36 protein-coding genes (1 of these 36 cut by a window edge) are annotated in these 45,799 nt (G+C 73.4%); 22 read left to right on the top strand and 14 right to left on the bottom strand.

The window, feature by feature from the left end:
* Together AB0C21_RS02785 and AB0C21_RS02780 are read right to left on the bottom strand one after the other, a co-directional pair.
* Positions 1-806, bottom strand: an 806-nt coding sequence (locus AB0C21_RS02785) for a maltotransferase domain-containing protein (protein ID WP_500202331.1), incomplete at its 3' end; no start/stop codon positions are given.
* Between the two features lie 191 nt (positions 807-997).
* Entirely contained in the window at positions 998-1,579 is a 582-nt protein-coding gene (locus AB0C21_RS02780; protein ID WP_500202330.1) for a hypothetical protein, read from the bottom strand.
* A gap of 318 nt (positions 1,580-1,897) precedes the next feature.
* Between AB0C21_RS02780 and glgP the strand changes: the two genes are divergently transcribed.
* Positions 1,898-4,495, top strand: coding sequence for an alpha-glucan family phosphorylase (glgP, locus tag AB0C21_RS02775; RefSeq protein WP_500202329.1), 2,598 nt, complete (start codon positions 1,898-1,900; stop codon positions 4,493-4,495).
* Here the strand turns inward: glgP and AB0C21_RS02770 are convergent.
* Together AB0C21_RS02770 and AB0C21_RS02765 are read right to left on the bottom strand one after the other, a co-directional pair.
* Complete coding sequence (locus AB0C21_RS02770; protein ID WP_500202328.1) at positions 4,492-5,067, bottom strand: hypothetical protein; 576 nt, start codon at positions 5,065-5,067, stop codon at positions 4,492-4,494. The two genes, glgP and AB0C21_RS02770, sit on opposite strands and share 4 nt — an antisense overlap.
* Entirely contained in the window at positions 5,064-5,324 is a 261-nt protein-coding gene (locus AB0C21_RS02765; protein WP_500202327.1) for a helix-turn-helix transcriptional regulator, read from the bottom strand. The genes AB0C21_RS02770 and AB0C21_RS02765 overlap by 4 nt, the downstream gene beginning before the upstream one ends.
* 115 nt (positions 5,325-5,439) lie before the next feature.
* Between AB0C21_RS02765 and AB0C21_RS02760 the strand changes: the two genes are divergently transcribed.
* Positions 5,440-6,609, top strand: a complete 1,170-nt coding sequence (locus AB0C21_RS02760) for a sensor histidine kinase (RefSeq protein WP_500202326.1) — start codon at positions 5,440-5,442, stop codon at positions 6,607-6,609.
* A 24-nt stretch (positions 6,610-6,633) separates the two neighbouring features.
* Here AB0C21_RS02760 and AB0C21_RS02755 read toward each other — a convergent pair whose 3' ends face one another.
* The 3 genes from AB0C21_RS02755 to AB0C21_RS02745 form a co-directional block, all read right to left on the bottom strand.
* Positions 6,634-7,368: an ATP-binding cassette domain-containing protein gene (locus AB0C21_RS02755; RefSeq protein ID WP_500202325.1), complete on the bottom strand. Its 735-nt coding sequence runs from the start codon at positions 7,366-7,368 to the stop codon at positions 6,634-6,636.
* A gap of 151 nt (positions 7,369-7,519) precedes the next feature.
* Entirely contained in the window at positions 7,520-8,311 is a 792-nt protein-coding gene (locus AB0C21_RS02750) for an SWIM zinc finger family protein (protein WP_500202324.1), read from the bottom strand.
* Complete coding sequence (locus AB0C21_RS02745; RefSeq protein ID WP_500202323.1) at positions 8,311-11,310, bottom strand: DEAD/DEAH box helicase; 3,000 nt, start codon at positions 11,308-11,310, stop codon at positions 8,311-8,313. The genes AB0C21_RS02750 and AB0C21_RS02745 overlap by 1 nt, the downstream gene beginning before the upstream one ends.
* Positions 11,311-11,583: 273 nt before the next feature.
* Between AB0C21_RS02745 and AB0C21_RS02740 the strand changes: the two genes are divergently transcribed.
* On the top strand, positions 11,584-12,366 hold the full coding sequence (locus AB0C21_RS02740; protein WP_500202322.1) for an enoyl-CoA hydratase/isomerase family protein: 783 nt from the start codon (positions 11,584-11,586) through the stop codon (positions 12,364-12,366).
* Here AB0C21_RS02740 and AB0C21_RS02735 read toward each other — a convergent pair.
* The gene (locus AB0C21_RS02735) at positions 12,353-12,742 is read right to left on the bottom strand and encodes a winged helix-turn-helix transcriptional regulator (protein WP_500202321.1); all 390 of its coding nucleotides are present in this window, start codon (positions 12,740-12,742) and stop codon (positions 12,353-12,355) included. The genes AB0C21_RS02740 and AB0C21_RS02735 overlap by 14 nt on opposite strands.
* A gap of 81 nt (positions 12,743-12,823) precedes the next feature.
* Here AB0C21_RS02735 and AB0C21_RS02730 point away from each other — a divergent pair, with 81 nt between their 5' ends.
* The 8 genes from AB0C21_RS02730 (at position 12,824) to AB0C21_RS02695 (ending at position 21,862) form a co-directional block, all read left to right on the top strand.
* Positions 12,824-13,507: an NADPH-dependent F420 reductase gene (locus AB0C21_RS02730; protein WP_500202320.1), complete on the top strand. Its 684-nt coding sequence runs from the start codon at positions 12,824-12,826 to the stop codon at positions 13,505-13,507.
* Between the two features lie 76 nt (positions 13,508-13,583).
* A complete protein-coding gene (locus AB0C21_RS02725) occupies positions 13,584-14,351 on the top strand; it encodes an SDR family NAD(P)-dependent oxidoreductase (protein WP_353821302.1) in 768 nt (255 codons plus the stop codon).
* Positions 14,352-14,524: 173 nt separating this feature from the next.
* A complete protein-coding gene (locus tag AB0C21_RS02720) occupies positions 14,525-15,472 on the top strand; it encodes an acyl-ACP desaturase (RefSeq protein ID WP_149257914.1) in 948 nt (315 codons plus the stop codon).
* A 243-nt stretch (positions 15,473-15,715) separates the two neighbouring features.
* Complete coding sequence (locus AB0C21_RS02715; RefSeq protein ID WP_149257913.1) at positions 15,716-16,528, top strand: serine/threonine-protein kinase; 813 nt, start codon at positions 15,716-15,718, stop codon at positions 16,526-16,528.
* A gap of 48 nt (positions 16,529-16,576) precedes the next feature.
* Positions 16,577-18,457, top strand: coding sequence for a serine/threonine-protein kinase (locus tag AB0C21_RS02710; protein ID WP_500202319.1), 1,881 nt, complete (start codon positions 16,577-16,579; stop codon positions 18,455-18,457).
* A 61-nt stretch (positions 18,458-18,518) separates the two neighbouring features.
* Positions 18,519-19,835: a hypothetical protein gene (locus AB0C21_RS02705; protein ID WP_500202318.1), complete on the top strand. Its 1,317-nt coding sequence runs from the start codon at positions 18,519-18,521 to the stop codon at positions 19,833-19,835.
* Between the two features lie 275 nt (positions 19,836-20,110).
* Positions 20,111-20,890: an electron transfer flavoprotein subunit beta/FixA family protein gene (locus tag AB0C21_RS02700; protein WP_149257910.1), complete on the top strand. Its 780-nt coding sequence runs from the start codon at positions 20,111-20,113 to the stop codon at positions 20,888-20,890.
* 21 nt (positions 20,891-20,911) lie between these two features.
* A complete protein-coding gene (locus AB0C21_RS02695; RefSeq protein ID WP_500202317.1) occupies positions 20,912-21,862 on the top strand; it encodes an electron transfer flavoprotein subunit alpha/FixB family protein in 951 nt (316 codons plus the stop codon).
* 48 nt (positions 21,863-21,910) lie between these two features.
* Here the strand turns inward: AB0C21_RS02695 and AB0C21_RS02690 are convergent, their stop codons facing one another.
* From AB0C21_RS02690 to AB0C21_RS02680, 3 genes are all read right to left on the bottom strand, one after another.
* Complete coding sequence (locus AB0C21_RS02690; RefSeq protein WP_500202316.1) at positions 21,911-23,752, bottom strand: serine/threonine-protein kinase; 1,842 nt, start codon at positions 23,750-23,752, stop codon at positions 21,911-21,913.
* Positions 23,753-23,801: 49 nt separating this feature from the next.
* Positions 23,802-25,028, bottom strand: coding sequence for an MFS transporter (locus AB0C21_RS02685; RefSeq protein WP_500202315.1), 1,227 nt, complete (start codon positions 25,026-25,028; stop codon positions 23,802-23,804).
* A gap of 171 nt (positions 25,029-25,199) precedes the next feature.
* On the bottom strand, positions 25,200-25,721 hold the full coding sequence (locus AB0C21_RS02680; protein ID WP_500202314.1) for a TetR/AcrR family transcriptional regulator: 522 nt from the start codon (positions 25,719-25,721) through the stop codon (positions 25,200-25,202).
* Positions 25,722-25,864: 143 nt separating this feature from the next.
* Here AB0C21_RS02680 and AB0C21_RS02675 point away from each other — a divergent pair, with 143 nt between their 5' ends.
* Together AB0C21_RS02675 and AB0C21_RS02670 are read left to right on the top strand one after the other, a co-directional pair.
* Positions 25,865-27,040, top strand: coding sequence for a cysteine desulfurase family protein (locus AB0C21_RS02675; RefSeq protein WP_500202343.1), 1,176 nt, complete (start codon positions 25,865-25,867; stop codon positions 27,038-27,040).
* 99 nt (positions 27,041-27,139) lie between these two features.
* On the top strand, positions 27,140-27,907 hold the full coding sequence (locus AB0C21_RS02670) for a DUF1206 domain-containing protein (RefSeq protein WP_500202313.1): 768 nt from the start codon (positions 27,140-27,142) through the stop codon (positions 27,905-27,907).
* Between the two features lie 198 nt (positions 27,908-28,105).
* Here the strand turns inward: AB0C21_RS02670 and AB0C21_RS02665 are convergent, their stop codons facing one another.
* A complete protein-coding gene (locus tag AB0C21_RS02665; RefSeq protein ID WP_500202312.1) occupies positions 28,106-29,191 on the bottom strand; it encodes a DUF695 domain-containing protein in 1,086 nt (361 codons plus the stop codon).
* 67 nt (positions 29,192-29,258) lie between these two features.
* Between AB0C21_RS02665 and mnmA the strand changes: the two genes are divergently transcribed.
* The 4 genes from mnmA to AB0C21_RS02645 all read left to right on the top strand — a co-directional run bounded on the left by mnmA (position 29,259) and on the right by AB0C21_RS02645 (position 36,078).
* Positions 29,259-30,335, top strand: coding sequence for a tRNA 2-thiouridine(34) synthase MnmA (mnmA, locus tag AB0C21_RS02660; protein ID WP_500202311.1), 1,077 nt, complete (start codon positions 29,259-29,261; stop codon positions 30,333-30,335).
* A 148-nt stretch (positions 30,336-30,483) separates the two neighbouring features.
* Positions 30,484-31,485, top strand: a complete 1,002-nt coding sequence (locus tag AB0C21_RS02655) for a methionine synthase (protein WP_500202310.1) — start codon at positions 30,484-30,486, stop codon at positions 31,483-31,485.
* Between the two features lie 51 nt (positions 31,486-31,536).
* The gene (ligA, locus tag AB0C21_RS02650) at positions 31,537-33,705 is read left to right on the top strand and encodes an NAD-dependent DNA ligase LigA (RefSeq protein ID WP_353821309.1); all 2,169 of its coding nucleotides are present in this window, start codon (positions 31,537-31,539) and stop codon (positions 33,703-33,705) included.
* 258 nt (positions 33,706-33,963) lie between these two features.
* On the top strand, positions 33,964-36,078 hold the full coding sequence (locus tag AB0C21_RS02645) for a putative bifunctional diguanylate cyclase/phosphodiesterase (protein ID WP_500202309.1): 2,115 nt from the start codon (positions 33,964-33,966) through the stop codon (positions 36,076-36,078).
* A gap of 151 nt (positions 36,079-36,229) precedes the next feature.
* On the opposite strand, the gene AB0C21_RS02640 is transcribed toward AB0C21_RS02645, so the two are convergent.
* Positions 36,230-36,478, bottom strand: coding sequence for a DUF6458 family protein (locus AB0C21_RS02640; protein WP_353821310.1), 249 nt, complete (start codon positions 36,476-36,478; stop codon positions 36,230-36,232).
* Between the two features lie 198 nt (positions 36,479-36,676).
* Here AB0C21_RS02640 and gatC point away from each other — a divergent pair, with 198 nt between their 5' ends.
* The 3 genes from gatC to gatB are packed head-to-tail and all read left to right on the top strand — an operon-like array spanning position 36,677 to position 39,978.
* Positions 36,677-36,976, top strand: coding sequence for an Asp-tRNA(Asn)/Glu-tRNA(Gln) amidotransferase subunit GatC (gatC, locus tag AB0C21_RS02635; RefSeq protein ID WP_089312976.1), 300 nt, complete (start codon positions 36,677-36,679; stop codon positions 36,974-36,976).
* 3 nt (positions 36,977-36,979) lie between these two features.
* Positions 36,980-38,479 (top strand): Asp-tRNA(Asn)/Glu-tRNA(Gln) amidotransferase subunit GatA, encoded by a 1,500-nt coding sequence (gene gatA / locus AB0C21_RS02630; protein WP_500202308.1) that lies wholly within the window; start codon positions 36,980-36,982, stop codon positions 38,477-38,479.
* A gap of 14 nt (positions 38,480-38,493) precedes the next feature.
* Positions 38,494-39,978, top strand: coding sequence for an Asp-tRNA(Asn)/Glu-tRNA(Gln) amidotransferase subunit GatB (gatB, locus tag AB0C21_RS02625; protein WP_500202342.1), 1,485 nt, complete (start codon positions 38,494-38,496; stop codon positions 39,976-39,978).
* Positions 39,979-40,002: 24 nt separating this feature from the next.
* Here gatB and AB0C21_RS02620 read toward each other — a convergent pair whose 3' ends face one another.
* Entirely contained in the window at positions 40,003-41,109 is a 1,107-nt protein-coding gene (locus tag AB0C21_RS02620; RefSeq protein ID WP_500202307.1) for a PQQ-dependent sugar dehydrogenase, read from the bottom strand.
* Between the two features lie 464 nt (positions 41,110-41,573).
* Between AB0C21_RS02620 and AB0C21_RS02615 the strand changes: the two genes are divergently transcribed.
* Both AB0C21_RS02615 and AB0C21_RS02610 read left to right on the top strand, forming a co-directional pair.
* Positions 41,574-44,405 (top strand): putative bifunctional diguanylate cyclase/phosphodiesterase, encoded by a 2,832-nt coding sequence (locus AB0C21_RS02615; RefSeq protein ID WP_500202306.1) that lies wholly within the window; start codon positions 41,574-41,576, stop codon positions 44,403-44,405.
* A 135-nt stretch (positions 44,406-44,540) separates the two neighbouring features.
* Positions 44,541-45,799, top strand: the 5' portion of a protein-coding gene (locus AB0C21_RS02610) for an acetolactate synthase large subunit (protein WP_268843212.1). The gene runs 613 nt beyond the window's last position; the window shows 1,259 of its 1,872 coding nt (coding positions 1-1,259); the start codon lies at positions 44,541-44,543; the stop codon falls past the right edge of the window.

Here is a 45,799-nt window from a genome sequence, read left to right as displayed (position 1 = left end):
GGTGACCCGATCGCCCAGGGGGAGCCGGGGTCGTACGGGCCGGCGTCCAGGGTGTTGTTGGGGCCTTTGCGGTGCGCGGTGCCGATCGGGTGGATGGGTGGCAGGTAGACCACGTCGAAGCCCATGTCGGCGATCGCTGGGAGGCGTTTGGTCGCGGTGCGGAAGGTGCCCGAGATCGGTCCGCGGCGGCCGAGGGGGTCGAAGGTGGCGCCCTCGGAGCGGGGGAAGAACTCGTACCAGGCCCCGAACAGCGCCCGCTGCCGGTGCACCACCAGCGGATACCAGTCACTGACCGTCAGCAGATCCCGCAACGGATACCGCTCCAGGACGTCCTCGACGTCGGGATCGGCCACGGCCTCCATCCGGTCGACGGCCGGCACGGTCTCGTCCGCGAGCCGCTTGGCCAGCCGGTCCACGGTCGGGCGGTCCTTGCCCGGGACCGCCTCCGCCGCGCGCGCGAACAGCAGCGACCCCTCGGCGAGCATCAGCTCGACGTCCTGCCCGCGCGGGACCTTGATCTCCGCGTCGTGCCGCCAGTGCGCGATCGGATCACCCCAGGCCTCCACCCGGAACGACCACGACCCCATCTCCGTCGGCGTCACCCGCGCCGACCACCGGTCCAGCCCGACCCCCACCTCGCTCATCCGCTGCGGCGCCAGCTCCTCACCCTCCGGCGTCCGCAGCACCACCGCCGCGCCCAACCGCTCGTGCCCCTCACGGAACACCGTCGCCGACACCTCGACCGTCTCACCCACCACGGCCTTCGCCGACCACCGGCCGCACCCCACCACCGGTTCGACGTTCACGATCGGAATGCGACCAAGCCTCGGAATGCCGGGCATGCTGGACGTTCCGGACTCGACGTGCATGTGCCATCTCCTACCCGTGCGAGACTTCCGAAACGTCTCCTGCCCGGGAAGGGGCCTTCAGCGTCCTGATTTTTTCGACAACTTTGTGCGACGCGTCAACCGCGCAGGGTTGCGGTCGCGTAGGGCACTCACCGGGTGGGCCGCGCAGTCGGAGAGATCGGCGGGTCCGCCGACGTGACCTTGCCGGCGGCGTCCACGCACCTGCTGAACCCGCCGATCACCAGTGTCCCGTCGCCGGTGGTGCCGCTGAGCAGGATCTCCAGGTACATGCCCCGCCGGACGGCGATGAGCTTGCCGGCGTCGTCGCCGAGCGCCCAGCCGTCCCCCCGGAGCCGCTCCTTCACCGCGGCGTCCCGCGCGGCCGCCCCGTCCGGCCCGCGGTATTCCAGGCGCACCGCGTACTCCCAGTTGAGTTCGGCGGGCGCGCGCTCCGGGTCGTCCGGGTCGTGGAAGCGGCACTGGTGGTCGTGGTCGCGGAGCACCGTCCGAGCCGTGCGACCCTCGGCCGGGACGACGCCGGCCAGGCCGTCGACGGCGGTCCGGACCGCGGTCGCCTGCCGGTGCAGCAGCGGACGCTTCGCGCTGGGGAACGGGCTCGGCGGCAGGTCCGGGGACGCGACGAGGTTCCCGCACGACGTGAGCGCCAGCGCCAGGACAACGGTCAGCGCGGGCGCCAGGGCCCGCCGGACACCGCGATGGTCGGTGCGCACCGGCTCTCCTTCTTCCGCCCCGCGACGGCGCGCGGAGCATGTAGTGGTCTGCGGCTTTGACGGTGCGATGACCTGGTGTGATCGCCACTGGCCGACCTCGGCCAGTGGGGAACCGGTCTGGGGAAGGTCGAGTTTGGGCAAACGGTGGGCCGGGCCGCGAGGCCCCGCGCCGGCGACGAGCGGCCGCGGTGGGGCGCGAACCCCTGTGGCCGTGGGGCTCCGGGGACTCCTGCCATCGCCGGGGCGACCGATCCGGAAGGTGAGGGTGTGGTCCCCGCCGTCGCGTCCATGCCCCCGAAGCGCATAGCGTGGCGTTGCGTGAAGGCAATCCGACGTTTCACGGTACGCACCGTCCTTCCCGAGCCCCTCAGGCAGCTCGAGGAGCTGGTCCTCAACCTGCGCTGGTCGTGGCACCACGAGACGCTCGACCTCTTCCGCGACGTGGACCCGGCGCTCTGGAAGGCCGTCCACCACGATCCCGTCCGGCTGCTCGGCGAGGTCGCCCCGGAGCGGCTCGCGCGGCTGGCGGAGGACCGGCGGTTCCTGCGGCGCCTCCAGGACACCGCCGAAGACCTGCACGAGTACCTGACGGCGCCGCGCTGGTACCAGTCGCGGCCCGGGGACTCGCCGGTGAGCATCGCCTACTTCTCGCCCGAGTACGGGATCACCGCCGCGCTGCCGCAGTACTCCGGGGGCCTCGGCATCCTCGCGGGCGACCACCTGAAGACCGCCAGCGACCTCGGCGTGCCCATCGTCGGGGTCGGGCTTCTCTACCGGCACGGCTACTTCTCCCAGTCGCTGTCGCCGGACGGCTGGCAGCTTGAGCGCTACCCCCCGATCGACCCCAACGGGCTGCCGCTGACGCTCCTCCGCGAGCGGGACGGAACGCCGGTGCGCGTCGTCATCGGCCTCCCCAAGGGGGGCGGCCTGCACGCGCAGGTCTGGATCGCGCGGGTCGGCCGCGTCCCGCAGCTGCTCCTCGACTCCGACGTGGAGGAGAACGACCAGGCCGCGCGCGACGTCACCGACCGGCTGTACGGAGGAGGCGGCGACCACCGGCTGCTCCAGGAGATGCTGCTCGGCATCGGCGGCGTGCGGGCGATCCGCGCGTACTGCCGCATCACCGGGCACCCGGCGCCGGAGGTGTTCCACACCAACGAGGGCCACGCGGGGTTCCTCGGCCTGGAGCGCATCCGCGAGCTCGCCAAGGAGGAGGGGCTGACCTTCGACGAGGCGCTGGAGGCGACCCGCGCGGGCACGGTGTTCACCACCCACACGCCCGTCCCGGCCGGCATCGACCGGTTCCCCCGCGACCTCATCTCCCGCTACTTCGGCGGCTCGAACGAGGAGGAGCAGGTCCCCGTCGACCGGATCCTCGCGCTCGGCGCCGAGGACTACCCCGGCGGCGACCGCACCGTGTTCAACATGGCCGTGATGGGGATGCGGCTGGCGCAGCGCGTGAACGGCGTCAGCAGGCTCCACGGCGAGGTCAGCCGGGAGATGTTCGGCGGGCTGTGGGGCGGGTTCGACACCGCCGAGGTCCCCATCGGGTCCATCACCAACGGCGTGCACGCGGGCACCTGGGTCGCCCGCGAGGTGCTCGAGTTCACCGCGCGTGAGCTGCCCGCCGTGATGGAGTCCGGGCGCGGCTGGGAAGCCGTCCGGGACGTCCCCGAGCCGGAGGTCTGGCGCATGCGGAACCTGCTGCGGCGCCGCCTCGTGATGGACGCGCGCCGCCGGCTGCGCGAGTCGTGGCGCCAGCGCGGCGCCAGCGAGGCCGAGACGTCCTGGATCGACGACGCACTCGACCCCGACGTCCTGACGATCGGGTTCGCGCGGCGCGTCCCGTCCTACAAGCGGCTCACGCTGATGATGAGCGACCCCGACCGGCTCCGCTCGATCCTGCTGGACCCCGACCGGCCCGTGCAGATCGTCATCGCCGGGAAGGCGCACCCCGCCGACGAGGGCGGCAAGCGGCTCATCCAGGAGATCGTGCGGTTCACCGGATCCGAGGACGTCCGGCACCGGATCGTGTTCCTGCCCGACTACGACATGGCGCTCGGGCAGCTCATGGTGCAGGGCTGCGACGTGTGGATGAACAACCCGCTGCGCCCGCTGGAGGCGTGCGGCACGTCCGGGATGAAGGCGGCGCTGAACGGCGGGCTGAACCTGTCGATCCGCGACGGCTGGTGGGACGAGTGGTACGACGGCCAGAACGGCTGGGCGATCCCCTCCGCCGACGGCCTCGCCACCCCCGACCGGCGGGACGAGCTGGAGGCCGCCGCCCTGTACGAGCTGATCGAGGACCACGTGTCCGTCACGTTCTACGACCGGGACTCGGCCGGGATGCCGCGCCGCTGGCTGGAGATGGTCAAGCACACCATCGCCACCGTCGGCCCGAAGGTCCTCGCGTCCCGGATGCTGCGCGACTACGTCGACGACCTGTACACCCCGGCCGCCGTGGCGGAGCGCTCCATGGTCGCCGACAAGTTCGCGGGCGCCCGGGAGCTGGCGGCCTGGAAGCGGCGGATCCGCGACGCTTGGCCGCGGGTCGCCGTCGAGCACGTCGAGTCCACCGGTGAGGAGAGCCCGCAGGTCGGCGCGCGGCTGACGGTCCGCGTCGTGGCGGACCTCGGCGGGCTCGCCCCCGAGGACGTCGCCGTCGAGGTCGCCTACGGCCGGGTGGACGACGCCGACGCCCTCGTCGAGCCGTCCTACCTGGAGCTGGCGGACGGCGGCCCGGCGGAGAACGGGCGGCGCCGCTACACCGGCGAGGTCCCGCTCGGACGCAGCGGCGCCTTCGGCTACAGCGTCCGGGTGGTGCCGAACCACCCGCTGCTGCCCGGCCGGACCGAGATGGGCCTCGTCGCGCTGCCGCCCGCGCCGCAGGGCATGACGAACGGCGACCTGCGCTAGCCGTCCTCCCCCTCGTCGTCGGCGGGCGGCGGATCGGGCGTCTGCCAGGCCGCGACGACGAGGGGGAGCAGCGCGTGCGTCGCCAGCAGCGCGAACAGGATCAGGAAGAGCGCGGCGCCGGGGATCTGCGACTCGCGGCCGTCCCGGTCGGCGGCCATCGTCACCACCAGCACGGCGGCGATCACCAGCGTGGTCGCCTGGTGGGCGGTCGCGAACGCGCGGAGCCGCGCCGTGAGCTGCCGCTCGTCCAGCTCCCGCTCCCGCTTGGAGATCAGCCCCCGGGTCACCGCGATCAGGTGGCCGGCGAGCGGGATCCCGCCCACCACCAGGACGCCGAGGATCACGAAGTTCACGATCATCGCGGTGTCGCTCGGGGCCAGCCGCCAGGACACCGCGGCGTCCACCCAGAACAGGCCCAGCATGACCGCGCCCGTCCCGGCCAGGATCCGGCGGGCGCGGCGGCGCGCGTAGCGGGCGGGCAGCCGCCGCTCCAGCTCCTCGTCGAGGCAGGCGAGACGGTCCGCGCGCTTGCGGCGGGACCGCTCCACCCATCCGGCGGTGCGGTTCGTCATGACGTGTCTCCGATCCTCGGGAACGGCTTCAGGGAGAAGACGACCTCGACCGGCACCTCGAAGTACTCGGCGATGCGCAGGGCGAGGTGGAGGCTGGGGCTGTACTCGCCCCGTTCCAGGTAGCCGACCGTCTGGTAGTGGACGCCCAGCGCGGTGGCGAGGTCGCGGCGGGAGACGCCGCGCTCCGCCCTCAGCACCGGGATCCGGTTGTAGACGGTCTCCTTCTCGGCGGACACCGGGCCAGTCTTGCGGATCACGACCCCCTCTGTACGGGTCCTAGAACAGTTCGCCATAGGACTGCATCCGTTGATAGTAGAAGTACTACATCTGGTTGCAGACATGCAAGCGAGCGGATCCTGGCAGGATGGACGTGTGCGACTTGCTAACCGGCGCGCGCGGCCGCTGCCCCGGCTGCCGACCGGGCGCGCCGCGGACGCCGCACTGGCCGGCGGCTTCTTCGCGGTCCTGGCCGCGATGACCCTCGTGTCGGTCCACATGGGCCCGCCCACGCGGATGCCCCTCTACAGCTGGGCGCTGCTGGCGGTCGCGTGCGGGGCGCTGTACTTCCGCCGGAGACGGCCGGTCGCGGTCGGCGCCGTCACGCTCGTCGCCTGCGCCGTCTACTACCCGGTCACCGAGCCGGACGGCCCGGCGGTGCTCACGTTCGTCGTCGCGCTCTACACGGCGGCGTCCGAGGGGTACCTCGCCGCGGCCGGCGCACTGGCGGGGATCTCGGTCGTCGCGACCGTCGCCGCCGACGCCCGCGACGACGTCAACCACCTCGCCGACGCGGCCGGCTTCCTGCTCATCGGCTGGTTCGTCGCGGTCGTCGCCATCGGCGGCGTCGTCCGCAACCGGCGCGCCTACCTGCGCGAGGCGGAGGAGCGCGCCAGGGTCGCCGAGCGCGGCCGCGAGGCCGAGGCCCGCCGCCGCGCCATCGAGGAGCGGCTGCGCATCGCCCGCGAGCTGCACGACGTCCTCGGCCACAACATCTCGCTCATCAACGTGCAGGCCACCGCCGCGCTGCACGGCCTGCGCCGCGAGCCCGAGCGCGCCGAGGACGCGCTCACCGCGATCAAGCAGGCCAGCAAGGACGTGCTGCGGGAGATGCGCGCCACCCTCGGCGTGCTGCGGCAGGTCGACGAGGCCGCCCCGGTCACGCCCGCCCCCGGCCTCGCCCGGCTGGACGAGCTGACCCGCGGCATCACCGCGGCCGGCCTGAAGATCCGCACCGAGGTCGAGGGGGAGCCGCGCCCGCTGCCCGCCGAGGCCGACCTCGCCGCGTTCCGGATCGTCCAGGAGGCGCTCACGAACGTGACCCGGCACTCCGGCGCGACCTCGGCCGCCGTCCGCATCCGCTACGGCGCCGACCACGTCGTCCTCAGCGTCGAGGACGACGGAACGCCCGGATCGAGCCCGCCGTCGGCCGACGGCAGCGGCATCCGCGGCATGCGGGACCGCGCCGAGACCCTCGGCGGCACCCTGGAAGCCGGCCCCGCCCCCAACGGCGGCTTCACCGTCCGCGCCCGCCTACCCCTCTGACGGCTACACGGCCTTGTCCAACGGCTACACGGCCTTGGAGGTCGGGGGGTGGGCGGTGGTCATCTGGGGCCAGAAGCGGGTGGCGGTGAGGGGTCCGCGGATCGGGATCATGCCGGTGGGGCCCGCGGCGCCCGTCGGTTGCACGGGGCGGGCCCGGTCGACGACGCCGATGCGGTCGGCTCGGCGGGCCTCGGCGGCGTCGCGCGTGGTGAGCAGGACGGTCGTGCCGGCGGCGGCGATCCGGCGCAGCGTCGCCCAGATCTGGTGGATCGTTCCACTGTCGAGGCCGGACGTGGGCTCGTCCAGGAACAGCACGTCCGAGCGGTCCAGCAGCGCCAGCGACAGGTCGAGCCGCCGCCGCTGCCCGGGCGTCAGCCGCTCGAACCGCACCCGCGCGGCCCTCTCCAGGCCGGTCAGCGCTAGCGCCTCCTCCGCCGTCAGCGGGTCCAGCGTCCAGCGGTGCCGGCCTTCGACGATCTCCGAGACGGTGAGGCCGGGGAACAGCCCCTCGTCCCGCCAAACCGTGCCGATCCGCAGGCCCTCCCGCGCCGCGTACGGGTCGGCGCCGAGGATGCGCACCGTGCCTCGGCAGGGGCGGCGGAGCCCCGCGAGCGCCTCCAGCAGCAGGGTCTTGCCCGAGCCCCGGTGGCCGAGCAGCGCGTAAACCTCGCCCTCCGGCACCGCGAACGAGAAGTCCCCGACCGTCCGGGCGCCGCAGCGGACGCGCAGCCCGCGCGCCTCCACGACGATTCCGCTCATCCCTCGTAACTCCCCCCATGAGGTGCGGACCCCGGCCCTCCCCGGAGCCCCGCATGGCAGGAGGCTACGGAGCGAACCCGCCGGTAGGCGGCCGAGCCGCGCCGGTGTTCGCACTCCGTAAGATCATTCGCGGCCCGGCGAGGCCCTCGGATCAGTCGTCGTCCTGGGCGGCGAGCGCCTCGTAGGCGGGGGCCAGGACGTCCGGCAGCGCGCGGCGGCGGACGCGGACCGGCGGGGGAGTGGCGACCTGGAGCACGAACCCCGGCGGGACCGGCGGCGCGGGCGGGCGCTCGCGGAGCCGGGCCAGGCCGGACGGCGGCGTCCAGAACCCGGCGGCGCTGAGCGGCTCGTCCTCCATCTCCAGCGGGTCGGGCTCGGTCGCGGTGGCGCGGCGGAGCGCGCCGAGCAGCTGGTCGCGCCGCCGGCCGTTCCACTGGAGGATGAGGAACGGGTCGTCGTCGAACGCCTCGGCCAGCAGGTACAGGACGGCGGCCGCGTGCTTGCACGGGTCGCCCCAGTCGGGGCAGTCGCACATCAGGTGCAGGTCGGACGCCGCGCCCGGGAACAGCGCCAGCCCCAGCTCGGCGAACACCCACTCGATCTCCGGCGGCATCTCCCCGGCCAGCAGCCGGGCCCGGAAGAGCGCGCGGGACGCCAGCTCGGCCTCCACCGCCCGCCAGCCGTCCTCGTCGATCGCCTCGATGCCGAGCGCCACCTCGTACGGCTCCGGCGCCGAGCCCCGCACCTTCGCGGTCACCTCGTACGCCTCCACCCGCAGGTCGAACACGTTGCCCTTGCGGGCGTACGTGCGGCCCCGCTGGAGCCGTCCGGCGTCGGCGAACGACTCCACCAGGTCGATGAAGCGCCGCGACCACCACCGCGCCCCGATCGACCCCCGCCGGGTGCGCGCCCTGATGCCCCCGTCATCCGGCCGCTCGTCCATCAGTCGCTCACCGCCTCCGGCGACAGCCGCAGGACGTCGCGCAGCTCGGCGACCGACAGCTCGGTCAGCCAGTCCTCACCGGTGCCGACGATCGACTCGGCCAGGGCCTTCTTGCGTTCGATCATCTCGTCGACGCGCTCCTCCATCGTCCCGACGCAGATGAACTTGCGGACCTGGACGTTGCGGGTCTGCCCGATGCGGAACGCCCGGTCGGTGGCCTGGTCCTCGACGGCCGGGTTCCACCAGCGGTCCACGTGCACGACGTGGTTGGCGGCGGTCAGCGTCAGGCCCGTCCCGGCGGCCTTGAGGGACAGCAGGAAGACGGCGGGCTCGGCGTCCTCCTGGAAGCGCTGGACGAGGTCGTCGCGCGCCTGCTTGGACGTCCCGCCGTGCAGCCACAGCACCGGGCGTTCGAGCCGCGCCGCCAGGTAGGGCTGGAGCATCGACCCGAACTCGGCGTACTGGGTGAACACGAGCGCCTTCTCGCCCTGCTCCAGCACCTCGGCGCAGATCTCCTCCAGCCGTTCGAGCTTGCCCGACCGGCCGGGCAGGCGCGAGCCGTCCTTGAGCAGCTGCGCCGGATGGTTGCAGACCTGCTTGAGCTTGGCCATCGTCGCGAGCACCAGCCCGCGCCGCTTGGCCTCCTCCGCCTCGGCGATCTGCTGGAGCATGTCGTCGACGGTCGCCTGGTAGAGCGACGCCTGCTCGGTCGTCAGGTTGCAGTAGACCTTGATCTCCTGCTTCTCCGGCAGGTCCGTGATGATCGACCTGTCGGTCTTGAGGCGCCGCAGGACGAACGGCTGCGTCGCCCGCCTGAGCGCCAGCGCCGCCTGCTCGTCGCCCTCCCGCTCGATCGGGATCGCGAACCGACGCCGGAACTCGGCGCGCGGGCCGAGCAGCCCCGGGTTCGCGAACTCCATGATCGACCACAGCTCGGTCAGGTGGTTCTCCACCGGCGTGCCGGTGAGCGCGATCCGGCTGCGCGCCGGGATGCTCCGCACCGCCCTGGCCTGCCGCGTCCCGCTGTTCTTGAGCGCCTGCGCCTCGTCGCAGATGACCCGCTCCCACGCGATCGCCGCGAGCGTCTCCGCGTCGCGCGCCGCCGTCCCGTACGTGGTGAGCACCAGGTCGGCGCCCGCCACCGCGGCGGCGAGGTCCTCGCCCCGGTGCCGCCCCGTGCCGTGGTGGACGTACACCCGCAGCTTGGGCGTGAACCGGGCCGCCTCCCGCTGCCAGTTCCCCACCAGCGACATGGGAACGATCGCGAGGGTCGGGGCGGGGGTCGCGCCGTCATTTCGTTCGTGAATTAGCAGTGAGAGTACCGAGATCGTTTTACCCAAGCCCATGTCGTCCGCGAGAAGGGCGCCGAGGCCGAGATCGTTCATGAACGTCAGCCAGGCGAGCCCGCGCTCCTGGTACGGCCGCAGCTCGGCGTCCAGGTCGTCGGGGGTGCGCATGGGGGTGAGGCGGCGGTCGGCTTCGCCGGAGAGGAGGTCGCCTAGTGAGCCCGCCGCGTCGACCTCGGTGAGGGGGAGGACGTCGTCGCCGGCGTGGACGATCGCGCGGATCGCCTCGGCGGCGGTCATGCGGCCGCGGCGCGGGTGGCGCAGGAAGTCGAGGGCAGCTTCCAACTGCCGCTCGTCAAGCTCCACCCACTGGCCGCGCAGCCGGACGAGCGGCGTCTTCAGCCGGGCCAGCTCCTCCAGTTCGGCCTCGTCGATGCTCTCGTCGCCGATGGCGAGGTCCCAGCGGAAGTCGACCATCGACTTCAGGTCGAAGCCCGAGGGCGCGGCCGACCCCGAGGACGCCTCCGGGTCCTCGTTGCGGGTGGTGAGCTTCATGCCGAGCTTCGCCTTGCCCGCCCACTGGGGGAGCAGGACCCCGAAGCCCGCGGCGGCGAGCATCGGGGCGGCCTGGCGGAGGAAGCGGAACGCGCCCGCCGTGTCGAGCAGCAGCTCGGACGGGGTGGGGCCGTCGAGAGCGGGTGCCAGCTCGGGGTAGAGGCGCAGGGCGCGGCCGAGGCCGGCGAGGAGCGTCTCCTCCGCCTGCGGGATCGAGGTGGCTTCACCGTCCCACACCATCGCGGCGGGGACGTAGAGGCTCGGGTCGTCGGTGCCCTGGAGGGCGAACTCCACCCGCCACGTGTCGCCCTCGCGGGGTTCCGCGTCCTCCTCGAACTCCTCGGCGCCCGGTTCGGCGAGGCGGAAGCAGGCCCGCAGCGGGCCGGACGGGCGGCGCGCGGCGGCGGCCCACGCGTCCAGCTCGGCGATCAGGTCGTCGGGGTCGTCGCGGGGTTCGCGGGCGACCTCGGCGGACGGTCCGGTGAGCGCCATCACCCAGCGCTCGGCGAGCGGCAGCCGGTCGGGCTCCTTGCGCCGCGACACCAGCAGCGGATGCGGGACCACGCCCCGCACCGCGGTGTCGACCAGGGCGGACAGCGCCTCGCGCAGGACCTCGGCGGCGGGGCGCCCGCCGTCCGCGGCGCGGCAGGCGGCGGGCATGGCGCGGGCCAGCGCGCGGAACCGCGCCGGGTCGTCGAGGACCGGGCGCCAGCGGGCCACGAGGTCGCCGTCCTCGCGCAGCAGGGCGGGCAGGACGTGGCCGCGCCCGGCGAGGTGCACCGCCTCGTCGGCGACCATGGACAGGAAGCGCAGGTCGGTGCCCGCGATCACGTCGGCGCCGTGCTCGGCCGCCTGGAGCAGCGCCATCGCGGGGAACGGGGCGAGGACCAGGGCGGGGACCCGCCACGGGCGCAGCTCGGGCTCGCCGCTCACCGGTTCGGGGCCCAGCTCGGCGGACGGCAGCGGATGGTCGCCCGCGGTGGGCAGCGCCATCGCCAGCTCGACGCGGAACGCGGTGCGCAGGAGCGGCTCGTAGGACGTGCCGGTGAAGTCGCAGGTCGCGAAGGGGTGGACGTCCGGGGAGGGCTCGTACGGGCCGGTGCGTTCGGCCCACAGGCAGAGCGCACCGCCATGCCAGGTGGCGTGGGCGACGAGCATGGTCCCCGAAGCTATCAGCAGCCTCGGACGTCACCGCGCTTCCCGCTTCCCGGCTGTGTTTCAAAGTCCCGACCCACTTCGCTCGCCTGGCGGCTCGCTACGTGACCGTGCCTGGGCGAACGCGGCATCGCTTCGCGATCTGCCCGGTGCCGCTCGCCTCCGGCTTCGCCGCACCGGGCAGGTCACGCGTTCGCGCGCGTGGCCGAGGCCACTCCGGGACAGGCACTACTAGGCTCGGGGCGTCCGCCATCGGGTTTCATTAGGAGGGTCGCCGTGGGCGAGTTCGTACGGGTCGAGGTCGAGGACGGGATCGCGACGATCAGGCTGGACCGTCCGAAGATGAACGCCCTGAACGCCCAGATGCAGCGGGAGCTGATCGACGCGGCCCGGGAGGTCACCCAGGACGAGGCGGTCGGCGCCGTCGTGCTGTACGGGGGCGAGCGGGTGTTCGCGGCGGGCGCGGACATCAAGGAGATGGCCCCGATGTCGTACGCCGAGATGTCGGCGGGGCACTCGCGGCTGCTGCAGGACTTCGCCAAGGCGCTCGCCGCGATCCCGAAGCCGGTGATCGCCGCGATCACCGGGTACGCGCTCGGCGGCGGGCTGGAGACGGCGCTGACCGCCGACTTCCGGGTCGCGGGCGAGAGCGCGAAGGTGGGGCAGCCGGAGATCCAGCTCGGCATCATCCCGGGCGCGGGCGGCACGCAGCGGCTGTCCCGGCTGATCGGGCCGTCGAAGGCCAAGGATCTGATCTTCTCGGGACGGCACGTCGCGGCGGACGAGGCCCTCGCGATGGGCCTGGTGGACCGGGTCGTCCCGGACGGCGCCGTCTACACCGCCGCCAAGGAGTGGGCGGCGACGTTCGTCGGCGGCCCCGCGATCGCGCTGCGCGCCGCCAAGCAGGCCGTCGACCGCGGCCTCGAGGCCGACCTCGACACCGGGCTGGAGATCGAGCGGACGCAGTTCGCGGCGCTGTTCGCCACGGAGGACCAGGCGAACGGGATGAGGAGCTTCATGGAGGAGGGCCCCGGCAAGGCCCGGTTCACCGGTCGCTGAGCGCGGCTTCCCGCGTGTCGACCACCTCGTCGGCGTAGCGCTCGGTCCAGCGGCCGAGCGCGGCGAGGGGTTCGAGCATGCCGCGCCCCGGCCCGGTCAGCTCGTACTCGACGCGCGGGGGCGCCTCGGCGTAGCGGCGCCGGGTCACCAGCCCGTCGCGTTCGAGGCGGCGCAGCGTCCCGGTCAGCACCTTGTGGCTGATGCCGCCGATCCGCGCCTGCATCTCGCCCGGACGCAAGGGGCCGTGCTGGAGCGTCCACAGCACGACGCCCGCCCAGGTGCCGGACAGCAGGTCGAGGGCGAGTCGTGTGCGGCAGTCGGCGGCGAACCCGCTCACGTTCAAGGGCTCGTATTCGTCCATGGGATCGCCCGCCATCCTGCCCCTTCCGATACGCACCGAATGGTGTGAAACGGACCGCCTAACGTCCCGTCCGACGGTAATCGAACGGAGGACGGCATGCGGATCGGAATTCTCGGCGCGGGCGCCATGGCGGACGCCCTCGCAACGCAGTGGGCGCGCAAGGGGCACCAGGTGCGGTTCGGGGCGCGCACGCCCGCGAAGGCGGTGGCGCTGGCCGACCGGATCGGGCACGGCGCGGCCGGCGGCACGCTCCGGGAGGCGGCGGAGTTCGGCGAGGCGGTGCTCCTCGCCGTCTGGCACGAGGGCGTGCAGGACGTCCTGCGCGAGTCGGGGCCGCTGGAGGGGCGGGTGCTGATCGACTGCACCAACCCGATGGAGCCGCCGTTCGAGCGGCTCAAGACGGCGGGCGGCCCGTCCGCGGCGCGGCGGATCGCCGACGCGACCGGCGCGCGGGTCGTCAAGGCCTTCAACACCTGCCACGAGAGCGTGTGGCGGATGACGCCCCCGGTGTTCGCGGGCCGTCCCCTCGGCGTCCCCCTCTGCGGCGACGATGAGGACGCCCTCGCCGTCGTCCGCGGCCTGGTAACCGACCTGGGCTGTGTGCCGATGGACGGCGGAAGCCTGGAAAGGGCCGGGCTCCTGGAGGCGGTGACCGCTTTCATGGTGGGGTTGTGGACGGCGGGCGAGGACCCGGCCGCGATGCTGCCGCCGCCCGAGTACGCTGGGGGCGACCCGGCGCGCACGTCCGAAGACCCGCGCGCGACGGAACTCGCGGGCTGACGGGCTAAAACGTTATTTGCGTTTTTTTGGGCGTGCTGCGGGGCTGCGCGAAGATCGCCCGATAGCATCTCCCGCCATGCGACACGCGTACCGGACCGCGCTGGTGACGGGGGCGTCCAGCGGCATCGGCGAGAGCTTCGCCCGCCTCCTGGCCCGCCGCGGCACCGACCTCGTGATCGTCGCGCGCCGGAGCGACCTGCTGGACGGCCTCGCCCGCGACCTCGTCGAGCGGTACCGCGTGGCCGTGGAGGTGCTCGCCGCCGACCTCACCGACCCCGCGCAGCGCGCCGAGGTCGAGGGCCGGCTGCGGGCCGAGCCGGTCGAGCTGCTGGTCAACAACGCCGGATACGGCGCTTTTGGAGCGTTCGCGGAGCTGCCGCTGGACGACCACCTGGCGCAGATCGAGCTCAACGTGGCCGCGCTGGTGCGGCTCACCCACGCGGCCCTTCCGGGGATGATCGCGCGCGGCCGGGGCGGTGTGCTGAACGTCGCCTCGATGGCGGGGTTCGCGCCCTCGCCCGGCAGCGCGACCTACGGGGCGACGAAGGCGTACGTGGCGTCCTTCTCCGAGAGCCTGCACTCCGAGGTCTCGGGGAAGGGCGTCCACGTGACGGCGCTGTGCCCCGGGTTCACCCGCACCGACGACGAAGCCCCGGCCAACGCGCTGTGGCTGCGGCGCGAGGACGTGGCGCGGGCGGGCCTGGAGGCGGTGTCGACCGGCCGCGCGCTGTGCGTCCCCGGCATGCAGTACAAGGCGGCGCTCCCGGCGCTGCGGCTCGTCCCGAGGCCGCTGCTCAGGGCCGCCGTGAACCGCATGTGGCAACAGGCCGCCGACACGCGGTGACGAGACGTCACACCGTTTCACGCAGGTCTACAAAAGTTCCCGCGCCCCGCTTGTCGCGGTGGTGACTTGACGGGGGTCGCGCTGACTCGCGACGATCGAACCTACGCTTGAGTAGGTTGTGAACGGCCTGCTGGGCGGCTGCAGGACGACCTCTCGTCAAGCGAAGGAACCGCATGTCCGTGACCCCCGAAGAGAAGTTCCAGACCAGCCTCATGCTCGACCTTGAGCCCGTGGTCGAGAAGGAGCTGAACCGGCACCTGTCGATGGCCAAGGAATGGTTCCCGCACCAGTACGTCCCGTGGAGCGAGGGACGCGACTTCGACGGGCCGCTGGACGGCGAGCCGTGGTCCCTCGAGCAGTCGAAGCTGAGCCTCGAGGCGCGCGAGTCGCTCATCGTCAACCTCCTCACCGAGGACAACCTCCCCGGCTACCACCGCGCGATCGCCACCGTGTTCGGCCGCGACGGCGCCTGGGGCACGTGGGTCAACCGCTGGACCGCCGAGGAGAACCGGCACGGCATCGCCCTGCGCGACTACCTCACCGTGACCCGCGCGGTCGACCCGATCGCGCTGGAGCGCGCCCGCATGCACCACATGGAGGCCGGCTACGAGGCCGACCACGGCGACTCCTTCCTGCACGGGACGGCGTACGTGTCGTTCCAGGAGCTCGCGACCCGCGTGTCGCACCGCAACACCGGCAAGGCGTCCGGCGAGCCCGTCTGCGAGCAGATGATGACCCGCATCGCCGCCGACGAGAACCTCCACATGATCTTCTACCGGAACCTGATGGGCGCCGCGCTCGAGGCCGCCCCGAACGAGACGATGCGGGCGATCACCGACGTCGTGACGTCGTTCCAGATGCCCGGCCACAGCATCGACGGCTTCCTGCGCAAGTCGGTCGTCATCGCCAACGCCGGCATCTACGACCTGCGGCTCCACCACGACGACGTGCTCATCCCGGTCCTGCGCAAGTGGGGCGTCTTCGACCGCACCGACCTGACCGGCGACGGCGAGAAGGCCCGCGAGGAGCTCAACGAGTTCCTGGAGCAGCTCGACGCCGCCGCCACCAAGTTCGAGACCCGCCGCGAGGAGCGCCGCGCCCGCCAGGCCGCCCGGCGCTAGCCCAGGGGGGCGACCCCCTGGAACCCCCGTTGCGAGCCGGGCGATCCTCACGCCACGGTGCGGGTGTGTCGTGCCCGTGCGGGTTGGTTGTGTGGCGCTGCGGTCGCCCGGCTCGGCGGGCATGCGCGCTGCGCTCGCTGCGCTCGCTCCACGCGCCTGCCCGCGCGGCCGGCTGAGGTCCGGTCCAGGGTGATCTGAACCGTGGCGGGAACCAGAGGGGCGTTTTCGGGCGTCCAAGGGGGCATGGGGACGCACAGGCGACTGGGCGGGTACCGGTTGCTCGGCGAGATCGGCCGGGGGAGCACGGCGGTGGTCTACCTGGCCATGGACGCCGGCGGCCGGGAGGTCGCGGTCAAGGAGCTCGTTCCGGAGCTCACGGGGGAGCCGGAGGCGATCAGCCGGCTGGCGCGGGAGATGTCGGCGCAGGCGCGGGTGCGCAGCGCCTACGTCGCCCGGCTGCTGGACGGCGCGGTGTCGGCTCAGCGGCCGCACGTGGTCATGCAGTACGTGCCGGGGTGCCCGCTGAACGACCTCGTCGAGGCGTACGGGCCGCTGCGCGGCGACCGGCTCGTCCGGTTCGCGCGGCGGCTGGCGCTGGCGCTCGGGGACGTCCACGACGCGGGCGTGCTGCACCGCGACGTCTCGCCCGGCAACGTGATCGTCCTCGGCGACCGGCCCACGCTGATCGACTTCGGCATCGCGCACGAGTCCGGCGCGGAGCAGATCACGAGGCGCGGCATGGTCGTGGGGACGCCCGCCTACCTGGCGCCCGAGCTGATCGAGGGGGAGCGCGCCACGACCGCGTCGGACGTGTTCTCGTGGGCGTCGACCGCGGCGTACGCGGCGACGGGGCGCCCGCCGTTCGGGCGCGGCTCGCTGCACGGGGTGTGCTTCCGGATCCTGCGCGGCCAGGCCGACCTCGACGGGGTGCCCGAGCCGCTGGCCGGGCTGCTGCGGGCGGCGTTCCGCCGCGACCCCGCGGAGCGCCCCGCCGCGCGCTGGTTCGCCGGCGCGCTGGCCGACGCGGCCAAGGGCGACGGGGTGGTGGCGGCCTGATGGCTGGATCTCCTCCGCGGGATCGGCAAGGGTAGGGTTTCGGAAACGATGAAGGGAGCCGTCACGTCCGGGGACCGAATCGGCCACTACAGCGTCCTGCAGACCCTGGGGGAAGGGGGCATGGGCGTCGTCTACCTCGGCGCCGACCCCGAGGGGCGCAACGTGGCCATCAAGGTGCTGCGGCCCGCGGTCGCGGGGGACGCCACGGCGCGTCGCCGGCTGGCCCGCGAGGTCGACTCGATGCGCAGGGTGCACAGCCCCCACGTCGCCGAGATCCTCGACGCCGACGTGACCGCCGACCAGCCCTACATCGTGACCCAGTACGTGCCCGGCCGGACGCTGGAGGAGATCGTCGAGGAGGCCGGCCCGATCTACGGGCCGGGGCTGCAGCGGCTGGGCGTCGGGCTGGCGTCGGCGCTGTCGGCGATCCACGGCGCCGGGATCGTGCACCGCGACCTGAAGCCCGGCAACGTGATGCTCGTGGACGGCGAGCCCGTCGTGATCGACTTCGGCATCGCGCAGGCCGCCGACGCGACCCGGCTGACCGCGACCGGCATGGTCATCGGCACTCCCGGCTACCTCGCCCCGGAGATCATCGAGGGCGAGGACGCGGGCCCGCCGTCGGACGTGCACGCCTGGGCCGGGACGCTCGCCTACGCCGCGACCGGCCGGCCGCCGTTCGGCTCCGGCACCTTCGAGTCGATCTTCTACAAGATCATGCAGGGCACGCCCGACCTGGACGGCGTGCCCGAGGCGATGCTGCCCGTGCTGCGGTCGGCGATGGCGCGGCACCCGGCCGAGCGCCCGACGGCCGTCAGCCTGGTGCAGCTCACCCGCCGCATCCACCTCGAGGCCACGATCACCGACCAGACGCGCGTCGACCGGCACTACCCGTCGCCGAGCGCGTCCCAGCCGGAGGAGCCGGCGGCCGACCACTCCCGGCAGTTCTCCATGCCGCTGCCGTCGCAGGACCCGCCGTCGCGGTCGCCTTCGTCGTCGACGCCCAGCGGGACGGCGATCCCGTCGCCCGCCCCCGTCCCGGCGCAGCCGAAGGACTTCGTCGGGCAGCTTCCGCCCGCCGCGCCGCCGCCCGTCCCGCCGCCCGGGCCCGCGCCGTTCAAGGCGGGGGAGCAGTACGCGCAGCGCGGCTACGGGCCGCCCGCGCCCTACGACCAGGGGCCCTACCAGGGCGGCTACCCGCCGCAGTACGCGCCTCCGCCGACCCAGCCCCCGCCGGGCGCCCTCCAGCGGGGCCCCGCTGAGGCCAGGCCCGACCAGGCCCGGCCCGACCGCGCCGCCGGGGCCGACAAGGAGCGGCGCAAGCCCTACGGCTGGTACCGGGTGCTCAGCTTCATCGTCCTCGTGGCGCTGCTCGGGTTCGCCAACATCGCGCCGCTGCTCGCCCTCGGCGTCACCGTCGTCGGCGTGCTCGTCCTGCGGATGGCCGACAAGGCGGCCAAGGGCATGGAGGGCCGGCAGACGCGGCGGGGCCCGCGCTCGGGCGACGCCGTCGCGGCCGCGTTCCGGACGCCGCTGCACCTGCCGGGCGCCCTGATGTCCACCGTGCTGTGGACGTCGCTCAGCTTCCTCGCCGGGCTGGTCCTGCTCGCCGTGCTGATCTTCGCCGATCCGAACATGACCGCGTCCAAGGCGATCGCCTACACGGCGATGGCGGTGATCGGGCTGCTGTGCCTCGCGCCGGGCAGCGGCGCGCCCCGCCGTCAGCTCGCCCGGATCTGGGGCGCGCTGCTGCCGCGCGCCGAGGCGGCGCTCGTCGGCGCGCTGATCCTCGGGATCTTCGCCGCGGTGCTGGTCGGGCTGTCGCAGCGGCAGCCGCCCGACACCACGCCGGTGGACGGGATGAGCCAGGACCTGGAGAGCCTGCGGGCCGACGTCCACGACCTCGTGGCGGGCATCCCCGGCACGTGACGCGCGGGCCCTCCCGCTGACCGGGCGCGGCCCCGCTCAGGTCGGTATGGTGGCGACCCATATGAGCGGCGAGACGAGCCATCAGGCGCACATCGGTCCGTACCGGCTGCTGTCCAGGCTGGGCGGCGGAACCGGTGGCGTCCACCGCGCCGCGGGCCCCGACGGCCGCGATGTGGCGATCAGGCTCCTCCCGCCGGGCGCCGCCCCCGACGTGGCGCGGATGCGCGAGGTGCTCAGCCCCTACGTGGCGGACGTCCTGGACGGCGAGGCCTCCGGCCCCCGCCCCTACCTGGTGTTCCGGTTCGTGCCCGGACGGCCGCTCGCGGAGACGGTCGCCGGCCAGGGGCCGATGGCGGGGGACGCGCTGCGCCGCATGGCCTTCGGGCTGGCCAAGGCCCTGGCCGCCATCCACCTGACCGGCCTCGCCCACGGCGAGCTGGGGCCGGGGACCGTCCTGGTCGTGGACGACGCTCCGGTCGTCGTCGACTTCGCGCTGACCGCGGGCGCCGACGCCGCCGACGACGTCCGCGCATGGGCCGCCACGGTGGCGTTCGCCGCCACCGGCCGCCCGGACGCGCCCGCCGAGGCGCTGCCCGCCGACCTGCGCCCCCTGGTGGCTGCCGCCTCGCATCCCGACCCCGCCGCCCGTCCGGCCGCGGCCGAACTGGCGGAGGCGGCGTCCCGGCTGAAGCTTCCGGCCGCCCCCTCTGCCCGTCCCGCCGGCGAGCCTCCCACCGCGGGCCCTTCCGCCTCTGGGACGTCGGCGGCCGAGCGGCCGAGCGGGCCCGCCAGGGAGCGCATCGCCTCCGACGGGGCGCGGGAGACGGCGGCGCACGAGATGGCGGTCGCGCAGGGCTGGGCCCGGCTGCTCGCGGCCCTGGTGGTCGTGGCGGGCGTCGGTGTCGTGATCATGCTGCCGATCGCGGGGCTCGCCCTGACGCTGGTCGCGGTGACGCTGCTGCGCGTCGCGGGAACGACGGCGCGCGGCTGGGCGTGGGCGCTCGGGCGGACGCTGCTGACCGTCCCCTACGCGGCGGCCTTCACGGTCGCCGTCCCGCTCGGGCTCGCCGCGGCGTCGGCGGTCGGCGGGAAGCTCGACTCCCTCACCGCCTGCGCCTTCGGCGCCGGAGCCGGGGCCGCGGTGCTGTGGACGGCGCCGGGCGTCAGCGCGCCGCGGCGCCAGTTGGAGCGGATGTTCCTGCCGGTGGCGCTGCGGCCGCGGGCCGTCGCCGCCGCGGTCGTGGGGCTCGGCGTGCTGTGCCTGCTCGTCGGCGTCGGCGCCATGACGATGACGCCGAGCTTCTCTCCGACCTACGGCCTCCAGCGGACGCTGGAGAGCTCCATGGACCGCCTCCAGCACGCCGTCAACAGGGTGTGAGGCGTGATGTCCGACACGTCCGATTCGGGACGACTCTTGCCCGGCAAACCCGCCGCACACGTGGGTAAGGTCTCACGAACTGGGATTTGCCAGTAGGCTACCGACAAGTAACATTATCGTGCACGGCCGAACCGGGGACCCGGCTCCGAAGCACGTTCGGGTGTTTGGCAGGCTGTGACTTCGAAAGCGCATGTCCGCGTCGACCCGTCATGGGCGGCGCCCCTCTGCCGCTTACCTCAGCGGCCAACTGAGTGCAGGGAGGTCGGCCACCGGCCATGAACATCGTCGTCCTGGTGAAGCAGGTTCCCGATACGGAGAGCCCGCGCAAGCTGAAGTCCGATGACAGCACGCTCGACCGCGCCGCGGCGGACGGCGTGATCAACGAACTCGACGAGTACGCGATCGAAGAGGCGCTGAGCATCAAGGAGGCCCAGGGCGGCGAGGTGACCGTCCTCACCATGGGCCCCGACAAGGCCACCGACTCCATCCGCAAGTCGCTGGCGATGGGCGCCGACAAGGCCGTCCACCTCGTCGACGACGGGCTGGCCGGATCGGACGCGCTGCAGACCTCCTACGCGCTGCAGCAGGCGCTCGGCCGCACCGGCTTCGACCTGGTGATCCTCGGCGCGGAGTCCACCGACGCGCGCACCGGCGTGCTCGCCGCGATGCTCGCCGAGCGGCTCGGGGTCCCGCAGCTGTCGCTCGCCAACAAGGTCGAGATCGACGGCACGTCCATCAAGGTGCAGCGGCAGACCGACTACGGCTTCGACCGGGTCGAGGCCACCCTGCCCGCGGTGGTGTCCGTCGTGGAGAAGATCAACGAGCCGCGCTACCCCTCGTTCAAGGGGATCATGGCGGCCAAGAAGAAGCCGGTCGAGACGCTCGGCCTCGGCGACGCCGGCATCGACGCGTCCCAGGTCGGCCTGGCGAACGCCGCGACCGAGGTGGTCGACTTCGCCGAGGCGCCGCCGCGCGCGAAGGGCGAGATCGTCACCGACGAGGGCGACGGCGGTGCGAAGATCGCCGAGTTCCTCGCGTCGAAGAAGTTCGTCTGACCGAGGAAGGGGATTGCAACCATGGCCGAGATTCTCGTCCTCGTCGACCACGTCGACGGTGAGGTCAAGAAGGTCACGCTCGAACTGCTGACGCTGGCGAACCGGCTCGGCGAGGCCGCCGCCGTATGGGTCGGCCCGGGCTACGAGAACGCCAAGGACAGGCTCGCCGAGTACGGCGCCGGCAAGGTCTACGTGGCCGCCGACGAGGAGCTCACCTCCTACGTCGTCGCCCCGAAGGCCGCGCTGCTGGCCCAGCTCGTGAGCGAGAAGTCCCCGGCCGCGGTGCTGGTGGCCGCGACCGGCGAGGGCAAGGAGATCGCGGGCCGCCTGGCCGTCAAGACCGGCTCCGGCGTGCTCACCGACGTCGTGGACGTCGCCGACGGCTTCGTCGCCGAGCACTCCATCTTCGGCGGCGGGATCATCGCGCACGCCAGGGTGAAGACGGGCACGCCGATCATCGCCGTGCGGCCGAACTCCGTCGCCCCCGAGGCGGCCCCGGCCACCCCGGCCGAGGAGCAGGTGTCGGTCGCGCTCTCGGACGCCGACAAGGGCGCCCGGATCGTGGAGAAGGTCGTCCAGGAGAAGGGCGAGCGCCCGGACCTGACCGAGGCCGCGATCGTGGTCTCCGGCGGCCGCGGCGTCGGCGGCGCCGAGAACTTCAAGATCATCGAGGGGCTGGCCGACTCGCTCGGCGCGGCCGTCGGCGCCTCCCGCGCCGCGACCGACGCCGGCTGGTACCCGCACTCGTTCCAGGTCGGCCAGACCGGCAAGACGGTGTCGCCGCAGCTCTACGTCGCGGTCGGCATCTCCGGCGCCATCCAGCACCGGGCCGGCATGCAGACCTCGAAGACCATCGTCGCCATCAACAAGGACCCCGAGGCGCCGATCTTCGAGCTCGTCGACTACGGCGTGGTGGGCGACCTGTTCCAGGTCGCGCCGCAGCTCACCGAGGAGATCAGCAAGCGCAAGTGATCCCGCGCGGACGGCCCGGCGACGCTCGCGTCGCCGGGCCGTCGGCGTTCAGGAGCGCTTCGGCGACGGATACGGGACGGCTTTCAGCAGCGCGGGCTTGAGCATGTCGTCGACCTCGGCGTAGGGCAGGACGGAGTCGCGCAGGCCGCACGCCGACTCGTATCCCAGGGTCGAGCCGTAGAAGGCCACGCGCAGGCCCGTCGGGGTGAGCGCCATGGTGACCTCGCCGGACTTGACGAACGCGGACGGGTTGTCGGTGCCCCGTGGCTGGAAGCCGCCGCCGCGCGGCTGGTCGCTGTAGCAGTAGACCCCCCCGGGCTGGTGCGCCTTGATCCTGCCGTCCAGCGGCTTGAGGCCCTGCTCGGTCGGGACGCGGAACAGGTCGAGCGGCTTGTAGGACGCGCCCGTCCTGAGGTCGACGGTCGCCGCCTGGGACTGGTCCCAGCCCGTCCCGCGCTCGCCGCGCAATTCGACGGTGTACCAGACCGACAGCAGCCGGTCGCTGCGCAGCAGGATCTTCGGCGTCACGACGTCGGTGTAGGGACCGCGGCCGCCGGACTGCAACCCGTTGCGCGTCTTGGCCCAGCGCTGTTCGAGCGGTGCCCGGAGCGCCTGGTTGATCTTCCGGTTGAGCGCGGCGTCCCCGCCCGTCACCCGCACGACCTGGCCCTGCGCCTGGAACGTCTTGCCGCCGCCGAGGTCCTGCCGCGGCTCGCTGAGAGCGGCCAGCTGCGCCACCACCGGCTTCGCCTTGGGAGCCTGGTCGGCCACCGCCACGTACACCGCCGCCCCGCCGCCCACGGCGACCGCGGCGGCGCCTCCCGCGACGGCGACGGCGCCCTTCGCGCCGAGCGTGCCGATGACGCCCTTGCCCGCCGCGCCCGCCGCGCCGGCGCCGCCCGTTCCGGCCGCGCCCGACCCGGCCGCCCCGGCGGCCCCCGCGGAGCCCGCGGCTCCGGCCGACCCGGCCGCGCCCGCCGCTCCGGCGGCCCCTGCCGAGGCGCCGCCGGAGCCGAGGCCGAGCGCGGTCAGCGGGAACAGCACCGACAGCGCGGCGGCGGTCCCCGCGAGCGTGCGGACGCCGCGCCCCTCCCAGTCGGGCCCGTACGCGCCCGCCGCGACCGACTCCAGCTCGGAGACGAACGCGGCGGCGCCCATCGGCCGCTCCCACGGGTCCTTCGCCAGCCCCCGCTCGATCAGCGGGCGGAGCGGCCCGGGGACGTCCGCCACCGGTATCGGGGCCGTGAGGTGGCGGCCCATCAGCCCGGCCTGGTCCTCGGCGGTGTAGGGGCGGCGCCCCGTCACGCACTCGAAGAACACGCACGCCGCCGCGTACACGTCGGTGGCGGGGGAGGCGGGCTCGTTCCGCCACTGCTCCGGCGCCATGTAGACGGGCGTCCCGGAGCGGCCGGACGCGCCCGCGTCCACCGCGATGCCGAAGTCGATCAGCTTGCTCAGCCCGTCGCCGCGCACGATCACGTTGGCGGGCTTGTAGTCGCGGTGGACGATCCCGAGGCCGTGGGCGGCGGCGAGGCCGAGCAGCGAGCCCTTGAGGACCGCCAGCGCGGCCTCCGGCGCCAGCGGCCCCCGCTCGGCGAGCACCGACTTCAGCGGCGCCCCGTCCACCGCCTCCATGACGATCGCCGCGCCGTCCGGCGTCTCGACGAGGCCGAAGAGCTGGGCGACGAACGGGTTGCGCAGCCGGCCGAGCAGCTCGGCCTCGCCGCGGAACCGGTCGCGGAACTCCGCGTCCCCGGTGAGGGACGCCGACAGGTACTTGATCGCGGCCGGGCGGCCCGTCGCGTCGTGCCGCGCGAGCACGACGCGACCCTGTGCGCCCTCGCCCAGCACCCGCAGCTCGGTGTAGCCCGGAACCCGCCAGTCGCCCATACCGCCCCCTGTCCGCCCGTTCTGGAAGGGGTTATATCGGATGGCGGCCTCAGGCGGCGACGGGTTCCGGTCGAGCGTCGCCCGGCACCGGGGCCTCCGCCGCCGGCTCGGGGGCCGGGGCGGGGACGGTCACGTCGGCGGTCGCGCGCAGCGGCGCGTACCGGGCGCCCGCCGCGATCAGCAGCGCCAGGACGACGACCACGCCGACGCCGACCCGCAGGGACGTCGCCTCCGAAAGGAAGCCGACCACGACGGGGCCGAGCAGCAGGCCGCCGTAGCCCATCGCGCCGACCTGGGCGACGGCCGCCGCGGGACGGTCCGGGGCGGCCGAGCCCGCCAGCGAGATCGTCGTCGGGACGACCGTGCAGACCACGAGCCCGGTCACGAAGAACCCGGCGATCGCCACCGCCGGGACGGGCGCCAGCACGACGACGGTCATGCCCGCCGCGGTGCCGAGGCCCGCGCCGACCAGCAGCCGGCGGGTGCCGACCCGCATCCGGACGCGGTCGCCGACGAGCCGCCCGAGCAGCATCGCCAGCTCGAACACCGGGTAGCCGGCCGCGGCGACGGCCTCGGTCGCGCCGAGCTCCTCGTGCAGGAGCAGCCCGCTCCAGTCGGCGATCGACCCCTCGGTCATGAACGCGATGAACGCGAGGACGCCGATCAGGTAGACGGCGGGCGGCAGCCGGCGCGCCTTGCGCCCCGTCCCGGACGCGGCCGGCGCGGCGGGGTCGGGCAGGTAGGTGCGGCCGAGCGCGAGGGCGGCGGGCAGCGACAGCAGCGCGGCGGTCAGCACGGTCTCGGTGAACCCGAAGCCGGCCGCGGCCGTCGCGACGCCGAACAGGCCGCCGCTCATCGCACCGACGCACCAGCCGGCGTGCATGCCGCTCATGACGGACCGGCGGTACGCCTGCTCGACGACGCTGCCCTGCGCGTTCATCGCGATGTCGGTGATCCCGAACGTCATGCCGAACAGCGCGACCGCGCCGAGGAGCACGCCGTAGGTGGGGGCGAGCGCGACGGCCGCGTAGGACACCGCGGTCAGCGGCAGCGCGACCCGCAGGACGGTGCGGCTGCCGGCCCGCGCCATCACGCCGCGCAGCGCCTGCATGGCCGCGATCGCGCCGAGCCCCCAGACGAGGACGACGATGCCGATCTCACCCTCGTTCGTCCCGAACTTGCCGGCCAGCGCCGGCATGCGCGCCACCCACACTCCGGTCAGCAGACCGGCCAGTGCGAAGGTCAGGAACGTCCCCGAACGGGCACGGAACAGCATTGTTCACCTCTTTCTCGGCTCGGCGGGGCGCACCCCGGTGGTGCGGCGGGCGTCGGGGGACGTGCCGCGGCGTGTGACATGCGTCATGGAACGCTCCAAACCGCTGCGGGTCGGGAGCGTCCAGGTCCGGAGGGTTCCGGAGGTTCGGGTGGGGCGCGCGGCGCCCCGGCGTCAGCGCTCCAGCAGCCCCAGGAGCCGCTGTTTCAGCGCATCGAGCTGCGCGCCGTCGTACAGCGCGGGGTCATGGCTGACCACCTCCCAGAGGCCCTCGGCCGCCAGCCTGACGACCGCGGCGGTGCCGGGGTCGGGATCGTCCGCGGGATCGCGGCCGTGCCAGCGGCGCATCGCCTCGTTCAGCGGCTCGGCCTGCTCCGGATCGGCGGCGACGGCCGTGATGGCCGACCACCGCCGGTAGGCGCGGGCCTCGCCGGTGAGGATCTCGAACGTGGCCTCGACGTACGCGCGGGTGTAGGACCCGGGCGTGCCGTCGTCGTAGGCGGCGATCAGGGCGTCGAACTCCTCGATCACCCGCGCCACCATCGCCCGGACGAGCTCCTCCTTGGTGGGGAAGTGGTAGAGCAGCCCTCCCTTGCTGACGCCGGCGCGGTCGGCGACCGCGCTGAGCGTCAGCGCCTGCGTCCCCTGCTCGAAGAGCACGGACTCGGCGGCGTCCAAGAGGGCTTCCCGTTTCATGACGTTCTTACTGTACCGGCTGGACGGTATACGGGCCAACAGCGGGGGCCCCACCGCTATTCCGGCCCGTCGCGGGCGTGTTCCGAGCGTTCCCCAGGGCCCCGGAAGGGAACACGAAGGGCGCGGATACTGTTGTCCGCGTGGTGACCTACCTCGACCATGCGGCGACCACCCCGATGCTGCCCGAGGCCATCGAGGCGATGACGGCGGAGCTGCGCGAGCTCGGCAACCCCTCCTCGCTGCACGCCGTGGGCCGGCGGGCCAGGCGCGTCGTCGAGGAGTCCCGCGAGATCATCGCCGAGGCGTTCGGCGCCCGGCCGAGCGAGGTCGTGTTCACCTCCGGAGGCACCGAGGCCGACAACCTTGCCGTCAAGGGGATCTACTGGGCGCGCCGCGCCGCCGACCCGTCCCGCACCCGCGTGCTCGTCGGCGCCGTCGAGCACCACGCCGTCCTGGACGCGGTCCAGTGGCTCGCCGACCACGAGGACGCCCAGGTCGACGTCGTCCCGGTGGACGGTCTGGGCCGCGTCACCCCCGAAGCGCTGCGCGAGGTGCTCGGCTCCGGCGACGACGTGGCGCTCGCCACCGTGATGTGGGCCAACAACGAGGTCGGCACCGTCCAGCCCGTCGCCGACCTGGCCGCCGCCGCGGGCGAGCGCGGCGTGCCGCTGCACACCGACGCCGTCCAGGCCGCGGGGCAGCTGCCCGTCGGCTTCGCGGCGAGCGGCGCGCAGGCGCTGACCATCACCGGCCACAAGCTCGGCGGCCCGATCGGCGTCGGCGCCCTGCTGCTGGCCAAGCCGAAGCCGCCGGTGTTCCTCGACCCGGTGCCGCTGCTGCACGGCGGCGGCCAGGAGCGCGACGTCCGCTCCGGGACGCTCGACACCCCCGCCATCGCCGGGTTCGCCGCCGCCGTCCAGGTCGCGGTCGCCCGCCGCGAGGCCGAGGCGCGCCGCCTCGCCGGGCTGCGCGACGAGCTGATCGCCGCCGTGCGCGCCGCCGTCCCCGAGGCGGTCCTGAACGGCGACCCCGACGACCGCCTTCCCGGCAACGCCCACTTCTCCTTCCCCGGCTGCGAGGGCGACGCCCTGCTCATGCTGCTGGACGCGCGCGGCATCGCCTGCTCCACCGGCTCGGCGTGCTCGGCGGGCGTCTCGCGGCCCAGCCACGTCCTCGTCGCCATGGACGCCGGCGCCGAGCGCGCCCGCGGCTCGCTGCGCTTCTCCCTCGGCCACACCAGCACCGAGGCCGACGTGAAGGCCCTCGCCGACGCCATCGGCCCGGTCGTCGAGCGCGCCCGGCGCGCCGGGCTCAGCTGACGCTTGTTTGACCTCCCCTTGAACGGGGACAGCGTGGCCGTGACGACGGACGTGAGCCACGGACTCAGGCAGGCTGCGGGACACCCCTGGTTCCACCACATGTCGCGGGTGGGACTGGTCGCGCGCGGCCTCCTCTACCTCCTCATCGGCTGGATGGCCCTCCAGGTCGCCTTCGGCGGCGGCGGGAAGGAGGCCGACCGCAAGGGCGCGCTGGAGGCCATCGCCGACAAACCGGGCGGCCTCGTCCTCATCGGGCTGATGGCGGCCGGTTTCGCCGCGCTCGTGCTCTGGCAGGCGGCGGAGGCCCTCTTCGGCCGTCCCGTCCCGGACGGCGACAAGCCGACCAAGCGCCTGGGCTCGGCCGGACGCGCGGTCGTCTACGCGTCCGCGTTCGCGGCGACCCTCGCGTTCCTGTTCGGCCACCACGGCTCGTCGAGCGACCAGCAGTCCAAGACCTACACCGCACGCCTCATGGAGGCGCCGGGCGGCCGCTGGCTGGTCCTCGCGGTCGCGGCGGGCTTCATCGCCTGGGGCGCCTTCATGGTCGCGCACGCCCTCCGCCGGAAGTTCATGAAGGACCTGAAAGGCTGGGAGATGGGCGACACCGCCCGGCGCATCGTGAAGCCCCTCGCGATCGTCGGCAACGTCGCCCGCGGCCTCGTCGGCGGCGCCGTCGGCGCCTTCCTCGCCTACTCGGCCCTGACCTTCCAGCCCGACAAGGCCCAGGGCCTGGACGGCACCCTCCGCGAATTCGCCTCCACCCCCGCCGGCCCCTGGGGCCTGGCAGCCATAGCCCTAGGCGTCCTCACATTCGGCCTCTACAGCTTCTGCGAAGCCCGCTACCGCAAGGTAGACGCAAGCAACTAGCCCGACCCGCAGGCTTGAACCCTGACCCCGGTCACGGGCAGGCGCGTGGAGCGAGCGCAGCGAGCGGAACGCGCCTGCCCGTCGAGCCGGGCGACCGCAGCGACACGACGAAAACCCGCACGGGCACGGAAACCAGCACCGTGGCGTGAGGATCGCCCGGCTCGTAACGGGGGTTCCAGGGGGTCGCCCCCCTGGGAATTACGGCTGGTAGGGGGCTAGGGCCTTCCAGCCTGGGTCGTTGGTGGAGGCGACCTTCGCCTTGCCTTCCGGCCAGCCGGCGGCGAGCTGGTCGAGTTCGGAGATGACGCCCGAGTCGGGGTCGGCGTACAGGTGGAAGACGCGCAGGCCGTCGCCGGTCTCCTGGACGGCGAGGACGGCGCGGTCGCCGAGCTTGGCGAGCTTCTTCTCGAACGCGCGCAGGGCGCCCGACGACGGCTCGACGGGGAGCCGGTCGGGGTTGCTATTGGCGTACGGGACGGTGATCGCCACGTGCAGGTCGCAGAGCGGGTAGTCCTGCCGGTGCAGCGGGAACCGGGCGCCGAGGCGGGCGGGGTGGCCGCGCGGGGTGCGGCCTTCGCCGGTCAGCCAGGCGGGCTCGGAGAACGGCTCGGAGATCTGCTCGACCACCGCGGACAGCATGGACGGCGGCAGCGCGTCGATCGGCGCCTCGGTCGCGATGGAGACCTCGCCGATCCAGCGGGCCACGTCGTCCTCGCCGAGCGCCCAGTGCAGCACGTTCAGCGCGACCTGGAGCTGCTGCTCCTCGGAGACGAACAGGAAGTCGGGGTGGTAGGCCGTGATGTGCACGCGGGCGCGGTCGGCGTCGGCGCGCATGCCGAGCCGGACGTACTCCAGGTCGAACTCGTGGTCGCCGAGGATGAGGTCCTGGCCGAGCATCTCCGGGTCGGCCTGGCGGGCGGGGTGGAAGCTCCAGCCGGCGGCCGCGGAGCCGGTCGGCGCGGAGCGCACCCACCGCTCGGTCAGCCCGCGCAGCTCGGGGTCGCCGCCGCCGGTCACGGTGAGCGAGGGGTTCCGGTCGTCGGCGCCGCCGATCTCCCACTGGAGCCGGGGGTGGATCTTGTGGACGCGGCGGGAGAGCTCCTCCACCGCCTCGGCCGACAGGCCCTCGCCGGGCACGCCCGGTTCGGCCTCCTCGGACCGCTCGGGTGCGGCGGCCAGCGAGGCCTCGATCGTCGGGCGGGCCTGCGCCCACCACTCCCAGAACTCGCTGATGGCGGGCGGTGCGGCGGCGGACGCCTCGCGCGGGCGGCGGAAGATTCCCATAGCGGCCCCAATCGTACGCGGAAATGACGTCGGGAGACCGGGCCACGCCGCGTACGCTCGAAGGACTATGGCTCTTCGCGTACTAGCCGCCATGTCGGGCGGCGTCGACTCCGCCGTGGCCGCCGCCCGCGCCGCCGAGGCCGGGCACGACGTGACCGGCGTCCACATGGCCCTCTCCAGCAACCCGCAGTCCTACCGGACGGGGGCGCGCGGATGCTGCACCCTGGAGGACTCCAGGGACGCCCGCCGCGCCGCCGACGTGATCGGCATCCCGTTCTACGTGTGGGACCTCGCCGAGCGCTTCCACAAGGACGTGGTGGAGGACTTCGTCAGCGAGTACGCGGCGGGCCGCACCCCGAACCCGTGCCTGCGCTGCAACGAGAAGATCAAGTTCGCGGCGCTGCTGGACCGCGCGATGGCGCTCGGGTTCGACGCCGTCTGCACCGGCCACTACGCGCGGCTGGACGGCGGCGTCCTGCGCCGCGGCGTCGACGAGGCCAAGGACCAGTCCTACGTGCTGGCCGTCTGCACGCCCGAGCAGCTCGCGCACGCGCTGTTCCCGCTCGGCGACACCTCCAAGGCCGACATCCGCCGGGAGGCCGAGCGGCGCGGCCTCCAGGTCGCCGACAAGCCCGACAGCCACGACATCTGCTTCATCGCCGACGGCGACACGCGCGGCTTCCTGGCCGAGCGGCTGGGGACGGCGCCCGGCCCGATCGTCGACACCGACGGCAACGAGGTCGGCGAGCACGACGGCGCCTACGCCTACACGATCGGCCAGCGCAGGGGCCTGCGGATCGGCACCCCGGCGCCGGACGGGCGGCCCCGCTACGTCCTTGACATCTCGCCGGTCACGAACACGGTGACGGTGGGGCCGCGCGAGTCGCTGGACGTCCACGAGATCACCGGTGAGCGCCCGGTGTGGCTGGCCGACGCCCCGGAGGGCCCGTTCGACTGCCAGGTCCAGCTCCGCGCGCACGGCGAGGTCTACGACTGCACGGCCGAGCAGGCCGGCGACGAGCTGCGCGTCCGGCTGGCCGCCCCCGCCCGGGGCGTGGCGACCGGCCAGGCCGCCGTCCTGTACGACGGCGACCGGGTCCTCGCGTCGGCGACGATCGCCGACACCGCCCGCGTCCCCGCCTGACGGGTTCCCGGGAACACGACCCCGGAGCGGACGCATGCGGTTCGCGTCGATGCGCCCGCGGTCTTGAGCCGTCCGCGGCGCACCTGAGATCGCGGCTCGGCGGTGGTCGCGGCGCTTAGCCGATCGCGGCGCGGATAGGGTTTCCAGGGTGACGAGCTATCCGTGGCAGGCCGGGACGGCGACCGGCGTCGGGTCCTATCCGGGGGACGACCCCGCCGAGGCGCTGCGGGTCGTCCTCGGCGAGCTGCCCGAGCTGCCGCACCTGCCCGAGCTGCCCGCGCGCGGCCCCGGCGCCGACCTCGCGGGGCGGACCGCCGGGCTGCTGGTCGACATGCCCGTGCACCTGGAGCCGTCCGGCTGGCGGTTCTCCGACCGCCCGGGGCGCGACACGCTGCGCTCCCGCGACCACCTCGCCCGCGACCTGGACGTCCTGGAGGAGGTCGCGGGCGGCCACGACGGCCCGTTCAAGATCCAGGTGTGCGGCCCGTGGACGCTGGCCGCGTCGATCGAACTGCGGCACGGCGACCGGGCGCTGAAGGACCCGGGCGCCGTCCGCGACCTGGTCGCCTCGCTGGCCGAGGGCGTCGCCGCGCACGTCGCGGACGTCCGGCGGCGGCTGCCCGCCGCGCAGGTCGTCCTCCAGCTGGACGAGCCCGGCCTGCCCGCCGCGCTCGCCGGGACGGTCCCGACCGCCAGCGGGTTCTCGCGGCTCCGGGCGATCGAGGAGCCGGTGGCCGAGGAGGCCCTGCGCGCGGTGATCGAAGCGGCGGACGCCTACCCCGTCGTGCACTGCTGCGCCCGGAACGTCCCGTACGGGCTGCTGCGCGGCGCCGGGGCGAAGGCGCTCTCGGTCGACCTGCGGCTGGTGCCGAAGCGCGACGACGACGCGGTGGGCGAGGCGATCGACGCGGGGATCGGGCTGCTCCTCGGCGCGGTGCCCGCGACCGACGCGGCGCTGCCGTCCCTGAAGGAGACCGCCGAGCCGGTGCGGGACCTGTGGCGGCGGCTCGGGTTCCCGGCCGATCGGCTGGCGGAGCAGGTCGTGGTCACTCCGGCGTGCGGGATGGCCGGCGCGTCGCCGCGCTACGTCCGCACGGCCCTCAAGCGCTGCCGCGACACGGCCCGGATGCTGTACGAAGCCGCCCTCTAGGAGGGCGCGCCGAGGGCTCATATTGTCGGTCCCGTTGGCGAGAATGGGGGCATGACCATGAGCGACGGCGTTCCGACCGAGGCGCGGCAGCGCCACAAGGAGCTGAGCGAGCGGCTCGACGAGGCCAACTACCGGTACTACGTCCTCGACCAGCCGACGCTCTCCGACGCCGACTACGACCGGATGATGCGGGAGATCCGCGAGCTGGAGGAGCGGCATCCCGAGCTGGTCACGCCCGACTCGCCGACGCAGAAGGTCGGCGCGCCCATCGTCACGGACTTCGCGACGGTCCAGCATCTGGAGCGGATGCAGAGCCTCGACAACGCGATGAGCGCCGACGAGCTGCTCGCCTGGGACGAGCGCGTCGTCAAGGAGGTCGGCGAGGTCGCCGGCTACCTGTGCGAGCTGAAGATCGACGGCCTGGCGATCGCGCTGACCTACGAGAAGGGGCGGCTCACGCGCGGGGTCACCCGCGGCGACGGGCGCACCGGCGAGGACGTCACCAACAACGTCCGCACCATCGCCGACATCCCGTCCCGGCTCGCGGGCGACGGCTGGCCGGACGTGCTGGAGGTCCGCGGCGAGGTCTTCCTGCCGGTCGAGGGGTTCGAGCAGGTCAACGCGGCCCAGCTGGAGGCGGGCAAGGAGCCCTTCGCCAACCCGCGCAACGCGGCGGCGGGCTCGCTGCGGCAGAAGGACCCGCGGGTCACCGCGCACCGGCCGCTCGGCATGCTCGTCCACGGGTTCGGCGCGTGGCGGGGCGGGAAGCAGCCCGACAGCCAGTCCGGCGCCTACGAGCTGATGCGCGGGTGGGGCCTGCCGGTCAGCGACCGCTACAAGGTCGTCGGCGGGCTCGACGCCGTCCGCGAGTACATCGCGGAGTACGGCGACGACCGGCACGGCACCGCGTACGAGATCGACGGCGTCGTGGTCAAGGTCGACCAGTTCGCGCTGCAGCGGCGGCTCGGCTCGACGAGCCGCGCGCCGCGCTGGGCGATCGCGTGGAAGTACCCGCCGGAGGAGGTCAACACCAAGCTCCTCGACATCAAGGTCGGCGTGGGCCGTACGGGGCGCGTCACCCCGTACGGGGTGATGGAGCCGATCAAGGTGGCGGGGTCCACGGTCGAGCGGGCGACGCTGCACAACGCGAGCGAGGTCAAGCGCAAGGGCGTCCTGATCGGCGACACGGTCGTGCTGCGGAAGGCGGGCGACGTCATCCCCGAGATCGTCGCGCCGGTGACGGGGCTGCGCGACGGCTCCGAGCGCGAGTTCACGATGCCCGAGACCTGCCCCGAGTGCGGGACGGAGCTGGCGTACGAGAAGGAGGGCGACGTCGACATCCGCTGCCCGAACGCCAGGAGCTGCCCAGGCCAGCTGCGCGAGCGGCTGTTCTACCTGGCGAGCCGCAAGGTGCTCGACATCGAGGCGCTCGGCTACGTCGCGGCGACCGCGCTCACCCAGCCGCTGGAGCCGAGCGACCCCCCGGTGAAGAACGAGGGCGACCTGTTCCACCTCACGGTCGACCGGCTGCTCCCGATCAGGAGCCTCGTCCTCGACCAGCGGACCGGGACGGTGAAGACCGACCCGAAGACCGGCGAGCCGAAGGTGGTGTCGTTCTTCGCCAACAAGGAGGGCGAGCCGAAGAAGACGGTCGAGATCCTCTTCGAGGAGCTGGAGAAGGCCAAGCGGCAGCCGCTGTGGCGGGTGCTGGTGGCGCTGTCGATCCGGCACGTGGGGCCGTCCGCCGCCCAGGACCTCGCGCGCGAGATGCGCTCGATGGACGCGATCGCCGGCGCGACGGAGGAGGAGCTCGCGGCGGTCGACGGCGTCGGGCCGACCATCGCCGCGTCGATCAAGAGGTGGTTCGAGGAGGACTGGCACCGCGAGATCGTCGACAAGTGGCGGGCCGCCGGGGTCCGGATGCAGGACGAGGGCGCCGAGGGCCCGCGCCCGCTGGAGGGCGTCACGGTGGTCATCACCGGGTCGCTGGAGGGGTTCAGCCGCGACTCGGCGACCGAGGCGGTGCAGCGGCTCGGCGGGAAGGTGTCCGGGTCGGTGTCGAAGAAGACGGGCTTCGTGGTCGTCGGCGACAGTCCCGGGTCGAAATACGACAAGGCAGTCAAGTTGGGCGTACCGGTCCTGGAAGAGGAGGGCTTCCGGGTCCTGCTGTCCGATGGGCCAGATGCGGCCAAAAACGTAACTATGCGCGCCGAGGCCTAACACGGTGTGGTTGCGGGGGTTTCGACCAGGGTTGCGTTACTCAGGGGTACACTTCCACTACCCAGCGACGAGGGACGGGTGCGGAAAGGAAATAACGGAACGTACGCAACCGGTTTCGCGAAGTTGAGCAAAGGCCGTACCCTCCCTCACATCACGACCCACACCTGAAATCTCCGGACGTAACACCCGGGGGGCGTCCCCCGAGGTCGGGGACGCCCGGTGCCGGGGGACGGCCCCCCGAAGCCCCCCGAGGATGTGATGAAGGACCCGAACAACACGCGGAACACGGCGCCACGCCGTGGCTCCCCGTTGTGGATCTACTTCGTCGTCGTCATCCTGCTCGGCCTCGCCGCAGGCGTCGCCGCGTTCTCCGGGCTGAGCCGCGCCGACCTGGACGCGCTCGCCGGCAACCCGGTCTTCTGGATCCTCGGCTGCTTCATCATCTTCGGCGAACTGCGTCCGATCATCACTCCCGGCTCCACCGAGAACAACGGCGCCACCACCTCGACCACGTTCTCGTTCGCCGCGCTGCTGTACGCGGGGCTGCCCATCGCCGCCGCCCTCCAGGCCGTCGCCGTGATCACGTGCGGGATCTTCCGCGCCCGCTCCCCGCACCGCATCGCCTTCAACGTCGCCCAGTACACCCTCAGCCTCGCCGCCGCCCAGTTCGTCCTCGCGCTGTCCGGCGACGTCGCGACCCCGTCGCAGCTGTGGGTGCCGCACGGCTCCGACCTGCCGGCCATCGCGCTCGCCGGCGCCGTCTACTTCGCCTGCAACGACACCCTCGTCGGCGCCGCCGTCGCGCTGCACTCGCGCGTGTCGCTCCTCAAGGCGCTCCGCTGGGACCTCGCCTACCAGGTGCTCGTGCACCTGGCGCTGCTCGGCCTCGCCCCGCTGATGGTCATCGCGATGGACCGGTCCGCCGTCTTCGTGCCGCTCATCGTCCTGCCGTTCATCGCCGTCTACCTGAACGCCTCCGTCTCGGTCCGGCGCGAGCACCAGGCGCTGCACGACGGGCTGACCGGCCTGCCCAACCGCAAGCTGCTGATCGTCCGCACCGAGGAGGCGCTCGCCGAGGCGCGCGGCGCGGAACGGCGGCGGCCGCGCGCGGCGGGCCTCGGGTCCCGGCGGCGCAAGGCGGCCGAGCCGCCCGACCAGCGCGCCGGGCTGTTCCTGCTCGACCTCGACCGGTTCAAGGAGGTCAACGACACCCTCGGGCACCCCACCGGCGACCGGCTGCTGCAGATCGTCGCGCACCGGCTCACCCACAGCGTCCGCCCCGGCGACCTCGTCGCGCGGCTCGGCGGCGACGAGTTCGCGGTGCTGCTGCCCACCGTGCGGGACGAGGCCGCCGCCCGCGAGGTCGCCGCCCGGCTGCGCGCCGCGCTCTCCGAACCCGTCCGGCTGGACGGCATGTCGTTCGACCTGGAGGCCAGCGTCGGCATCGCGCTGTTCCCCGACCACGCGCCCGACTTCGAGCTGCTGCTGCAACGCGCCGACGTGGCCATGTACAACGCCAAGGAGGCCCGGACCGGCGTCGAGACCTACTCGCCCGGCAAGGACCGCAACTCCCCGGCGCGGCTCAGCATGCTCGGCGACCTGCGCCGCGCCCTCGACCGCTCCGAGCTGGAGCTGTTCTACCAGCCGAAGATCTCGCTGCGGGACGGCCACCTCGTCGGCATGGAGGCGCTGCTGCGCTGGCGCCACCCCGACAAGGGCCTGCTGGAGCCGGAGGCGTTCCTGTCGGTCGCCGAGCAGACCTACCTGATGCGCTCGATCACCCACTACGTGGTGGAGGCCGCGCTCGCCCAGGCGGCCGCGTGGTGGCGGGCCGACATGCCCGTCCAGGTCGCGGTGAACGCCTCGGGGCGCGACCTGCTCGACACCGGCCTCACCGAGGTCATCGAGGAGGGCCTGCTCGCCCGCGGCCTGCCCGCCGCCGCGCTCCAGCTGGAGATCACCGAGCGCATCCTGATGAACGAGCCCGCCTACGCCTCCGACACCGTGGGCGCCCTCGCCGAGCTCGGCATCCCGCTCAGCCTGGACGACTTCGGCACCGGCTACTCCTCGCTCGTCCGGCTCAAGCGGCTGCCGGTCGAGGAGATCAAGATCGACTCCTCGTTCGTGCGGCGGCTGGCCGACTCGCCCGACGACGCCGTCATCGTCCGCTCGATCGTCGACCTCGTCCGCACCCTGGGCCTGCGCTCGGTGGCCGAGGGCGTCGAGGACCCCGCGATCGCCGAGCGGCTCCGCGAGATGGGCTGCGACGCCGCGCAGGGCTGGCACTTCTGCCGCCCCATGGACGCCGCCGCCGCGACCGACTGGCTGTACTCGGTCGCGGTCCCGTCGGTGAAGGCCCCCGGAGGCGCCTGACCCCTCTTGCTGCGGAGGGGGCTTCGCGCCGCGGAGCGCCGCCTTCGCGCAGGCGCCCTGGGTCAGGGTGTCGTCCTGCTGGAAGACGGCGCTTCCTCCGCTGCCGGTCGCGGGGTCTCGCGGCGGTGCCCGCGGTCAGTGGCGCCCGCGGTCAGTAGCGGCGGCGGGCCTCGTAGTCGTCCTCGTAGTACTCCTCGCGCACGGCGGCCGGCGGGGGACGGCGGGTGACCGCGCGCCTGGCGGACATGATCCGCACGATGCCGACGACCAGGCCGATCAGGCCGCCGATCATCAGGATCACGCCGACCAGCCGGATGTCGATGCCGCTGATGTCGTAGTTGACTGCGTATGCCAGGATCGCGCCGATGATGATCAGGGCGATGCTGCCGCCGATGGTCACGGCGGTCTCCTCTCCTCGTCCCGGGGGTGGACGGAAGTAGCGTTCCCTCCCTGCGGGAATGAAACGGGCGACCTGCTCGGCCCCGCCCCGGCCCGCGCCGGCCTCTCGCGGGCGCGCCCCCATAAACAAGTCGGGTCGCGGGGGCGCGGCCCCATAGGATGGCGGTGAACCCACTTCATCGCACGAACGGTTTCTCGAATGTCCGCCATCACCCGTGACGAGGTGTCGCATCTCGCCCGGCTGTCCCGGCTGGCGCTCGGCGACGATGAGCTCGACCATCTCGCCGCCCAGCTCGACCAGATCATCTCCGCGGTCGCGCGGGTGCAGGAGGTCGCCGCGGAGGACATCCCGCCCACCTCCCACGCGCTCCCGCTGACCAACGTCTACCGGACGGACGAGGTGCGACAGTGCCTCCGGCCCGAGCAGGCCCTCGCCGGCGCGCCGGCCGCCGAGGAGCAGCGCTTCCGCGTACCGCGGATCCTGGACGAGGAGGCGTAACCCGTGAGTGAGCTGGTGAGGAAGACGGCGGCGGAGCTCGGGGAGCTGATCGCCGCCGGGGAGGCGTCGGCCGTCGAGGTGGCCGAGGCGCACCTCGACCGCATCGCGGCGGTGGACGGCGCGATCAACGCGTTCCTGCACGTCGACCGCGAGACGACGCTGGCGCAGGCCCGCAGGGTGGACGAGCGGCGCGCCGCGGGGGAGGAGCTCGGCCCGCTGGCCGGCGTCCCCGTCGCGCACAAGGACGTGTTCACCACCCAGGACATGCCCACCACCGCCGGGTCCAAGATCCTTGAGGGCTGGCAGCCGCCGTACGACGCGACCGTGACGGCGCGGCTGCGGCAGGCCGGGCTGGTGATCCTCGGCAAGACGAACATGGACGAGTTCGCGATGGGCTCGTCCACGGAGAACAGCGCCTACTTCACGTCCCGCAACCCGTGGGACCTGGAGCGGATCCCCGGCGGGTCGTCCGGCGGGTCGTCCGCGGCGGTCGCCGCGTACGAGGCGCCGCTGTCCACCGGCACCGACACCGGCGGCTCCATCCGGCAGCCCGCCGCGGTCACCGGCATCGTCGGCATGAAGCCGACCTACGGCGGCTCGTCCCGCTACGGCGTCATCGCGTTCGCGTCCTCGCTCGACACGCCCGGGCCGTTCGCCCGCAACGTCCTCGACGCGGCGCTGCTGCACGAGGCGTTCAGCGGCCACGACCCGATGGACTCCACCTCGGTGGACGAGGCCGTCCCGCCGGTCGTGGAGGCCGCGCGCCGCGGCGACGTCAACGGGCTGCGCGTCGGGGTCGTGAAGGAGTTCGCGGGCGACGGCTACCAGCCGGGCGTCTCCGCGCGCTTCGCCGAGGCGGTCGAACTGCTGGAGTCCCTCGGCGCGAAGGTCGTCGAGGTGTCCTGCCCGCACTTCACGTACGCGCTGCCCGCCTACTACCTGATCGCGCCGTCGGAGTGCTCGTCCAACCTGGCCCGCTTCGACGCGATGCGGTACGGCCTGCGCGTCGGCGACGACGGCACCCGCAGCGCCGAGGAGGTCATGGCGCTGACCCGCGCCGAGGGCTTCGGGCCCGAGGTCAAGCGGCGCATCATGCTCGGCACCTACGCGCTGTCGTCGGGCTACTACGACGCCTACTACGGCAAGGCACAGCAGGTGCGCACGCTGATCAAGCGCGACTTCGAGGCCGCGTTCGAGCAGGTGGACGTGCTGGTCTCGCCGACCACGCCGACCACCGCGTTCCCGATCGGCGAGCGCGCCGACGACCCGATCGCCATGTACCTGGCCGACCTGTGCACGATCCCGGCCAACCTCACCGGCAACGCCGCGATCTCGGTGCCGTGCGGCCTCGCGGACGGCCTGCCCGTCGGCCTGCAGATCATGGCCCCCGTGCTCGGCGACGACCGCGTCTACCGCGTCGGCGCCGCCGTCGAGCGGGCCCTCGAAGACCGCTGGGGCGGCCCGCTGCTGGCCAAGGCCCCGGAACTGGTGGAGGCGAAGTGACCACTCCGGCCCTGATGGACTACGACGAGGCGCTGGCGAAGTTCGAGCCGGTGCTCGGCATCGAGACGCACATCGAGCTCGGCACCGCGTCCAAGATGTTCTGCGGTTGCCCGACGGCGTTCGGTGCGGAGCCGAACACGCAGGTGTGCCCGGTGTGCCTGGGTCTGCCGGGATCGCTGCCCGTCACCAACCACGCCGCGATCGAGGGCATCATCAAGATCGGCCTCGCGCTGAACTGCGACATCGTGGAGTGGTGCAGGTTCGCCCGGAAGAACTACTTCTATCCGGACATGCCGAAGAACTTCCAGATCTCGCAGTACGACGAGCCGCTCTGCGTGGAGGGCCACCTCGACGTCGAGGTCGAGGGCGAGACCTACCGGATCGGGATCGAGCGCGTCCACATGGAGGAGGACACCGGCAAGTCGCTGCACGTCGGCGGCTCGACCGGGCGGATCCACGGCGCCGAGTACTCCCTGGTCGACTACAACCGGGCCGGCATCCCGCTGGTGGAGATCGTCACCAAGCCGATCCCCGCGACCGGCGACCGGGCCCCGCTGGTGGCGCGGGCCTACGCGACGGAGCTGCGCGAGCTGGTCCGGTCGCTCGGCGTCTCGGACGTGCGCATGGAGCAGGGCTCGATGCGCTGCGACGTGAACGTCTCGCTCATGCCGCGCGGCGCGCAGGAGTGGGGCACGCGGACCGAGACCAAGAACGTCAACTCGCTGCGCTCGGTGGAGCGGGCCGTCCGGTCGGAGATCGAGCGGCAGGCGGCCGTGCTGGACGCCGGCGGCAAGATCGTCCAGGAGACCCGGCACTTCCACGAGGACACCGGCCGCACCACGAGCGGGCGCAGCAAGGAGGAGGCGCAGGACTACCGCTACTTCCCCGAGCCCGACCTGGTGCCCATGGCGCCGTCCCGGGAGTGGGTGGAGGAGCTGCGGGCCTCGCTGCCGGAGCTTCCGGCCGCGCGCCGCCGCCGCATCCAGCGGGAGTGGAACCTGTCCGACCTGGAGCTGCGGGACGTCGTGAACGCCGGCGCCGTCGACCTCATCGAGGCGACGGTCGCGCAGGGCGCCGACGCCCCGGCGGCCCGCAAGTGGTGGATGAACGAGCTGTCGCGGCGCGCCACCGAGCAGGGCGTCGAGCTGGCCGACCTGCCGATCACGCCCGAGCAGGTCGCCCGCGTGCAGGCGATGATCACCGCGGGGGAGCTGAACGACAAGCTGGCCCGCAAGGTGTTCGAGGGCGTCCTCGCGGGCGAGGGCGGCCCGGACGAGGTCGTCGCCGCGCGGGGCCTGAAGGTCGTCAGCGACGAGGGCGAGCTGGCCTCGGTCATCGACCAGGTGATCGCCGACAACGCGGACGTGGCCGACAAGATCCGCGCCGGGAAGGTCGCCGCCGCCGGCGCCCTCGTCGGCGCCGTGATGAAGGCCACCCGCGGCCAGGCCGACGCCGGCCGGGCCCGCGAGCTCATCCTGGAGAAGCTCGGCGCCGCCTGATCCGTCCGGTGCGGCCGGGGCGGCTCAGCGGAGCGGGACGTCGAGGATGCGGTCGTCGCCCGGTCTGGGGTCGCCCCGGCCGTCGGTGTTGCTGGTCGTCACCCACAGGGAGCCGTTCGGTGCCCTGACGACCGCGCGCAGCCGTCCGTAGCGGCCCTGGAACCGGGCGATGGGCCGCTCCGCCTTGCCGCCGCTGAGCGGGATCTGCCACAGGCGCTCGCCGCGCAGCGCGGCGGCCCACAGGGAACCGCCGGCAAAGGCGAGGCCGGACGGCGACGCCTCGTCGGTCGTCCAGGTCAGGAGCGGGTCGGTGAAGCCCTTGCGGTGACCGACGCCCTCCACCACGGGCCAGCCGTAGTTGCGGCCCTTCTGGATCAGGTTGATCTCGTCGAAGCGGTTCTGGCCGAACTCGGTGGCGTACATGCGGCCCGCGCCGTCCCAGGCCAGGCCCTGGACGTTGCGGTGCCCGTACGTCCAGACGCGGGTACCGAAGGGGTTGCCGGACGCGGGCGCGCCCTCGGGGGTGACGCGGAGGATCTTCCCGGCGAGGGAGTTCTTGTCCTGCGCCTTGCCGCCCTCGCCGGTCTCACCGGTGCTGATGTAGAGCATCTTGTCGGGCCCGAACGCCAGGCGCCCGCCGTTGTGGATGGAACCCTTGGGGATGCCGGTGACGATCGGCTTCAGATCGCTGAGACGGCCGTCATAGGTGGCGCGGACGACACGGTTGTCGGACGCCGCCGTGTAGTACAGGTAGACGAATCGGTCGGTGCCGAAAGACGGGGACACCGCGACGCCGAGGAGGCCGCCCTCACCTTGCGCGTCGACGCCGGGCACCGTGCCGACGGTCGTCCTGCGGCCGGACGGCGTGACGCGCAGGAGCCGGCCGGTGTCCCGTTCCGTCACCAGCGCGTCGCCCCCGGGCAGGAACGCCACGGCCCACGGCACCTTCAGGCCGTCGGCGACGGTCCGGGGCGTGCCCGGTGCGCCGCTCGGCGTCCCGGACGGGGCGGTGGACGCCGGCGGCGGCGTCCGGCCCTCCCCGCCACCGGACGGCGAGGACGAGCAGGCCGCCAGGATCGCGGCGGCCGGGACCAGGACGGCCGGGACGAGGATGGTCGTGTGCTGTCGCATGAGCGCCTCCCGTAGGTGGTACGGATGCCGGGTGCCCGCCGTTCCCCGCCACCCGGATCCCCGTCACACGTCTCCCCGTCACGGAGTTCCGTCATGCCGATCTTCGTCACGCAGCGTCACCCGGGCAAGGAGGCGATCCGGCGCCGATCGGCTTTCGGATGTCCCAAACGGATCCGCGACGAGGTCGTTCGTCGCGGGAAGGTCGCTCAGCCTCAATCGCTCCGTGACCTACCGAACGTACAGTGAGCGACACGGTGATCCCGTAGTGCAGCAACGTCGCTGATCTCCGGTGGGCGAGGCCCCGGTGCGCTCGCGACCGGTCCGCGCCGATCCGGCGCGGGGCACGATCCGTGACCTTCGGGCCGTTATCCAGGCGGTGGGGGTCGTGGACCCGAATCTCCCCTGGCGCGGACGGTCTCCGCCGGGGCCGATCAGCCCATCGGGGCAGGAAGGGACACGGCGCGATGAGCGGCGACTACGCCAGGCGGGTGTCGCCGCGTGCGCTGCCCGTCGCCCTGGCGGCGATCCTCGGTGTGCTGTACGCCACCGGCTCGCTGCTCGGCTGGGGCGGCCGCGCCTTCATCGCGTGGACCGAGGCCGGCGCCGCGGGCGCCGCCGCGATCTCCCTGCTGCTGTCGTCCCGGCGCCCGGACGGCCCCTCGGCCGACCCCGCCGGCGCCCCCGGCGGCATCTGGCGCGCGTCCTGGCGGTGGTACGGCATCGCCGCCGCCTCCTGGTTCGTCGGCGCGGTCGGCGGCGCGCTGTCCTACGGCTCCGGCCGCAGCGCCCTGTCGCTGTCGGTCCCCGACCTGTTCTACCTGTTCGCGCTGGTCGCCCTCGTCACCGGCCTGGTCGCGCCGATCAGGCTGCCGCGCGACGCGGGGACGTGGCTGCGCTACGCAGCCGACACCTACGTCTGCGCCTGCGCGCTGTTCGTGCTCGGCTGGGTGGCGCTGTTCGGGAGCCTGTACCACCGGACGGGGGAGTCGCCGCCGGAGTTCCTGCTGGAGCTGCTGTACCCGCTGATCGACATCGTGTTCGTCTGCGGCGCGCTGCCGTTCGTCCTCGGCGCGGCGCGCGGGCACCGCCGCCTCGCCTGGATGGGGTACGGCGCGCTGTCGGCCATCGCGGTCGCCGACATCGTGACCACGTTCGTCCGGCTGGACGGGGGCGGGTCCGCCGACGACCCCTCCGACATCCTGCGCCTCGCCGGGCTGCTGCTCCTGCTGCTGGTGCCGTGGACGGGCCCGGCCGCCGAGCCGGCGCTGCCCGTCGACGACATCCCCGAGGACGTCGCGGCCCCCGCCGAGGAGTGCGGCCGCATGATCGGGCCGGGCCTCGCGCCCGCCGCGGTCGCGGCCGCGGCCGCGCTGTTCATCGCGGGCCACTCGATCGCCGGCAACGACGGCCTGGAGCCGGCGATCTCGATCGCCGCGGGCTCGGCCGCGCTGGTGCTGCTCGCGCGGCTGGCCGCGCTGATCCGGGAGAACGAGGCGCTGCGCCGGGCCGTGGACACCGGCGAGGAGCACTTCCGGGCCCTGTCGGAGAGCATCAACGACGCGGTGCTCATCTGCGATCTGGACGCCACCGTGCAGTACGCCAGCGCGGGCGCCCTGCGGACCTACCGCTACACGCCGGACGAGCTGCTCGGCCGCCCGCTGAACGAGATCGTCCATCCGGAGGACCTGCCGCGCGTCCAGCAGGTGTTCACCGAGTTCCTGGAGGAGCCGTCCGGCGACGTCGGGCCGCAGGACGCCCTGCGGGTGCCGTGCCGGCTGCGCGCGGCGGACGGGACGTGGCTGCCGACCGAGTCCACGATCTCCCGGTACAGCGGTTCGGACGGGGCGCCGGCCCGGCTGCTGGTCACCACCCGGGACCTGAGCGAGCAGGCGGCCCTGCAGCGGCAGGTCGCCCACCTGACGTTCCACGACGGGCTGACGGGCCTGCCGAACCGCTCCTACTTCGAGGAGCGCACCCGGGAGGTGCTGTCGCGGCAGACGTCCGGCGGCAAGGCGGCGGTCGTGTTCGTGGACATCGACGGCTTCACCGCCGTGAACGACTCCGACGGGCACGCGGCGGGCGACCAGGTCCTCGCGCAGGCGGCCCGGCGGCTGCGCGCGAACGTCCAGGCCGACGACACGGTGGCGCGGTGGGGCGGCGACGAGTTCGCGGTCCTCGTCCAGCTCCCGCCCGACGACCGTGAGACGCACGCCACAGTCGAGCTCGCCGGTCGGCTCCTGCGCGTGCTTTCGGTCGACCCTTACAAGGTGGGCAGTAAGCACATCGTGCTGACGGCGAGTGTCGGCATCGCGTTCGCCGGGGACGAGGAGCAGTCGAGCGGCGGCGGATCGGACGCGGGACGCCGGCTCCGCCGCAGCGCCGCCGACCTGATCCGCAACGGCGACCTCGCGATGGCCCGCGCGAAGGAGCTCGGCGGCGGGCGGGTCGAGGTGTACGCGCCGCACATGCACGCCGACGTCGTCCGGCGGCTGGAGCTCGGCAGCGACCTGCAGGCGGCGCTCGCCGAGGAGCAGTTCTCGGTGGAGTTCCAGCCGGTCGTCGACCTGAGCACGTCCCGGGTGACCGGCGTGGAGGCGCTGCTGCGCTGGCGCAGGGGGAACGAGGCGGTGCCGCCGGAGGAGTTCATCGGCCTGGCCGAGGAGTCCGGCCTGATGATCCCGCTCGGCGACTGGATGCTGCGGGAGGCGTGCCGGGAGGTCGCCCGCTGGCGCGGCGACTCGTGGGACGTGAGCCTGTCGGTGAACTTCACCGCCCGGCAGATCGCCGCGCCCCGGTTCGTGGAGTCGGTCGCGGCGGCGCTGGCGGAGACGGGGCTGCCGCCGCAGGCCCTCACGCTGGAGGTGCGCGAGGAGGTCCTCGTCGAGGACGCCGACCAGAACGTCGAGCGACTGTCCCAGCTGCGCGACCTCGGCGTCCGGCTCGCGATCGACGACTTCGGCACCGGGTACGCGTCGCTGGCCTACCTCGGGCAGCTCCCCGTCGACATCATCAAGATCGACCCGTCGTTCGTGGCGGGGCTCGGCTCGGACGAGACGCTGACGCTGCTCACCCGGACGATCGTGCGGCTCGGCAGCGACCTCGGGCTGACCGTGGTCGCGGAGGGCATCGAGCGGCCCGAGCAGCTGGAGCTGCTGCGGGAGATGGGGTGCCCGCGCGGCCAGGGCTTCCTCGTGGCGCGCCCGATGGCGGCGCGGCGGATGGAGTCGCTGGTGCGGACGAACCTCACCGGGCAGAACCGCGCGGGCGGCGACGTCCCACTCCCGCTGCCGGGGTGACGGCGGCGGTGACGCGCGCCACTCCGGACGCCCGGGCGTCTTGACATGTGAGACAAAGCGTCCAAGGATTTGACCGCTGGCCGGACATCGGCGAAAGTGAACACGTGCAGAGCACCTCCATCATCCTCGTAGTACTTGGTCGGCGCGCAGGCTGACCAAGCTTTCCGTCCTGCGCGCCTCCCCTCGACCGCTTCACGGCGGCGGGGGTTTTTTGTTGCCCGGCGAGCCAACACTCACTCCCCAAGGAACCGCAGAATCATGACGACCGAACAGATGACGGGAGCCCAGGCGCTGGTCCGCGCCCTGGAGAACGTCGGCGTCGACACCGTGTTCGGCATCCCGGGTGGCGCGATCCTCCCGGCCTACGACCCGCTGTTCGACTCCAGGAAGCTGCGCCACATCCTCGTCCGGCACGAGCAGGGCGCCGGCCACGCCGCCCAGGGCTACGCGATGGTGACCGGCAAGGTGGGCGTCTGCATGGCCACCAGCGGGCCGGGCGCGACCAACCTCGTCACGGCGATCTCCGACGCCTACATGGACTCGGTGCCGATGGTGGCGATCACGGGGCAGGTCGCCTCCTCGCTCATCGGCACGGACGGCTTCCAGGAGGCCGACATCGTCGGCATCACGATGCCGATCACCAAGCACAACTTCCTGGTGACCAGGGCAGAGGACATCGCCCGCACCATCGCCGAGGCGTTCCACATCGCGGGCACAGGGCGGCCCGGGCCCGTCCTGGTCGACATCTCCAAGGACGCCCTGCAGGCCACGGTCGGGTTCGAGTGGCCGGTCCCGCTGCAGCTCCCCGGATACCGGCCCGTCACCCGGCCGCACTCCAAGCAGGTCCGCGAGGCGGCACGGCTGATCGTCCAGGCGAAGCGCCCGGTGCTGTACGTCGGCGGCGGGGTGCTGAAGGCGGGCGCGTCCGCCGAGCTGAAGGTGCTCGCCGAGCTGACCGGCGCCCCGGTCGTCACCACGCTGATGGCCAAGGGCGCGCTGCCCGACAGCCACCCGCTGCACATGGGCATGCCGGGCATGCACGGCGCGGTCGGCGCGGTCGGCGCGCTGCAGCGCTCCGACCTGATGGTCGCGCTCGGCGCCCGGTTCGACGACCGCGTCACCGGGAAGCTGGACGGGTTCGCGCCGCACGCCAAGGTCGTCCACGCCGACATCGACCCGGCCGAGATCTCCAAGAACCGGCACGCCGACGTCCCGATCGTCGGGGACGCCCGCGAGGTGATCGCCGACCTGATCGTCGCCGTGCAGAACGAGCACGAGGCGGGCCGCAAGGGCGACTACACCGACTGGTGGCGCCAGCTCGACGCCTGGCGCGAGACGTACCCGCTGGGCTACGACGCGCCCACCGACGGCTCGCTGTCGCCGCAGTACGTCAT

It is taken from the genome of Spirillospora sp. NPDC049024 (genome assembly GCF_040649235.1).
Classification (GTDB): domain Bacteria; phylum Actinomycetota; class Actinomycetes; order Streptosporangiales; family Streptosporangiaceae; genus Spirillospora.
The sequence above is the reverse complement of the archived record's forward strand: the minus strand, read 5'-3'. Positions and strand labels throughout refer to the sequence as shown.

Excerpts from the sequence above, each read along its gene's own strand:
- AB0C21_RS02770 (WP_500202328.1), bottom strand. The coding sequence starts at position 5,067 with ATGACGAACCGCACCGCCGGATGGGTGGAGCGGTCCCGCCGCAAGCGC.
- AB0C21_RS02755 (WP_500202325.1), bottom strand. The coding sequence starts at position 7,368 with ATGAGCGGAATCGTCGTGGAGGCGCGCGGGCTGCGCGTCCGCTGCGGC.
- AB0C21_RS02750 (WP_500202324.1), bottom strand. The coding sequence starts at position 8,311 with ATGGACGAGCGGCCGGATGACGGGGGCATCAGGGCGCGCACCCGGCGG.
- AB0C21_RS02745 (WP_500202323.1), bottom strand. The coding sequence starts at position 11,310 with ATGCTCGTCGCCCACGCCACCTGGCATGGCGGTGCGCTCTGCCTGTGG.
- AB0C21_RS02735 (WP_500202321.1), bottom strand. The coding sequence starts at position 12,742 with ATGGCGGGCGATCCCATGGACGAATACGAGCCCTTGAACGTGAGCGGG.
- AB0C21_RS02730 (WP_500202320.1), top strand. The coding sequence starts at position 12,824 with ATGCGGATCGGAATTCTCGGCGCGGGCGCCATGGCGGACGCCCTCGCA.
- AB0C21_RS02725 (WP_353821302.1), top strand. The coding sequence starts at position 13,584 with ATGCGACACGCGTACCGGACCGCGCTGGTGACGGGGGCGTCCAGCGGC.
- AB0C21_RS02720 (WP_149257914.1), top strand. The coding sequence starts at position 14,525 with ATGTCCGTGACCCCCGAAGAGAAGTTCCAGACCAGCCTCATGCTCGAC.
- AB0C21_RS02715 (WP_149257913.1), top strand. The coding sequence starts at position 15,716 with ATGGGGACGCACAGGCGACTGGGCGGGTACCGGTTGCTCGGCGAGATC.
- AB0C21_RS02710 (WP_500202319.1), top strand. The coding sequence starts at position 16,577 with ATGAAGGGAGCCGTCACGTCCGGGGACCGAATCGGCCACTACAGCGTC.
- AB0C21_RS02705 (WP_500202318.1), top strand. The coding sequence starts at position 18,519 with ATGAGCGGCGAGACGAGCCATCAGGCGCACATCGGTCCGTACCGGCTG.
- AB0C21_RS02700 (WP_149257910.1), top strand. The coding sequence starts at position 20,111 with ATGAACATCGTCGTCCTGGTGAAGCAGGTTCCCGATACGGAGAGCCCG.
- AB0C21_RS02695 (WP_500202317.1), top strand. The coding sequence starts at position 20,912 with ATGGCCGAGATTCTCGTCCTCGTCGACCACGTCGACGGTGAGGTCAAG.
- AB0C21_RS02690 (WP_500202316.1), bottom strand. The coding sequence starts at position 23,752 with ATGGGCGACTGGCGGGTTCCGGGCTACACCGAGCTGCGGGTGCTGGGC.
- AB0C21_RS02685 (WP_500202315.1), bottom strand. The coding sequence starts at position 25,028 with ATGCTGTTCCGTGCCCGTTCGGGGACGTTCCTGACCTTCGCACTGGCC.
- AB0C21_RS02680 (WP_500202314.1), bottom strand. The coding sequence starts at position 25,721 with ATGAAACGGGAAGCCCTCTTGGACGCCGCCGAGTCCGTGCTCTTCGAG.
- AB0C21_RS02670 (WP_500202313.1), top strand. The coding sequence starts at position 27,140 with ATGTCGCGGGTGGGACTGGTCGCGCGCGGCCTCCTCTACCTCCTCATC.
- AB0C21_RS02665 (WP_500202312.1), bottom strand. The coding sequence starts at position 29,191 with ATGGGAATCTTCCGCCGCCCGCGCGAGGCGTCCGCCGCCGCACCGCCC.
- mnmA (WP_500202311.1), top strand. The coding sequence starts at position 29,259 with ATGGCTCTTCGCGTACTAGCCGCCATGTCGGGCGGCGTCGACTCCGCC.
- ligA (WP_353821309.1), top strand. The coding sequence starts at position 31,537 with ATGACCATGAGCGACGGCGTTCCGACCGAGGCGCGGCAGCGCCACAAG.
- AB0C21_RS02645 (WP_500202309.1), top strand. The coding sequence starts at position 33,964 with ATGAAGGACCCGAACAACACGCGGAACACGGCGCCACGCCGTGGCTCC.
- gatC (WP_089312976.1), top strand. The coding sequence starts at position 36,677 with ATGTCCGCCATCACCCGTGACGAGGTGTCGCATCTCGCCCGGCTGTCC.
- gatB (WP_500202342.1), top strand. The coding sequence starts at position 38,494 with ATGGACTACGACGAGGCGCTGGCGAAGTTCGAGCCGGTGCTCGGCATC.
- AB0C21_RS02620 (WP_500202307.1), bottom strand. The coding sequence starts at position 41,109 with ATGCGACAGCACACGACCATCCTCGTCCCGGCCGTCCTGGTCCCGGCC.
- AB0C21_RS02615 (WP_500202306.1), top strand. The coding sequence starts at position 41,574 with ATGAGCGGCGACTACGCCAGGCGGGTGTCGCCGCGTGCGCTGCCCGTC.